The organism is Cognatishimia activa, from assembly GCF_017798205.1.
GTDB classification, from domain to species: Bacteria; Pseudomonadota; Alphaproteobacteria; order Rhodobacterales; family Rhodobacteraceae; genus Cognatishimia; species Cognatishimia activa_A.
Window position 1 is genome coordinate 1,698,173 of the sequence record NZ_CP060010.1, and the last position, 54,067, is coordinate 1,752,239.

The following is a 54,067-nucleotide window of genomic DNA, read 5'->3' on the forward strand; positions in this document are numbered from 1 at the left end:
CGCGCGCAATTGCCGGGTTGGGAAGTGGCCGGCAAGACGGGCACGACGAGTGCGGCGAAAGACGCGTGGTTTATTGGGTTCACAGCAGACTATGTGACTGGCGTGTGGATGGGCTATGACGACAACACGCCTTTGACGGGGGTTACCGGCGGCGGTCTTCCGGCGGAAATCTGGAAGCAAGTCATGACCCGCGTCAGCGACGGCGAAATCCCACGCGCCCTGCCGGGCTTTACCCCAAGCAGAAATGCCAACCGCGTGCCAGAACCGGTACGCAACAACCGGGAAAATGTGCTGGAACAACTTCTGCGCGGGATTTTGGGCGGGCGGAATTGATCGCTGCATCCTAGAAACGGCGATAATGCTTGGCTGAAAACGCGTTTGCTTTGGGCGAACAAAAGATGTTGCCCTAAAGTGGTGGTCGCCTTAAGGGCGCGAGCTTGTGAAAATCAGGCGTTCGCTAGCCGAACTTGCGCAGGTCTGCGATCAGGGCGTCCAGATCTCCGCCGCGCTTGTCCAGCATCGCGCCGATCTCGGATTTTTCTGACAGACGCAGGCTGATGCCTTCGACGATCAGATCAAAGAACAGGTTCTTGCCCGTGCGGTTGGACACCAGAAAATCCACCGCAAAAGGTGCTTGCCCGGGCAGATCGGCCACGGTTTCCACGCGGAAATAGTTCTTTTCCTTCTTGGCGTTTTGCACAACGATCTTGCCACCTTTGAATTCATTAAAGCGGCGGCCGTATTTGCCAGAGATATATTTGGTGAAGGCACTGACATATTGGTTGCGTTGCGACGCGCTCATACGGCGCGCGTCCGGTCCCAAAGCCGAGCCTGCGATCCAGGCCACATCTGCGTGGCGTTTGAAGATGCCTTCAAAATCGCGCACCATGCCATTGATCGATTTCCCGGACGCGATCACTTGGTTGATATCGGTGACGACCTTGTCGACCAGAACACGGGCTTCTCCGGTGGTCAGCGCGAAGGCAGAAGCCGGCATCAGGGCCAGAGCTGCGCCGGATGCGAGGAAAATACGACGTTTCATAACATCACCTACTGAGCAAATGGATCCGCGAAGGGATCCGAAAATGGATCTACGTCACTGGCTTCGACCGTGACGCCAAGTTCAAATCGGCGGTTTTGCAGGTACAAAATCCGAGCCTGCGCATAGCTGTCCGCACTCTCATAAAGAACCGAGTCGACGGCATCGGCAAAATCATACCGCGTGCCAAGTTGGTCGGCAAACGTCGCGGCCGTACCGACATAGCTTTCCGGACGGGGCAGAACGATGGCCACCGGGTCCAAGGCAAAATCCAAGATAGTGCCGACAGTGTCACGCGACGTCGATGGGCCAAACACCGGCAATTCGACATAGGCGCCTTCGCCCGCGCCCCACACATGCAGGGTCTCGCCAAAGTCGGTTTTCCTAAGTGGGATACCCATGCCGGTCGCCATGTCTCCGGTGCCAAAGACGCCAAAGACCGTGTTCACCACAAAGCGTGCCGTGTTGTTCCCTGCATTGCGCAGATCGCCTTGCAGGACATTGTTCAGAATATCGGCAGGCAGGCCCAGATGCTCGGCCACATTCGAGACAACCTGACGACCGCCTTCTGGGATCGCGGTGCCATAGCCTCGTGACAGAGGCCGCACGATGTTGCGATCCAACGCCAGGTTGAACGCATGGACATTGCGGTTGGCATCTTCATGCGGATCGTGGATATCCGAGGTGACCGCTGGGCGCGACGCTGCGCAGGCTGTCAAAGACAGCGCAGCGAGAAGTGCGAAAATTTTGCGGCCGGTCGACATCAAATTCGAGTCCATATGTGTTCAAATTTATCCAAAGATCTTTGCGTCCTCATAAAGCATTTAGAATGTTGACTTAAAGACCAGATATGCACGCAGAAAATCCTATCCTACCTGTGGCGAATGGGCCACAACGGTTTCTTGGGTCAAACATTGTCTTCCAACGGTCGAATTTGGGGCTGGGTAAAAGGCATGAGTAAGTCGCATCAGACCCTAGATTTGGTACCGAAAGGCGCGGTGTCAATGATCATTGGGATCGGAATATTTAGCTTTTTCGGTAACTTACTTTTGCTATCGGGCCCTCTCTATATGCTGCAGATCTATGATCGCGTTTTGGCGACCCGATCCGTGGAAACGCTGCTTGGGCTGTCGGTGATCACAGCTTTTCTTCTACTGACATGGGGGGTACTCGATTTTTCGCGTGGGCGTGTTCTCGCTCGTCTTGGGTCAGAGTTTCGCTCAAGATTTGATCAGTGTTTGGGGTTAGTCCCTCAATCTCAAAGAGATCGTTTCCGTGACGTTTCCCGAACGCAGATGATTGCTTGGGCGGACTCGGCCGAACGATTGGTGTCTCCACCTATCGGAGCGGCGTTGGCGGATGCTATTTGGGCGCCAATCTTTTTGGTGGGGCTCGCATTTTTCCATCCCCTGATGTGTCTGCTTGCCTGCGTCGCGATCGCGGGAACAGTTTGCATTCAAACTATCGGGCATTGGATTGGGCGGGCGCGTGTTGAAGACGCGCGGGGCCACGGGTTTAAATCAGACCAAATCGCGTCGCAGATCGACGCCGCAGGTGCAACGTCACTGCGTACAGACCATCACCGAAATCTCTGCCGACATTGGTTTGACATTCGCGTCCACGCGGTTCGCGCAGAGGCGAAAGGTACGGATATACAGGGTGCGGTCATGGCCGTTTTGCGTACGTGGAAGCTTTGCGCGCAATCCGCGATGCTCGGGCTTGGCGCCTATTTGGTTTTGCAGGCAGCGCTTTCGCCCGGGGCGATGGTCGCAGCCACCATTCTGTTGGCGCGGGCGAGTGCCCCGTTGGACGTTCTGTCCGCGCAATGGCCGGTGGTGGTGGGTGCAGGGCGAAGCCTGCGGTCGCTTGTCACGATTTTTGCGCAACATCCGCTTAAGCCAGATACCATCCCGGTCGAGGATCAATCTGCGCGGGTTTTGGTTAGCTCGCTTAGGCTATCGGTGGCAAGTGTCTCAAACTCGTCTCCACTCAACTTTGAAATCCAGCCCGGAGAGACCCTGGGCGTGATTGGTGCGTTCGGGTCTGGCAAGACAGAGCTACTGCGTGCGCTACAAGGGCTGACGGGGGCAGCACGCGCGTGCCAAACCACCATGTTTGTAAGTGCGGAACCGCAGATTTTCACGGGGTCCATCGCACAAAATATTTCGGGATTTCGAACAGAGGTCAAGGCCGCCCAAATCTTGAATGCTGCTAAGGCGGCAGGTCTCGCTGACGACGTCGCAAAACTGGACGAAGGCTTAAACTCGGATGTGGACGTAGCCTTGTCCGCCTGGCCAAAGGCTATGCGCTATCGATTGGCATTGGCCCATGCGATCTATGACTCCCCACCCGTTTTACTCTTGGACGATCCATTTAACGGCCAACCTCCAGAGGGTGTTCATGCGATAGCGGCCTTATGCGAAGCCCGCTCCACAGCGGGCAAAACCACGATCTTTACAGCGCGCCATCCGACCGCTTTGGGCTCGGTTCACAAGCTCTTGTGGTTGGACAAGGGCCAGAATCTCGGGTTCGGACCGAGGGATTCCGTGCTGGCGCGTTTCCTTGCCCCACGCGCCTCACAAGAGCCTGCAACGCAATTGGATCTGGCGTCATGAGGGACCCGATCTCTTGGTATGTAGCGCTGCGCATGGGGTCAATGACTCTTGTCACATTGCTGGCAGGATTTGTCGGCTTATCATCCGCCATTCCAATTCAGAGCGCTATCGTGTCATCCGGACATTTGACCCTCAGCCAATCGACTCATTGGGTGCAGCATCCGACGGGTGGAAAAGTTCTTAAGCTTGCAGTGGGTGCAGGTCAGATTGTTAACAAAGACACGCTCTTGCTGGTGCTGGAGGACCCCAACGTTTCGCACCAAACCGCTGTGCTGACGAAATCTCTCTTGGATCTTCAGGCACGACATGCGCGACTCATCGTTCAGCTCGCAGGGGGACGCGAAGTCGACTTTGCGTCCGTGAATACGCCATCTGGCACAGTCGACATTCCCGAGGATGTACAAAAGCTTCAGAGGGATATTCTCGCAGCAGAGCAGCTCGCCTGGGCCAATCACGCGGAACAAATGCAAAGACGTCAGACAACGTTGCGGCGTCAATTGGTTGCGGCTGACGCGCGGATTGCCTCGTTGAGCACGCGTTTGGATCTGTTTCAAGAGGATTTGCAAACCCAAGAGGCACTTGTCGCGAAAGCCATTGTGCCTGCCTCAAGCGTAATGCCTTTAAGGCACAAAATCGCAGAGCTGGAAGGCGAGCTGGCCGCGCTTAAAGCTGAAAAAACGGCCTTTGAGGGTCAGGTGCTCGAACTTGGCCTTGATCTTGCGCGACAAACCTCCGCCCGCCGCGCCAAAATTCTCTCAGAAATTGAGCGGGCTGAACAGGAGATCACAGAGGTGCAGAATAGCTTATCTGACTTTGCCAGGCAGGCCGAAGCACTGAGCCTACGCGCGCCATTTTCGGGGCAGGTTCATGATCTCAGAGTTACAACCGAGCAGACCGTCTTGCGCGCTGCCGAACCGGCAATGGCCATCGTTCCCTTGGGTGCCGGAACCCATGCTAAACTAAAGGTTTCACCAAAGAACATTGATCACATTTACCCAGGCCAGCCTACGCGTGTCCATCTGGATGGGCACGCGCCAGACATTTGGCAGACCGGGCATGTAGCGCGCGTGTCGGCGGATGTTCTGGAAGGGCGCGGTGCCGCGCAGCATTACTTCGAAGTCGATGTCGAGCTGTCTGCAATTGGTGGTTCACTTGGCGAGAATGCGCGTCTTGGCATGCCTGTCACCGCCTATTTCGCGACCCAATCCAGCAGCATATTAAATTATCTTCTGGCACCTTTCGCAGACTATGCGCGCAAAGCTTTCCGTGAGACTTGAATGTCCCCACAAATTCCGCTTCTCATGTCGCGAGTGCGCGCCTAATGTGCCGCCAGATTTACAAGAGGAAAGCCGATGAGTGGTTTTGAAAGCAAGCTTGCAGACATGGGTGTCACTTTGCCTGACGCGCCAGCCCCTGCAGCCAATTATGTCCCCTATGTTCAGGTTGGTGACACGCTCTATGTCTCGGGCCAGATTTCTGCAGGCGCGGATGGCTTTATCACTGGCAAGCTCGGCGATGACATGAGTGTCGAGGACGGAGCCGCTGCGGCCCGCACCTGCGCGATTTCTCTGCTCGCCCAAGTGAAAGCCGCCTGTGGTGGCGATCTGGACCGCCTAGTGCGCGTTGTGAAGCTGACCGGGTTTGTCAATTCCACCGCGGATTTCGGCGACCAGCCCAAAGTTGTGAACGGAGCCTCTGATTTCCTGGCCGCGGCGCTGGGCGACGCAGGCCGCCATTCCCGGTCTGCGGTTTCTGCGGCGTCGTTGCCCTTTGGCGTCGCCGTAGAAATCGAAGGTATCTTCCAGATCAAATGACCCCAAGACTTGCGCCCGCGTTCCTGACAACGCCTCTGGCGCACCGCGCCTTGCATGACGTCACCGATGGCCGCCCGGAAAACAGCCGTGCGGCCGTTCAAGCGGCAATCAAGGTGGGATATGGAATTGAAATCGACCTGCAATTGTCGCGCGATGATCAGGCGATGGTGTTTCATGACTATGGGCTTGATCGCCTCGCGGACGCCAGCGGCCCGATCCGTCAAAAGTCGGCACAAGAACTTGCATCAATTGGTTTGAAAGGTGGCAATGAGGCCATCCCAACTTTGCCAGATGTTCTTGAGCTGGTCGGCGGGCGTGTGCCTCTGCTGATCGAACTCAAGGATCAGGATGGTCAGATGGGTACGAATATCGGGACGCTCGAGGCTGCGACGGTTGCTGCCCTGAACGCCTATGCAGGACCCGTCGCTGTGATGTCGTTTAACCCAAACAGTGTGGCCAAACTGGCGGATCTTTGCCCTGAAATCCCGCGCGGGATAACGACCAGTAGTTACATCTATGAAGATTGGGGTCCGCTCCCCAAACGCATCTGCGACCACCTTCGTGACATCCCTGATTTTGACCGTGTCGGCGCCAGTTTCATCAGCCACGAGGTCGACGATCTGACGCGCCTCCGCGTTGCGGAGTTGAAATCGCAGGGCGCAGATATCCTCTGTTGGACGGTTACATCGCCTCAGATCGAGGCAGAGGCGCGCAAAGTGGCGGCTAATATCACCTTTGAACAATATCTGGCCGAGTTCCCCGCTTGAACATCCCAAGTGCTGCGCCAAATATGGGGTGAGGGGCAGACATGAGCGAACCTATTGAAATTCAACTACATCGGTCGCTGGCCGAGATCGCCCCGGAAGATTGGGACGCTTGCGCGCGTGCCGATTTTAAGCGCCCCGTTGACCCTTTCACCACCTATCGGTTTCTTAAGGCACTCGAGGACAGCGGATCCGTCGGCCCGGGCACCGGCTGGCAGCCGCAATATCTGACCGCCCATGCGGGATCAGAGCTGATCGCCGTCGCCCCCCTTTATGCCAAGGGGCACAGTCAGGGCGAATACGTCTTTGACCACAACTGGGCGCATGCATATCAAAACGCGGGTGGGCGGTATTATCCCAAACTCCAGATCGCAGTGCCCTTCACGCCAGCGACCGGCCGCCGATTCCTGACCAAACCGGGATATGAAGAGATTGGGCAGGCCGCGCTTGTCCAAGGCGCGCTGCAAATCGGTGAGCAGAACCAGCTCAGCTCTCTGCATGTGACCTTCTGTACAGACCAAGAGGTCGAGATCGGCCGCGAGATGGGGCTCTTGCATCGCACCGGCCAGCAGTTTCATTGGGTGAACGAAGAGTATGCTGACTTCGACGACTTCCTCGCGACGCTGTCCAGCCGCAAACGCAAAAACATCCGAAAGGAGCGCAAACAGGCGCAGGCCTTTGGCGGCGAAATACGGAGCTATACGGGCGATCAGATCCAGCCCGAACATTGGGACGCCATCTGGGCGTTTTATCAGGACACGGGAAGTCGCAAATGGGGCACGCCTTATCTGACCCGAGACTTCTTCGAGATCGCGCATCAGACCCTGCGGGACGACGTGCTGCTGATCATGGCCGAAATCGATGGTTCGCCCATTGCGGGCGCGATGAATATGATTGGAGCCGAGACGCTCTTTGGGCGCTATTGGGGCTGTATTCAGGACCACGCCTGCCTGCATTTTGAAATCTGCTACTATCAGGCCATCGAATGGGCGATTGCCAATGGCCTCAGGCGGGTCGAAGCGGGCGCGCAAGGCGAACATAAACTGGCGCGCGGCTATTTGCCGGTTCAGACCCATTCGCTGCATTGGATGGCGGATCAGGGGTTCTCGGATGCCGTTGCGCAATATCTGGTGGCCGAACGGGATGCCGTGGCGCAGGAGATCGAAATCCTGACGTCTTATGGCCCCTTTCGGAACACGACGCAGGAGGATCACGAATGACCGAAAAACTCTCGCAGGACGCACGCGAGACCGAGTTACCCGCTTTGATCGAGGCTGGCTGGGTTTTGGACGAAGATCGGGATGCGATCTCCAAAACCTATAAGTTCAAAAACTTCATCGAGGCCTTCGGCTTTATGACCCGCGCGGCGATCTGGGCTGAAAAATGGGTGCACCACCCGGAATGGTCCAATGTTTACAATCGCGTAGAGGTTACGTTGACGACCCATGACGTGGGTGGGCTCAGCCCATTGGACATGAAACTCGCGCGCAAAATGGATGCGCTGGCGGGTTAGGCGCCAAAATCGGACAGGTCTGCCGCGTCTTCGCAGAAAATCAGACGATTCCCGAAGGGATCATTGATGGTCATATCGCGCATGCCCCAAGGCTGATCCTGATACCCGGGCCTGGCATGCCGATATTTCTTTGCATTCAAAGCCGCGCAATATCCCGCCACATCTTGGATCGAAATACGCACCGAAGACCCCGGCGTGGCGTCTCCGAAATGTTCAGAGACGTGCAACTCGCAATCGCCAAACCTCAGCCCCAGATACAGCGGTGTGTTCGGCTCAAATCGATGCTCGAACGTCACCTCAAACCCAAGAAAATCAATATAGAACTCGCGCGCCTTGGCTTCGTCAAAGCTGCGAAAGATGGGGATGATGGTTTGGCCTGACATAGCAAAAAGGGCGACCCCGGCAGGGCCGCCCGTATCCTTAGATCGCGTCGCGCATCGCTTCGCCGCCCGAGACGTCACAGACGCCTGGGTTTTCTTCGGCTTGCAGCACTTTGACCACGCCGTCCTCGGCATAAAGCGCGTAACGTTTGGAACGCGCGATCAGACCCGCAGGCGGTGCGGTGAAGTCCATGCCAACCGCTTTGGTGAATTCAGATTGCGCGTCGCCCAGGAATGTAAGGCCCGCTTCTGTCGCGCCGGTGGCCTCGCCCCAGGCTTTCATCACAAACGGGTCGTTCACAGAGATACAGATCACTTCGTCCACGCCTTTTGCGTCAAAGTCACCTTTGGTGCGGATAAAGCTTGGCACATGCGCGGTCGAGCAGACGCCGGTGTAAGCACCGGGCAGGGCGAAAATCACCACTTTGCGGCCTGCGAGTTTTTCGCTCAGTGACACGCCTTCAGGGCCGTTCTCGCCAAGGGTCAGCAGGGTTGCGTCTGGCAGTTTGTCTCCAACAGATATCGTCATCGAAAGGGTCTCCGTAATTTGGGTTTGCTTGATGATGAGTTATAGGGCTAGAGCTAAGATCAGCAACCAGATTTGAGAGACTCACATGACGCATGTTGTCGTTGTTGGGGCTGGCCAGGCGGGATCTTCGCTTGTGGCCAAGCTGCGGAATTCAGGCTTTGAGGGCGAGGTGACCTTGATCGGGGCAGAAACTGCGCCGCCTTATCAGCGGCCCCCTTTGTCCAAGGCGTATTTGCTTGGGGATATGGCGCTGGATCGGCTCTATCTGCGGCCAGAGAGCTTTTATGCTGACAACAACATTACGCTGCGTCTGGGCACCGAAGTGACAGGGATTGATCCCGTGTCCAAAGCCATCGCGATTGGCGATGAAATCCTGCCCTATGACGAGCTGGTCTTGACCACGGGCTCCGCGCCTCGCCGTCTGCCTGCCGCGATTGGCGGAGACCTTGAGGGCGTCTACACCGTACGCGATTTGCCAGATGTCGACGCCATGGCACCAGAGTTTGTCGAAGGTAAGTCGGTGCTGATTGTCGGTGGCGGATACATCGGGCTTGAGGCAGCGGCTGTTGCGGCCAAAAAGGGTTTGAACGTGACGCTGGTCGAGATGGCGGATCGGATATTGCAACGCGTGGCCTCTCCGCAGACGTCGGATTATTTCCGCGCGCTGCATGCGGGTCATGGGGTGAACATTCTTGAAGGTGTGGGTCTGTCGCGTTTGACGGGCGAAGGTCGTGTCAGCGGCGCTGAGCTTGCGGATGGCACCACTCTGGACGTTGATTTCGTCATTGTTGGCGTTGGGATCGTGCCGGGCACGGGTTTAGCGGAAACCGCGGGCGTTGCCCTGGACAACGGGATCAAGACAGACGCAGAGGGCCGCACATCGGTCGACGGTATCTGGGCCGCAGGCGATTGTGCGTCTTTCCCATATAAAGACACGCGCATCCGCCTAGAGAGCGTGCCAAACGCCATCGATCAGGCTGAAGTGGTCGCGCAGAACATTATGGGCGCAGGCAAGACCTATGTGGCGACGCCGTGGTTCTGGTCGGATCAATATGACGTCAAACTGCAGATCGCCGGGTTGAACGCGGGATATGACAACGTCGTGACGCGCGATATGGGCGATGCGGGGATATCCTTCTGGTATTATCAGGGCGAGACTTTGCTGGCCGTCGATGCCGCCAATGCGCCTCGAGATTACATGGTGGCCAAGCGGTTGATCGAGGCTGGGAAGTCTCCGTCGGCAGATGTGGTCTCGGATCCATCTACGGTGCTCAAGGACTTGTTGAAAGCGTGAGGATTATCGCAGGCTCTTGTCGTGGCATCGCCCTTGCCTCGGTCGGCAAAGGCGATGCGGGCGCGCATCTCAGGCCGACGACGGATCGGGTGCGCGAGAGCCTGTTTAATGTGTTGATGGGCGGAAAATTTGGGGATCCGGTCACGGGGGCGCGGGTTTTGGATCTGTTTGCAGGCACCGGGGCCTTGGGTCTGGAAGCTCTCTCGCGCGGGGCTGAGTTTTGCACCTTTGTGGATGATGGACGCAAGTCGCAGAGCCTCATTCGGCAGAACATCAAGATCACGAAACAGGGGCAAGCGTCCCAAGTTGTGACACGGGATGCGACGCGATTGGGCGAGAACACTGGCGCGCCCTGCGATCTGGTTTTTCTTGATCCACCTTATGGCAAATCATTGGGAACAAAGGCGTTATTGGCGGCACAAGCCGGTGGCTGGATCGCGCCTGAGGCGTTGATCGTCTTTGAGGAAAACGCACCTCAGGACTCGCCGGAAGGGTTCCAGCTGTTGGATCAACGTCGCTATGGCGACACGCATGTGACCTTTTTGGAAAGTGTGGCTTAGGGGCTTTGCCCCTCGGTTGCAGGATCTGTCGATCCTTCCACCTCACCCCAGGATATTTGGGGCAAGAGAAAGATTAGCCGTAGGTCGGGTGGAATTTTCCAGCTGGAGACAGTGTGAAGATCTCAAACCCGTCTGAGGTCACGCCGATAGAGTGCTCAAACTGTGCAGACAGGGATTTGTCGCGAGTCACGGCGGTCCAGTCATCGGCGAGAACTTTGGTTTCTGGGCGGCCCAGATTGATCATGGGCTCGATCGTAAAGAACATGCCTTCTTCGAGCCTCGGTCCGGTGCCCGGACGACCGTAGTGCAGAACGTTTGGCGGAGAGTGGAACACACGGCCAAGTCCGTGGCCGCAGAAGTCGCGGACGACGGACATGCGCTGCGCTTCGGCATAGGTCTGGATCGCGTGGCCAATATCGCCAAAAGTGTTGCCGGGTTTGACCGCTTCGATGCCCAGCATCAGCGCATCATGGGTCACTTGGATCAGGCGTTCTGCTTTGCGGGGCAGTTTGCCGGCGACATACATGCGGCTGGAATCGCCAAACCAGCCGTCGGCAATCACTGTGACGTCGATATTCAGGATATCGCCGTCCTTGAGTTTCTTGTCGCCCGGAATGCCGTGGCAGACCACATGGTTCACGGAAATACAGCTGGCGTGCTGATAGCCCTTGTAGCCAATCGTCGCGGATTTGGTGCCATATTCGATGACTTTGGCCTCGATGATCCGATCGATCTCACCCGTGGTCTGGCCCGGGAACACATGGTCCGCGATCTCGTCGAGAATGCGCGCGGTGATCTGGCCTGCGTTATGCATGCCCGCGAAATCCGCCTCTTTGTGGATCGTAATACCGTCGCGTGTTTTGCCAGCCTTGAGGATCATAAAGGCGCTCCGAAAGTCTTTGTTGCCCCTTACTTAGGGTTTTCTGACGGAAAGGACCAGAGGGGCTATTTCCGAAACGGCAAGGGGCGGCCGAGCGTGATCGCTTGAGGTGAGATTTGGCAGTCATAGGCGAGGACTTCGACGCCGGCATCGACGGCCATATCAAACGCTTTGGCGTAAGTCGGATCGATGTCTTTTGCCAGTGTAACGACCTCGGCGTCGGTGCGTTGTACCAGATAAAGCATCAGGGCGCGGTGGCCTGATTTGGTCATCTCAACAAGCTCATGCAGGTGTTTTGTGCCCCGCGCGGTGACGCTGTCGGGGAATTCGGCGATGCCGGCCTTGCGCGATAGGGTCACGGATTTCACTTCGACATAGAGGTCCGGGCCATTGCCAGACAGCAGAAAATCCACGCGACTATTGGTGCCATATTTCACTTCGCTGCGCACGTTTGGATGGTCTGCGAGCTCTGGCACCTCATGGGCCATGAGTGCTGCTTTGAGGGCACGGTTCGGCACCGAGGTATCGACGCCCGTAAAGTGGCCGTTCTCGTGATCCACCAAACGCCAGCCGTATTTCAGCTTTTTCTTAGGATCGTCATTTGGCTCGAGCCAGATTTTGGTGTCGGGATCCTTCAGCCCCATCATCGAGCCCGGGTTGGCGCAATGGGCCGTGATTTCGCTGCCGTCCTCGAGCCGCGCATCCGCCAGAAAGCGTTTGTAGCGTTTGATCAGGCGGGCAGGGATGAGGGGCGTTGTGAAGTCCATAGGCTCTGCCTAGCGCATTGGCCCGCCCATGAACATCGCTTTCGGCTTGTGTGACGCGCGGGGCGGGCTATCTTGCCGCCCAAAGGAGACGCCCATGCCAAATCCCACCGCCGCGATGCTTGTGATCGGAGATGAAATCCTGTCTGGCCGGACGCGAGACGCCAATATGCATTACCTCGCAGGGCAGCTGACAGAGCGTGGGATTGATCTGAAGGAAGTCCGCATTGTCGGTGATGAGGCCGCCGAGATCACAGGGGCCGCGAAGGTCCTGTCTGAGCGCTATGATCATGTATTTACCTCGGGCGGTATTGGGCCAACCCATGATGACATCACAGCCGATTGCATTGCAGCGGCCTTTGATGCGCCGATTGATGTGCGGGACGACGCGCGCGCGCTGCTTGCGGATTTTTATGAAAAATCCGGACGCGAGCTGAACGCCGCGCGGTTGCGGATGGCGCGGATCCCGGATGGGGCGGTGTTGATCGACAACCCTGTATCAGTGGCCCCGGGGTTTTCCTTGGGGAACGTGCATGTGATGGCAGGGGTGCCGAGCGTTTTCAAAGCTATGGTGGCCTCTGTTCTGCCGACCTTAACGGGAGGCGCGCCTTTGTTGTCCGACACGCTGCGCGTCGTGAAGGGGGAAGGCGACATCGCAGGGCCCCTTGGCGTATTGGCGGAACAGTTTGATGATCTGTCGTTTGGTTCTTACCCGTTTCAGCAAGACGGCATCTATGGGGCCAACTTGGTGGTGCGCGGCACGGATGAAACACGCTTGAACGCCGCAATGAACGCTTTGCGGGAGACTTTCGCATGACGCTCCCCAATGTCCAGACGCTTTATGAGGTGACAGAGGCCACTTGGCCGCAGGCCTCGGATTGGCAAGAGGCTGGGTTCACCATTCGCGATGGTCAGGGCGGCGGCAAAAGGGTGTCTGCGGCGACATTGGCGCGCGCTTTGGGCGATGCCGATATCGGAGCCGCCGAGACAGCAATGCGCGCTTTGGGCCAAGCGCCTTTGTTTATGTTGCGCGATGGGGAAGAGAGGTTTGATTCCATGCTGGAAGCCCGTGGCTATGATGTCATCGATCCAGTCAATCTCTATGCCATTGATGCCAAAGACCTCGCCCGCGATGATATCCCGCGCACGATTGCCATTCCCGCCTGGGAACCTTTGCGCATCATGGAGGAAATCTGGTCCGAGGGTGGTATTGGACCCGCACGGATAGAGGTGATGCGCCGGGCATGCTCTCCGAAAACAGGGATCGTCAGTCGGTTCAACGACAAACCCGCAGGAACGGCCTTTATGGCGATGCATCGGGGGATCACAATGCTACATGCGCTCGAGATTTTGGGCACGCAAAGGCGCAATGGGCTCGGGCGCTGGGCCATGCATCGCGCGGGCAATTGGACGCGGAAAAACGGAGGCCACACCGTCTCGGTCCTCTGCACAAAAGCAAATGACGCAGCGAATGGCTTGTATCAAAGCTTGGGAATGTCCCTGATTGGCGCGTATCATTATCGCATCAAACCGGAGTAACCCATGTCTGACAAAACCACAGCGCTTGATTTGCCGATGGTCGATCCATTGCCTGAAGCAACCGCGAAGTACTTTGGGATTTGCGAAGAAAAACTCGGCATGGTGCCCAATGTCCTGAAGGCGCATGCCTTTGACATCGACAAGCTGAACGCCTTTACGGCGCTTTACAACGATCTGATGCTTGGCGAGAGCGGCCTCAGCAAGCTCGAACGGGAAATGATTGCTGTGGTGGTCAGCTCGATCAATAGTTGTTTTTACTGCCTTGTCGCCCATGGCGCCGCTGTGCGCGAATTGTCTGGTGATCCTGCGCTGGGCGAGATCCTGCATATGAACTACCGCGCCGCTGACCTGTCTGATCGACACCGCGCCATGCTGGATTTCGCGGCACAAATCACCGAGGCCAGCAAAACCGTGCAGGAAAGCGACCGCCAACGGCTTCGTGATGTCGGTTTTACGGACCGCGACATCTGGGACATTGCCAACGTGGCCGGTTTCTACAATATGTCTAACCGCGTGGCCTCGGCCACGGGCATGGTGCCGAACCCGGAATATCATTCACAGGCCAGATGACCTTTAAAGCTGCTCTTGTCCCTCTGATCCTTTTGCCTTTGCCCTTGGCAGCCTTAGAGATCGCTATGCCCGAGGGCAGTGCAGTTCAGTTTGAGAGCATTGAGGAAACGGCCAGCTATGGGTTGCCTGATGCGCCCTATCAGGACGGCTACCTGTCCACCCGCCGCGTCAATGGCGAGGTGACCAAACAGGTCTGGGGCCTGGCGGGCTCGGCCAGCACAGAGCAGCTGATCGAACCTCTGCGCCGTCAGATCGAAGCGGGCGGCTATGCGATTATGCTCGATTGTGATTCCGACAGTTGCGGCGGGTTTGATTTCCGCTTCAACACAGACGTCGTCCCCGCGCCGGATATGTTTGTGGACCTTCAGGATTTCCGCTTTGTTTCAGCCCTGAAAGAGTCTTTCACCGGCAGCGAGGCGATCTCGGTTCTGGTCAGTCGCACAGCCGATCTGGGTCTGATGCAGATCATCTCGGTGGTGCCGTCTGAGGCCGAAGCAGCGCTGCCGCTTTCGTCTGGCATTTCGCTAGGGACCATCAGCGCCACCCCTGTGATCGCACGCGGCTCCACCATCCTGGCGCTGCGCACCGGCGGCCGCGCCGTTCTGAGCGACCTGAGTTTTCAAACCGGCTCGTCCCAGCTGGCGGATCTACCGTTCCAATCCCTGCGCGATCTGGCGAGTTTCCTTGCCGAAGATTCCACACGCCGGATCGCCCTTGTTGGCCACAGCGACAACGTGGGCAGCTTGGACAACAATATGAAACTGTCCGAAAAACGCGCGATGTCGGTGGCCGCGTATCTGATTGATCGGCTTGGAGTCTCTGCCGATCAGATCGACTCTTATGGCGTTGGCTTCCTGTCGCCACTTGCGACCAATGCGAGTGAAGCAGGCAAGACCTCTAATCGCCGCGTTGAGGCGGTGCTCCTCACTCCCTAAGCGGGCGTTCTGCGTAAAAAAGCCCCGCATGATGCGGGGCCAGTCGGGCTTGGATGAGCCTGGGAAAAAATGGATTTGTCTCGGGTGGGTCTTACCAGTCGGTCGGACCCTTATCGGCATAGGCGTTCACCAGGAAATCGATGAAGGCACGCACCTTGGGCTGGGTGAACCGACCCGGAGGATAGACCGCGTAGATACCTTGGGTTTCCATCGGCAGATCAGGAATCGCATCCTCGACCAGACCTTGTTCCATGGCATCCGCGTAAAGGAAGCTTGGCAAGTAAGCGATGCCCAGACCCGCGATGGCTGCGTTCAGCAGGGATTGCCCGTCATTAACAGACAGCCAGCCGGCCGTGCGGACCTGACGTTTCTCGCCAGAGGGGGCTGCCAGTTTCCAGACCGCGCCATTGGACTGGCTGGAATAATGCAACAGCTTGTGTTCATTCAGATCGTCGATTTTCTGCGGACGCCCGTATTGTTCGAAATACTTCGGGCTCGCGATCATGCGACGTGTGGTTTCTGTGAGTTTGCGGGCCCGCAGAGAGCTGTCTTCCAGCTCGCCAATGCGGATTGCCATATCAAACCCTTCGGAGATCAGCTCAACGTAGCGGTTGTTCAGCACCATATTTACCGTGATGTCCGGGAATTCCGCGAGGAAGTCGCCCAGAACTGGCGAGAGGTGGTTCACACCAAAATCCGTTGCCACCGAGATGCGCAACAGGCCCGAAGGCGCAGATTGCATCGATGTCACCAGCGCGTCAGCCTCACCTGCGTCATTGAGAACACGGCGGGCACGGTCGTAATAAGCCAGACCGATCTCGGTTGGGCTCACACGACGTGTGGTGCGGTTTAGCAAACGGGCGCCCAGACGTGCTTCGAGGCTCGAAACATGCTTGGAAACCGCGGATTTAGAGATGCCCATCTTTTTCGCGGCATCGGTGAAGCCGCCTTGGTCAACGACCGTGGCGAAGGCTTCCATTTCCGTTAAGCGATCCATTTTTCGTAATCCTTGTGGCTACTGCTCGACACAAGTTTTGACGGTGAAATGGGGCACGAAATGGGCACATCACTGACAATATCGGGAAATTACCAAGGATCGTTAATGGCACGGAAACAGACGGTCACAATTCGGCAATGCTGCGTTCAGGCATTGGAAACAAAGACAAAAACGCTTTTTCCCCCTCTGGGGTAAAGGTCACGACCCTGCTGTTTTCCTCACGTTTCGCCCAATTTAAAGCGATAAAGCGCGATAAAATGGCGCGACCGAGCTGTCCCGCCAAATGCGAGGACCGCGCGCTCCAGTCCAGGCATTCGCGGCATAGGGGCGCTTTGCTTGTGGGCAGCGCGTCCAAGTCTATGCCCAATTCGGAAACAAAGGCATGGCCCGCTTTGGTCAGGATCAACGACTCATCGCTGGGCTCAAGCAATCCCTTGGCGACCATCGAGCGATACATCTGCACGCCCATATCGCCCGCGAGGTGGTTGTAACAAACGCGCGCCTTTCGCATGGCGCTGTCCTTTGGGCCGGTGCGTTTGCGCAGATGCCCGGCACCGGCGGCCAGACCCATAAGGGCCTCAAGCACGCCGGCAACCTCATCACTGACGAGGGTGAAATACTTGTGCCGCCCCGATTTGCGCGCCGCAACCAGCCCCCCGTCTGTCAATTTCGCAAGATGGGCCGAAGCCGTCTGCGCCGTCACGCCCGCCTCAAACGCAAGCTCTGTCGCGGTCAACGCCTTCCCGCTCATCAAAGCGGTCAGGATGTTGGCGCGGGCAGGGTCTCCGATCAAAGCGGCGATTTGGGCGATGTCTGGTCCTTCCTTCATACTTCGATCATGGGCGAAGCATGTAGGGCCGTCAAGCTGCTAGACACAAACCCAAGCAAAAGGAGCCCATCATGCTGACGTGTATTATCAGGTATCAGATCGACCCCACCAAGAAAGCGCAATTCGCCCAATATGCGCGCAACTGGGGGCAGGCCATCCCGCGCAATGGGGCTGATTTGATCGGCTACTATGCGCCTCACGAAGGCTCCACGACCCTAGCCTATGGGATCTACAACATCGAAAGCCTCGCGGCCTATGAGGCCTATCGCCAACGCCTTGCCGCAGACCCCTTGGGCCGCGCGAACTATGAATTCGCCCAACGCGAGAAATTCCTCTTGCGCGAAGACCGCACCTTTCTGACATTGGCCTCAGCCCCACACGGAGACGCCACATGATCGCTGTCATCTTTGAAGTTGAAATCGCCGAAGGACGTCAGGGCGACTATCTTGAAATCGCGGCTGATTTGAAACCGATCCTCGAGCAGGTCGATGGCTTTATCTCGATGGAACGATTCCAAAGCCTCAGCACTCCCGGGAAACTGCTTTCCTTGTCTTATTGGCGGGACGAAGAGGCCGTCAAGGCATGGCGCGCGCTGTCCAAACATCGCGATGCGCAGGCCAAGGGGCGGGCAGGGGTCTTTGAGGGCTACCGCCTAAAGGTGGCGTCGGTTCTGCGTGATTATGGGATGCATGATCGAACAGAGGCCCCGTCCGACAGCCAAACGGTGCATGGCTAGGCCCAACCATCACACAAAAGTTTATGCCAGTTCCCACAGCTTCAATGAATGGAATATGTGAATCTTCGGTTGCCCGTGCTAAAAAATAAGTCAGGCAATACATAAGAAGAGCAGATGCCAGATCCATTCATCTCTGAGGTCAAATACCTCGGAGGCGCAAATGAAGACTTTATCGAGGTCGCGGTCGATGCGGGCTTTGATGTCACCGGGCTTCAGGTCACGGTCTATCAAAGCAATGGCAACCCGCGTTCTATAAGCGATCTCTCTGACCTCACGCCGACCACTGTGAACGGCAAAGACGTCTATGTTCTGGAAAACGGAGACGCCACGAATTTCAACGGTGTCGCCTTTCACCAAGGGGTCTCGCTGACCCAGGATGGCACCACATATTCCTTTGTGTCATTTGACGACACATCCTCGACGATCACCGCACAATCCGGTCCCGCCGCCGGAGATACTTCTGTGGACGTCGGGCAGGCCCCAAGAGGCTCGTCACTTGAGACCACAGATGGCGGACAGACTTATTTCACCCAAGACACACCAGATGCGGGCAATGTGACCTGTCTGGTCAAAGGCACTTGGATCCGGTCCGTCGACGGGCCGGTGAAGGTCGAAGATTTGAAGATTGGCACGCACGTTCTCACCTTTGATGGCGAGGCCAAGCCCTTGCGTCAGGTTTTCACCCAAAGCTTCGATGCGGAAACGCTGGCATCCGAACCAAAGATGTCCCCGATCAGAATAACCGCCGGAGCCCTAGGCGCTGGGCTCCCGTCTGAGGATCTCTTGGTCTCGCGTCAGCATCGCATGGTGGTGTCCTCGCAGATCTCGGGTCGCATGATGGCGCAAGAGGACGTTTTGGTCCCCGCGTTACGCCTGACCGCGCTGCCCGGCATTTTCGCGGATGAGACCCTGTCTACCGTGACCTACTATCACCTCTTGTTTGACGCCCATGAGGTGATCTTTGCCAATGACGCGCCAACCGAAAGCTTTTTCCTTGGGGCAGAGGCCCTGAGCGCCTTGCCACCTGACGCCCTCACCGAGCTGCGCGAGATCTTTCCCGATCTGACATTGCCGATGCAGATCAAGGACTCAAAACTGCCCATCCCAGATGCGCGTGTCCAAACTGCCTTGGTCAATCGTCATGCCAAAAGCAGAAAAGGCCTGCTGAGTAAGCAGGCCCTTTAATCTAGTTCAGCTTGTAGCGTTGGCCTAAAACCCAGCCGCCAGACGCACACCTTGATTGATCGCGCGTTTTGCGTCGAGTTCCGCGGCCACATCCGCGCCGCCGATTACGTGACATGTCACGCCTTCAGCCTCCAGCGCGTCCGCAAGTGAGCGATCAGAGAGCTGTCCTGCGCAGATCACCACATTGTCGACCGCAATCACCTCAGGGTTCTCGCGAGCCTCGCCGTAGCTTACGTGCAGACCCTCATCATCAATCCGCTCATAGTTCACACCCCCCACCATGCGCACATCTTTCATGCGCAACGCCGCGCGGTGGATCCAGCCAGTGGTTTTGCCGAGACCCTTTCCAAGTGCCTTGGCTTTCCGCTGCAACAAAGTGACCTCACGCGCTGCGGCGTGGGGCTGAGGTCCCTCGGGGGCAAGCCCCCCACGCTCTTCGCCGGGATCGGTGACACCCCATTCCTTCATCCAGGCAGGCAGGTCTTCGGTCAGGCTCTCACCTTCGTGGACAAGGAACTCAGAAACGTCAAAGCCGATGCCGCCCGCGCCAATCACCGCGACGCGTTTGCCGACAGGTTTCTTGTGCTTGAGCACATCCAGATAGCCCAGAACCATCTCGTGATCTTGCCCCGGAATGCCGGGATCGCGCGGGGTGACGCCGGTGGCGATGACCACCTCATCAAAGCCCGCCAGATCGTTTGCGCCAACTTCGCGGCCAAGCTGTATATCGACGCCCAGATCCTTGAGCATCACGTCGTACCAGTCGACAAGCCCCCAGAACTCTTCTTTGCCGGGGATCTGTTTGGCCACATTCAGCTGGCCTCCGACATTGTCGTCTCGATCAAAGAGCGTCACCGAATGGCCGCGCTCTGCCGCCGTCATTGCGGTCGACATGCCAGCGGGTCCTGCGCCCACGATGGCGACTTTCTTGGGTGCGGCGGTGGGCGTGATCACCAGATCGGTTTCAAAGCAGGCGCGCGGATTGACCAAGCAAGACGTCATCTTGCCGCTGAATGTGTGGTCCAGACAGGCTTGGTTACAGGCAATGCAAGGCGCGATGGTATCGGCGCGGCCTGCCATGGCTTTGGCGACAAACTGGCTGTCCGCCAAAAACGGACGCGCCATCGAGACCATATCCGCACAGCCTTCAGCCAAGACACCCTCGGCCACTTCGGGCGTGTTGATCCGGTTAGACGTGATCACCGGAATACTCACCTTGCCCATGAGCTTCTTTGTCACCCAGGCAAAGGCGCGACGCGGCACTGAGGTCGCAATCGTCGGAATACGCGCCTCATGCCAGCCGATTCCGGTATTCAGAATCGTCGCGCCGGCGGCTTCTATCGCCTGTGCGAGCTCAACGACTTCTTCATGTGTAGACCCATTGGGCACCAGATCGATCATCGAGATTCGGTAGATTATGATGAAATCTTCACCCACGGCCTCACGGCAGCGGCGGACCACTTCGACGGGCAGGCGCATGCGGTTCTCATAAGACCCGCCCCAGCGATCTTCGCGTTTGTTCACATGGGTCACGAGGAACTGGTTCAGGAAGTAGCCCTCAGACCCCATGATCTCGACCCCGTCATAGCCCGCCTCTCGGGCGCGGAGCGTCGCGGTCACAAAGTCCTGAATCTGTTTCTCGATCCCCACTTCATCCAGTTCTTTCGGGGGGAAGGGCGAAATCGGAGATTTGACTGGAGAGGCGGACACACAATTCGGCCCATAGGCATAGCGGCCTGCATGCAGGATCTGCATTGCGATCTTGCCGCCAGCCTCATGGACACGGTCCGTCACCACCTTATGGTTCGCGATATCGTCGTCATTAAACAGACCAGCCGCCCCTGGAAACACGCCGCCCTCTATGCTGGGGGCCATACCACCCGTCACCATAAGGCCAACTCCGCCACGGGCGCGCTCGGCATAGAACTCGGCCACGCGGTTCCAGTCTTTGGTTTCCTCAAGCCCCGTATGCATCGATCCCATCAGCACGCGGTTTTTTAGCGTGGTGAAGCTCAGATCAAGCGGGGCGAGCAAATTAGGGTAGCTGGTCATCATGGCCTCCTCAGACAGACTCTAACCCTGCCCAGAAAACCTGACATTGTCAGGGGGCAACCTCACGTCAGTTCTGGAAAAGAAACGCTAGGTCGTTTCCACGCAATGGCGGCGGAAGGCGCGTTTGAGCATGTCCAGCTCGGCCCGCAACAGATCCATCTCGGCGCGAATATCTTCGGCCACGGCCTCGCCTGCGATGATCGAAAAGCTTTCCAGCGTCTCGCCAGAGGATTTCTCGCGGATCAGGAAAGTATGCACGCCGTCGGCAATCGCGGTCGATGGGATCGGAATACGCAGGATCCAGCGATTGTCGCCATTCGGGATCAGCGTCACATGGTCCAGCAGCTTTTCCAACAAGGTCACTTCGATTGCAGGTGCAATCCCGTCGGTCTTTTTCGAGGTGATCACCCCGTCCCAGACGCCTTCGAACAAGCGGGTCTTGGTCAGCGTAAAGGTACTCATGCTCTGATCCTCATATCTCGGCGCGCAGACGGCGGCTGAAATTCAGATCCCGCAGGATCACTTGGTTCATTTCGGGACCTTCGAAAATCAGATCGATCCAGGCTTTCTCAAGCTGTTTCTCATTTAACTGCGTATAGGCGAGGTCAAACTCGACGCTGATTTCTTCTTGGTTCAGCGGCAGCTCGCGGACGATCTGTTCGGTGTTTGGGCCATGTTTCACATTCAGCCGCGCAAAGATTTCGAGCGGCTTTTCCATTTCCACAATCGTGGACATGCGGATCACATGGTTGCGGCACAGGCCCTCAAGCGAGTCCTCGGGCATATCCAGCACCAGCGACAGGAAAGAGCCGTCAAAGCCAAAGACGTCCATGCGCAGCCCGTAAGGCGCGAGATCCTTTTCACGCGTGTTGCGCAGTTGGCGAAGGGTCAGTTCGGAATACTTGCAGTCGTGAAACAGCACGACCTCATCTCCGAGGGATTGTTTTGACTGAACAGAGACCATCCCTTTGGACGGCAGGCTTTCCCGCCAGATCGCAGGACGCCAGGACCAATCGGTACCATGCGGTTTGAAGAAAGAATTCGACCCGATGACTGGCAAAGCCAATTGCCCATCCGCGACCGAGATCACCTCGTCCAGATGCGCCCGCAAACGCCTTGCTTGGGTTCTGCGGGTCTTGAGAGGCTCAAGCTCCATGTCCCGCGCGTGCTGCGCGGTCGAGGACCAATAGCTCGTCAGACCCCGCTGGATCATCCTGTGAAAAACACCGCCCGGATATGCTGCCATGTGCTCGCGACCAAAGATTTTTACAACGACCCTGACTGCTCTTATTTGGCGAACAATCTATTTTTGATGCCGTTATTGTTTCGTCTTTAGTTTTTTTGACGCAATCCGGTGAAAAAATCAAATACCGATCCGCTCTGTTTTACAGAAGATTCGGACAGAACCGGGGCTTGCGCAACCACAAGGCTGTTTGGATCAATCTCTGGGCTTTCCGCGTGGATGTTGGCTGCCAACTCAGACAAGAGGCTCGGTCCGCGGGTCAGGGCCATCTCGCTGTAGGGGGGGCCAAAGGCCGCGAGGCTCACGACACGTCCATTCACGACGGTCATCGCGCGCCAATAATGACTGTCAGCACCAGGCACCAAACGATCTCCGCCTTCTTCTATCAAAACGGACACAAGCTTGCCGCGCCGCTTGGGTTCGCCAAAGGCTTCGAGCCCGTCCAACAGGTCTGACGTCGATGGAGGATTGGGACTTACGGCACCAACAGATACCGTTAAAAGCCCACGTTCATAGGGTTCTAGCCGCGTTTGCGCTTTGCGCAGGACGTTGCAGTCGCCCAAGAGAACAAAGTCGCTGGCAGACCGGCTGCTTTTATCAACGCAATACCCTTCGGGTGCGCGCACGATGACCGCGCCCTTCACCAATTTGACCCGTTCGCGCTGCCGCGCGCGGTTGAGCAGATCAATGGAGCGCGTAGAAATCGACACATCCCGGTCCTGGAAAGACGCGCTTTGGCCGGGCAGGGACAGGCATCCCCCAAGCACCATCACAGCGCAAAGGATCATTCCCCGTGAGAGTGTCGTCACCTTGGACGGCATTTCTGTCTCCATCAGCTCGCTCACTGGAATATGCAGCCCCACGCTGTTCTAGCAAGCCTCCCCCTCGACCATAGAAGCAAAAAACGCTACGCCTGGCTACATGTCAGCCTACGACCCACATCACATTCTGGCCAAAGAGGCCTTTCCGCATTCGGGACTATTGCGCCTGTTTTCCGGTATTGTCCTGCTGTTTATCGGTACGATCGCGCTGCAGGTCGCTCTGGTGCGCGCGATGGAGCGTGCTGGCATGGGGTCTCTCTTGCGCGACAGTATCAGCGGCGCCACAGCGCAAGGCACGCTGATCGCGCTGTTCACCTTCGTGATTCCTTTCATGGTGCTTTGGGTCGTTTTGCGGGGACTGCACAATCGCGCGATTTCGGGTGTCATAGGGCCGATCTCTTTTGCTGTGCGGGATTTCTTTCGCGTGATGATCGCTTTGGTGATTTTTGCGGCCATCGTGCTTGTCCTGCCTGCACCAGAGGCCATGCGCCCGGTCAGCCAGCTTGGGTTTTCAACTTGGCTGATGTGGCTGCCGCTCGCTTTGGTTGGGATCCTGCTGCAAGTGTCCTGCGAGGAATTTATCTTTCGCGGCTATATGCAAAGCCAATTGGCGGCGCGTTTCACGAATCCTGCGATTTGGATTTTTGTGCCCAGCTTTATTTTCGGCCTCGTGCACTATGCGCCCAGCATTTATGGCGAGAACGCAATTTTCGTTGCCGCATGGGCGTTTCTGTTTGGCCTTGCAGCGGCGGATATCACGGCGCGCAGTGGTTCCCTCGGGCCCGCAATCGCTATGCATTTCGTCAATAATATCATCGGCATCCTGATCGTCGGCACGCCCGGTCATTTGTCAGGCCTTGCCCTCACGGTTCTACCCTTTGGGCCCGACAACACAGAGCTTGTGCGCCAGTCCATGCTGGTCGAGCTTCCGGCCCTCTTGTGCATGTGGCTTGCAGCGCGTCTCGCTATTAAGCGCTGATTGCAATTCCCGCTGCGTCAGCTTATGTCAGCGTGAGCCAAGAAATTCTGGGACCTTTTGAATGAACTGGATCACCAACTACGTCCGCCCTCGGATCAACTCGATCTTCTCGCGCCGCGAAGTGCCCGAGAACCTTTGGTCCAAATGCGACAACTGTGGCACGATGCTGTTCCACCGCGAACTCAAAGACAATCTGAACGTCTGCACCAACTGCGATCACCACATGGCGATCACGCCACGGGATCGCTTTCATGCGCTGTTTGATGGTGGGATCTTTACCGAGGTTGAGGTACCAGAACCGGTGGCCGATCCTCTAACCTTTAAGGATCAAAAGAAATACCCCGACCGCATGAAGGCCGCGCAAAAGAAAACCGGCGAGCGTGATGCGATGCTGGTGGCCGAAGGCGAAATCGGCCGCACCCCGATTGTGGCGGCGGGTCAGGATTTCTCCTTCATGGGCGGCTCTATGGGCATCTATGTCGGCAATGCGATCATTGCCGGCGTCGAACGCGCAGTTGCAACCAAACGCCCGTTCATTCTGTTCTCCGCCGCAGGTGGCGCGCGTATGCAGGAAGGCATCCTGAGCCTCATGCAAATGCCGCGCACGACTGTGGCGTTGCAGATGCTGAAAGAAGCGGGCCTGCCCTACATCGTCGTCCTGACTCACCCAACGACCGGCGGCGTCACAGCCTCATACGCGATGCTGGGCGACGTCCAGATCGCAGAACCCAACGCGCTGATCGGCTTTGCTGGCGCGCGGGTCATCGAACAGACGATCCGCGAGAAACTGCCCGAGGGATTCCAACGCGCGGAATATCTGCTGGATCACGGCATGCTCGACCGCGTCACCAAACGCACCGAGATGCGTGACGAACTGATCACCATCGTGCGTATGCTGATGGGCCTTAGCCCTGCGATCAAAGGTGACCTGCCTGCGCCTGAACAGGTCGCTGACGCTCCAGCCGAAGAAAAAACCGAGGCAGCGTCTGAGTAAGCTGACGGATAAATTCAAAATCAGGACGCGTCTGGCATTTTGCTGGGCGCGTTTTTCATTTAGGGCAGGGGGCAAGAGCCCAAGGACCGCACCATGACCCAGACTTCTGACGCAATCCTCGAGCGCATGATGGCGCTGCATCCCAAGATCATCGACCTGACCTTGGACCGCGTCTGGCGTCTGCTTGCAGCTTTGGACAATCCACAAGAGGCTCTGCCCCCCGTGATCCACATCGCAGGTACCAATGGCAAAGGCTCCACCCAGTCGATGATCCGCGCGGGCCTTGAGGCGATGGACAAACGCGTCCACGCCTATACTTCGCCGCACCTGGCGCGTTTTCACGAACGTATCCGCCTCGCAGGCGAGTTGATCAGCGAAAAATATCTGACCGAGGTCCTGGACGAGTGCTATGCCAAGAACGGTGGCATCGACATCACATATTTCGAAATCACCACCTGCGCAGCGCTTCTGGCTTTCGCGCGCACCCCAGCCGATTACACCTTGCTCGAGGTCGGCCTTGGCGGGCGCTTGGACGCGACCAACGTGATCACGCCCGAGCTGTCGGTCATCACGCCGGTCTCCATCGACCACGAACAATTCCTGGGCAATACGCTGGCGAAAATCGCGGGTGAAAAGGCGGGCATCATCAAACGCGGCGTACCTGTGGTGGTTGGCCCTCAACAAGACGAAGCGCTGGATGTGATCGAAGCCAAAGCCAATGGCCTAGGCGCGCCGATCCTTGCCTATGGGCAACACTGGCACGTCTTCAAAGAACGCGACCGTCTGGTGTTCCAGGACGAAACCGGTCTCCTAGATCTGCCTTTGCCTGCGCTTCTCGGCGACCATCAGATCCAAAACGCGGGGGCAGCATTGGCCGCTCTGCGCTACCTCGGAGCCGATGAAGCCGCTTGCGAGGCCGCCATGACCCAGGCCACCTGGCCTGCACGTATGCAGCGTTTGAAAACGGGTCCATTGGTCGAGAGCGCCCCATCGGCAGAACTCTGGCTCGATGGCGGCCACAACGCCGCTGCAGGTGAGGCGCTCGCCGCGCTGCTGGGCGCGCTTCCTAAACGCGAGACGCATCTGATCTGCGGTATGCTGAATACCAAAGATGTCTCAGGCTATTTGCGCCCCTTGGCGACACAAGCCGCAAGCCTGACCGCTGTATCTATCCCCGGAGAGGCCAATACGCTGAGTGCCGCAGACACCGCAGCCGCCGCCGAAAGCGTCGACCTTACGGCGCTTGAGGCCGCGTCGGTTCAAGCCGCGCTAGACGCAATCCTAGCCAAAGCTCCCGATGCGCGTGTGTTGATTTGCGGCTCACTCTACCTCGCCGGAAACATCCTGCGCGAAAACGGCTAAACGCAAATTTTTTTTGCCGATCTAAACCGTTGAAACGACTCGGAAAAACGAATCATCCGTTGGTTGATTCGAAAAAAACCGAATCGGGGCCTATTGACCGATTCGCAAGGGCCTGCGTATATTGGCTGTAAGTTGAGTTTTCTCAGTATTGGCAGAGGGATAGCGCAAGTCGAGCGGCGTGAAATCCCGACATACAGGCAAGGCTGAAAACAGCAGAAAAGGGATGCTTCGGCATCCCTTTTTTAATGCCGAAATGCCTTATTTAGCGTCCTCATCACGGCCCCAATCCGCGTCCTGCATCTCGCGCAAGCGGCTGGCTGTGCGTTCAAATTCAAACGATCCGGTGCCCTCGACATAGAGCATTTCCGGCTCTGCCGCCGCCGAACAAATCAGCCGTACTTTGGCCTCATAAAGCGCGTCAATCAGCGTCACGAACCGCTTGGCCTCATTGAAGTTATGACGGCTCAGGCGCGGGATGTCCTCCAGCACTAAAACCTTCACGGCCTCAGCAATCGCTAGATAATCCCCAGGCCCCAGCATCGCGCCACAAAGATCAAAAAACGTGGCCCGCCCAACCCCGTTGCGAAAGGCAGGGATCTCGACCGTCCGCCCTTTGACGGTGATCGGCAAAGGCTGCGCCCCACCGCCGCTGAGATCGTTAAAAATCGCCCGCATCTTGTCACGCGCCTCGCCCTTAGCTTCGACAAAATAGACCTGCTGACCTGACAGCCGGTTTTGACGATAGTCCGTCGGGCTGACCATCTCATGCACGACCATTTGCGCCTTGAGAATGTCGATGAACGGCAGGAACAACTGCCGGTTCAACCCGTCCTTATAAAGATCATCCGGAATGCGGTTTGATGTGGTGACGACGGTCACGCCGCCCTCAATCAGCATCTCAAACAGGCGGCCAACGATCATCGCATCGGTGATATCGGTGATCTGCATCTCATCAAAGGCCAGAACCCGCAGCGACGCCGTCACCTCTGCCGCAACGGGGGCCAGAGCATCCTCGACCCCGTCCTGACGCGCCTTATGCATGCCCGCGTGGATTTCCTGCATGAAGGCGTGAAAGTGTACCCGACGCACGGCGATCTTACGCGCCTCAAGCACTTCGACGAACAAATCCATCACCATAGATTTGCCGCGCCCAACACCGCCCCACAGATAAAGCCCTTGCGCCGCCTGAGGCTTCGCCCGCCGAAACCACCCGGACTTCACTGGCTGTGCCAGTTCTTCTAGGATCCGGTCGAACTCGACAATCGCCGCCTGTTGGGCCGGGTCTGCGGTTAGAACGCCCTCCGCAACCCGCGCACTATAGATGTCGTTCACAGTTTCCATGTCTCGTCCTTAACGCGACACATCGCCGGTGAAAAGCGGCCCCTTTCATCTTGCTCAAAATACTCCCGCCGGAGGCATCCTACCGTGCCAAATGAGCAAAGGTCAGAAGTGCAGACCCATGATCACGGAACGTGATGTCATCACCACAATTCCTGAATTGACCAAAGCAGCCCACCGCGCGCAAACTCCGCATAGATAGGAGCGCCCCATGCAGACTCGCACCCCTCTTTTCACACCGGTCCTCATCGCCGGTTGCCTGATCATTCTTGTGTCCTTCGCGATCCGCGCCAGCTTTGGTGTGTTCCAGATCCCGATTGCCGCTGAATTCAACTGGCCCCGCGCCGAATTTTCCCTCGCCATCGCGATCCAGAACCTTGCTTGGGGCATAGGTCAGCCAATTTTCGGAGCGATTGCGGAAAAGATCGGTGATCGCAAAGCCATCATCATGGGCGCGATCCTCTATGCGATCGGGCTGGTTCTGTCATCGATGGCAGTCTCGCCAACCGCACACCAGCTCTACGAGGTTCTGATCGGTTTCGGCATCGCAGGAACCGGCTTTGGCGTGATCCTCGCAGTCGTCGGACGCGCAAGTTCGGATGAAAACCGCTCCATGAGCCTCGCCATCGCCACCGCAGCGGGCAGCGCAGGGCAAGTCTTTGGCGCGCCAGTAGCCGAGTGGATGCTGGGCTTTATGTCTTGGCAGAACACCTTCCTCGTGTTCGCAGCCGCAGTCCTCGCCGTGCTCGCCCTTCTACCAATGATGCGCGCGCCGTCCGTGAGCAAAGCGCAGATAGAAGAAAGCATGGGCGAGATCCTGATGAAGGCGCTCAAGGATCCTTCCTACACGCTGATCTTTCTCGGCTTCTTTTCCTGTGGCTACCAACTTGCCTTTATCACCGCGCATTTCCCAGCCTTTGTCACTGAGGTTTGTGGTGCGATTGATCCGACGGGGATGCTCTCGTCATTGGGCATCAACTCGACCTCGCGACTGGGCGCGGTGGCGATTTCCCTGATCGGAGCCGCCAATATCGCAGGGACGCTCTATGCGGGCTATTTGGGCAATCGGTACTCCAAGAAGTACCTGTTGGCCGCGATCTACACGGGCCGGACATTGGTCGCGGCGGCCTTTATCATGACGCCGATGACCCCTGCCACGGTGATTGCCTTCTCGATTGCGATGGGCTCGCTCTGGCTCGCGACGGTGCCGCTGACCTCAGGTCTGATCGCGCATATTTATGGGCTGCGCTATATGGGCACGCTCTATGGGATTGTGTTCTTCAGCCACCAGCTTGGCAGTTTCATGGGTGTCTGGCTGGGTGGGCGGCTTTACGACATCTACGGCAGCTATACCGCCGTCTGGTGGATTGGCGTTGGCGTCGGAGCTTTCTCGGCCCTGGTCCATCTACCCATTAACGAGCGGCGCAAAGCGCAGGCGGCCTAAGGCTTTTTCTTTAAAAGAAAAAGACGTCGGATCCTTTTAAAGGATCCGCCCCTAACCCGCGTGGAATTGTTGCAGAATGTAGTGGCTGGTCATCAGATCCATATGCGCACCGCCGCCGTTCTTAAACAGGGTGATATCGTCGTCTGACTGGCGCACCATGAGGTCGGGCTGATAGTGATCCGCCAAAATATCGTCCCGCGAGATCGCCCCACTTTGCAGAGGTTTTTCGATCTCTCCGATGTGCCCAACCGTGGTATCAAAACTATCCACAAAGACCCTCGCACGCTGCAACGCCGTGTCATCCGCCTCTCGCATATCAGGCCGATAGGCGCCGATCAGGTCCAGATGCTGTCCCGGCTGCAGCCAGTCCCCTTTGATAAAGCTTTCGGTGCTCATGGTGGCAGAGGTGACGATGTCGGCAGACCTAAACGCCGTTTCCAGATCCTCCGCCACAGTCACATTCGCCAGCGCGGCCGCCATGGCCTCGGCATTCGCGCGGGTGCGGTTCCAGACGGAGAACTGCGCCTCGGGAAAGGCCGCAGAATAAGCCGCATGCAGACTGCGCGCGACAACGCCCGCACCAAGGATCAGGATCTTCTTGCTATCCGGCCGCGCCAGACGCCGCGCGCCCAGAAGGCTGTCACCTGCGGTTTTCCATTTTGTCACCAGATGGAAATCCACGATCGCCGCGAGGTCGCCATGAGCGTCGTCAAACAGGCTGACCGACCCATGGATCATCGGAATATCCGCCGTGGGATTATCGGGAAACACCGTCGCCGCCTTCACCGCGACACCCAGCCCATCGATCCAGGCCTGCCGCACCAAAAGCGTGTCTTTGCCGCGATAAAGAAAGCTGTCCGAGATCTCGGCCTTGGGCAAAGCATGCCCCGCCGCCAAGGCGTCGCTGAGCCCGATCCAGTCGAGGTTTTTCTCGCCCTCGACAAAACTGATCAATGTGGTCATTGCGCCTCCTTTGCGGTCAACAGCCCCTCGGCCACCAAACGATCTGCCCAACCCTGTGGGCCTTCAAACAGATGCGTCTTCCAGCCCCGCGCCTGAGCCATTTCGATATTGTCCATGCGGTCGTCCGCAAACAAGAGCCGGTCCGGCTCGATCGCGCTGTCTTCTTCGACGATCTCATAGATGCGATTAAAGGGTTTCACATGCCCTAGTTTGCCCGAAACATAGTAGCGATCGAATTCTTTCAGGATCTCAAAGACCTCTGAGGCGCGGTCCCAGATGTCATCGCCAAAGTTTGACAAGACGAACACCGGAACCCCCTTGGCGCGCAAAGCCCGCAGAAGCCGCCAAGAATGATCAATTGCGGGCCCTGCGAGGTCAAACCAATTGTCATGCCACATGCGGATAGCGTCGCCCCACTTCGGATGCTCTTCGGCAAACGCATAGGCGCGTTCCTTGAGCGGAGCCCCCAGATCGACGTCATTGTTCATATCGTGCAGATCAAGCTCGGCAAACATGTCGCGACGCTTGTCTTCGCCAATCAGGCGGTCATAGGCGCGCTCCGGCTGCCACTCAATCAGGACGTTTCCAACATCAAAAACAACGGCGTCTATCGGCACGGGAGGCTTCCTTTTGACTGAATTTGGCCCGACAGAACCAAGCCAAGCAACAACATGCAAGCCGAAACGAAATCAGGCCCAACATAGGGGGCCTGAAATCAAGCAAGATGCCAGGGATTAGTGGGTGTTGTACCACTCCACCATCTGCTCGGGGTGCTCGGAGAAATACTGGTAGCCGCGGAAGCGCTGGGTGGTGCCCTCGATCCAGTAGAGTTTTTTGTCCTCAACCGGAATATTGTCATAAACCGCCTGAACATCCTCTTCGGCATAGGTCGCGGAGTCCTTGCGCACTTGGATCACGAAGGTCGGCACTTTCACATGTGCCGCATCCAACTGCGGAGAGCTGTCCTCGATGCGGAAGCCCCAGATCTCACGATAGTTGCGCTCAAAGGCGTCATAACCGCGTTTGCCCATGCGCAGGCTCTTGGACAGTTTACGCACCAGAACTTCACCTGAAATTGGCTGGACCAGGATCATCGACTTGATGCCCTCAAAGGCCTCTGGGTGTTTCTCCATGGCCACCAGGGTCGCGTTGCCGCCCAGGCAGATGGACTGCAGGTGGATGTCCATATCTTTGGTCTTTGGGTTGCTGCGCACATAGTTCAGCGAGCCCAAAACGTCTTTGTATTCAAAGAGTTTCGGGTTGTAGCCTTTGTTCTGACCCGGCGCGGAATAGCCGTGGTTGCGCAGGTCATAGGCCAGCACGTTATAGCCCGCTTCGACCAGAGCTTTGTATTTCGGGATGAAGTTCACCTCAAACCCGCCAGCCTGGCGCCACCCTTTCAGGTGACCGGCATAGCCATAGCGGTTTCCGGGCGAAAAGTGGTTGCAGATCACGATTTTATTGGAAGGTTTTTTGGCGGGCATATACCAGCCTTCCAAGGTGATCCCATCAGCGGATTGGAAGGATACGTCCTCATACTCGAGGCCGAATTCATCGGGGCGACGCAGGATTGGCGAGCGGCGGGTATCGGCGATCATGCCAGCAATGCGGCGCATCATGAAGTTAACGATCATAGGTCTTAGTCCTTTCAGTGCTTCCTGAGGTCGGGGCAATGCGAGACCAGTCAGTTCAAGTGTTGCGCGATTTACAGTGTTGCGCGTTTTGTAAGGTGTATTTGTACAAAAATACGCAAACTGTCAAGTGGTAAGGTTTGGTGGAAAATCAAACCAGCCATGCGCAATGCGCATAAGCCGGAAACTTTCAAAGTTTCCGACGTCGATTTCTTTCAAAGAAATCGGGTCTAGTCAGGTTTACTGTGGACGCGGTGGATGCCGGTCCGGAGACTGAGCCGCAAGGCTTTCACGCCAAACCACAAAGAGGCCAGCGCCCACAATCAGGATCATGCCCACCCAAGAATTCACGCTTGGCCAATCGCCAAAAATGACAACGCCAAACATGACTCCCATCGGTAAAGCGACATATTCAAGTGGTGCCACAAGGCTTGCTTCGCCCAAACGGTAGGCCTGACTGACGAAGTAGTTAGACCCCGCCGTCGCAACGCCGATGATCAGGAAAAGCGGCAAATCGGACATCACCGGCCAAATCCAGGGCCGCAGCAAGAACGCGAAAAGTTCGCCCCCCATTCCGTCATATTGCCCGGCTCCAAAAGCGATCCCCATAGCGCCCATGATCACAAAAAAGGTCAGCTGCAGGTACAGCGACATCGTCGTGGCCGTCACTGCATCCCCAATCGCACGGGTCATCACTTGCAGGATCGCATAGCAGGCCGCCGCGATCAGAGGCAGGAGGAACGCGATCTGAAAGCCCTCGCCACCCGGCCGCAGCATGATCAGAACACCGATTAGCCCGATCCCCACGGCAGACCACCTGCGAGGGCCAGCGGTTTCTCCGAGAAACACGACCGACATCGCCAAAATCATCAAAGGACAGATGAAAAAGATCCCGACCGTATCGGCAATCGGTAAGATGGCGATCCCAAGGAAGAAGAACAGATTGGCCAAGACCATCAACAGCCCGCGCACGATCAAAACACCTTGGCGGCTGCCGCGCAGCGACAATTTCTGACGTTCAAAAGGCGCGAGTACAAAGAGGATCACTGCAATGGCAATGATCGAGCGCAGGAACATCATCTGCGGCAGCGAGAAATCACCGCTCATGAACTTCACCGTGGCGTCATTCACCGAGAAACATAGCGAAGAGGTCACCGCGGCAATCGCCCCGAGCGTGTTTCTCGACATATGCGCAAAAGCAACCATGCGTGCCTCCCTCAATCAAAGCAAAGCACGCGATTGGCGCTTAGGTCTGAACCATAAACGACATAGAGGACAGTTTGCGGCAGCAGCTAGGCTTTGGCCGCGCGCAAGACCCGCTCAAGACTATCGAGGAACCGGCTGCGGTCGGCCTTGGTAAATCCCTTGCCGCCGCCTTGCGTAAACGGATCCGCAGACCGTAGATCCGCCATCAGATCCCGCATGGCGAGGGCTTCTTTGACGTTCTGCGTGGTCAGGGCCTCGCCATTATGCTTCAGCACCTTCGCGCCTGCATCCACCACTTTGGCGGCCAGTGGGATGTCGCCGGTCACGACCACATCCCCCACGCCCGCGCGATCAGCGATCCACATATCGGCCACGTCAGGCCCCTCCGGGACGATCACATTTTCCACCAAAGGATTTTGCGACGGCCGCAGCCCGCCATTGGACACCACATAGACCTTCACCTTGTGGCGTGTCGCGACCCGCTCGACCTCGGCTTTCACCGGGCAGGCGTCCGCGTCCATATAGATGGCGGTCACGATTTGGCTTTCTTGTTGGTCTTCTTTGCGACCTTGAATTCCTCAGGGATAGGCATGCGGTTAAAGGCGTCCAGACCTGCGATCCGGTAGGCCTCGGCCAAGGTCGGATAGTTGAAGGTGTTTTCGACGAAATAATCGACCGTGCCTTTCAGGTTCAGCACCGCCTGCGCGATGTGGATCAGCTCGGTTGCGCCTTCACCCACGATCTGCACACCCAGCACGCGACGCGTCTTGAGGCTGATCAGCATTTTCAGCATGCCTTGCTCAAGCCCCATGATATGCCCGCGCGAAGTCTCGCGGAAACGTGCGACGCCGACCTCATAGGGGATTTTGCGCTCCTGTAGTTCCTCTTCGGACATGCCACAGGTCGAGATTTCCGGCACCGAATAGATGCCATAAGGAAACCACGGGCTTTCCGGCAGAGTAGGGGTCTCAAGCGCGTGACAGGCCGCAACACGGCCCTGTTGCATCGAGGTGGAGGCAAGGCTCGGGTGGCCGATGACATCGCCGGCTGCGTATATATGCCCAACCTCGGTCTGATAGGTCTTGCGATCCACAGAGATCCGCCCGCGATGGTCGGTTTCCAGACCAACCGCATCCAGGTTCAGCTTGCTTGTCGCGCCCATACGCCCCGCTGCAAACAAGAGCATCTCAGCACGGACATGGCGGCCGTTCTCGAGGCTGACTTCGACGTGCTCGCCCATGTCCTCGACCTTTTCAATCGCAGACCCCAAACGCAAGTCGACGCCGTTCTCGCGGATCTCATGGGTAAACTCGGCAATTAGTCCGTCGTCGATGAAATCAAGGAAACTGTCGCGCGGCTCAATCAGGGTCACGTTCACGTCCAGAGCCGAGAACATGGTGGCATATTCCACGCCAATAACCCCCGCGCCGACAACGACCAATGAACGCGGGATCCGCGCCATCTCGAGGAATTCGTCGCTGTCCACAATGGTTTCGCCATTGAATGGAATAGTGTCAGGCCGGAACGTCTTGGTGCCGGTCGAGATCAGGAACTTCTCGCCCGTGATCCGCGTGGTCTCACCGCCTTCAATGGCGACCTCGATCTCGTTCGGGCCGACAAAGCTCGCGATCCCATTCAGCGTATCCACATGGTTGCGGTTGAACTGATGCTCAAGCACGTCGACTTCATAATCGAGCGTCATGTGGAGGCGCGCTTTCAGGTCTTCGGCGCGGATCTGGTCTTTGACGCGGTAAGACCGCCCATAAAAGCTGCGTTCCCGCCATCCTGACAGATTCAAAACCGTCTCGCGCAGGGTCTTGGAGGGGATGGTGCCCGTATGCACCGACACACCGCCCAGTTTATCCTGACGATCCACCACCAGAACACGACGCTTGAGTTTCCCCGCCTGAATTGCCGCCGCACGGCCTGAGGGGCCAGAGCCGATGACGATCAGATCAAAATCAAAACTGCTCATGAGTTACTCTCCGTACAGGGCGTCGGCGTGGAAACTGATGTGGTCTTCCATGAAGGTCGCGACAAAGAAATAGCTGTGGTCATAGCCTTTCTGTAGTCGCAAGGTCGCCTCCTGGCGTCGCTCAGACACGGCAGCGGCTAAAGCCTCAGGGCGCAGAAGGTCAAGGAACTGATCTTCGGTCCCTGTGTCCACCAAGACAGGCCCGTCAAAGCCCGCGTTGTGCATCAACAGAGAGGCATCATGCGCGGCCCACAGACCCTCGTCCTCACCCAAATAGGCTGTCAGCTGTTTGCGGCCCCAATCAGACGCGGTTGGATTGCAGATTGGCGCAAAGGCAGAGACAGATTTGAACCGCCCCGGCAGAGACATCGCCAGCGTCAACGCGCCGTGGCCACCCATCGAATGACCCGTGATTGCCTGACGCTCCATATCTAAAGGGAAGTTATTGCCCAGAAACTCGGGCAATTCTTCGGCGATATAGTCCCACATCTGAAAATGCGCGGCCCATGGCGCCTGTGTGGCGTTCACATAGAACCCCGCGCCCTGACCCAGATCATAGGCCTCATCATCCGCAACGCCTTCGCCACGTGGAGAGGTATCTGGAAAGACCAACGCAATACCCTGTTCCGCAGCCCAAGCCTGTGCACCCGCTTTCACCATCGCGTTCTCATGCGTGCAGGTCAGGCCCGAGAGATACCAAAGAACAGGCACCGGCCCGTCTTTCGCCTCGGCAGGCAGGAACAGCCCAAAGGTCATATCGCAATGACAGCTTTCGGACGCGTGCTTATAGACGCCCTGCGTGCCACCAAAACATGCGTTTTCCGAAATGATCTCCATCGGCGTTGCTCCCTCATCCCCTATGGTTGCGTTGTGGCTACCTCATGGCTTCCCCTTAGGGCAAGCGCCAACAAGACCTCGGGCTGTTCAAATCCGACCGCTGCCGCCTTTCACAGCATTTGCACCCAGCCGATGACCAGCGAGAGCGTCACAATCGAGATCGCCGTCGAAATCAGGATCGCGGTTGAGGCGCGTTGCGCGGCCACACCATAGTGCTGCGCCAACATAAAGACATTGCCCGCCACGGGCAGCGCCGCCGCCGCAATTATGACGCCAGCAGAGAATGCGTCGATCTTGAAAATCATCAGCGCACAGATCGCGACGGCAGCAGGATGCAGAACCAACTTGCAAAAGGTGATCCAGCCCGCAACGCTGAGCCGTTCAGCCGATTTCCCCGCCAAGGATGCGCCAATCGCAAACAAAGCCCCCGGCGTCGCAGCAGAACCTAAGAGATCCAGAAATGTATTCGCGACCTCTGGGATCGGCCATTCCATAGCAGACCATCCAAGGCCCAGAACAATCGATACAATCATCGGATTGCGCAGCAGGCCCAAACCGATTGTGCGCAGAATCCCAAAGCTCATCCGCCCATCCCGTGCACCGGTGATCAAGATCACAATCAGCGAGGAAAAGACGATCAGATCGACCATCAGAACCAGCATATTCGGCCCAATCGAAGCCTCTCCGAACAAGAGCAGCAGCATCGGTATTCCCAGAAAGCCAACATTGCCAATGACCGCGCATTGGCTTTCGACGGCGGTGGTGGGTATGTCCTCGCCACGCAAAAGACAGACAACAGTTGCCACGATATAAACGGCCATCGTGCCCGCCAGATAGGCCCAGATGACCTGCCAATCCAGCACCTCGCCCAACGATAGGTTGGCCGAGAATTTGAACAGCATCGCCGACAGGGCGAAATAGAAAACGAACTTCGTCAGATAGGCCGTGGCCTCTTCGTTAAAGAACCCACGGCGGCCCGCCATATAGCCAAGCCCAATGATTGCGAAAAATGGAAGGGTCTTTAGGAAAATCGCCAGCATGCGGAATTGGTAACAGAATGCGACCAATCCGCAATGCCAATTCTCGGCGCTATGCCGTGCGCGGGGACCGCATGACCGAAATCATGATTGCGACGCCTATGGCCCCGATCACCAGCCCTGCAATGACGCCCGCGCCCCCTGCGCCGAACCCAAAGATCATCACCGCGTCATGCAGGTTGAAGGCCACGATCGCAAACGCACCGATCAACATCGGCTCCCGGGTGCCTTTGACCACGCCATAAACCGCAATCAGCGCCAGCGTCAGCTGGCGCCCCAGAAAAGCGCCAGTAACAGATCCCAAACTCGCTGGATCTCCGCTGAGATTGGCAAGGCCCGGGTTGCTCAGAGGGTTTGCGTAGGCCGGTAGGGTGAACACCAGAATGATCGCGGCAAGAAGGGCCAACCCAATGCGGGGCAGGCGGAATGTTTTGGGTGGCATAACTATCTCCAGAATCATATTTATCTTTCTGGAAAGATAAATACTGGATTTGCGTCTTGCAATAGCAAAGCCTCGACTTCATGACGGTTGAGAAAGGAGAGACGCATGCCAGGGTCTGATCGACGCAGTTGGCCCCCAGAGGGCACGCCCGCCGCGCGGGTTGTCGGCGGCCTTTTCCGCAGTCGAAATTATGTGTGGGACAACGACCACCGGATCGTTGCAACCTATGGCGTGACCTGGACGCAGTTCCTGACCCTCATGGCGCTCAGGTCTGCGGGGCCTGATTTTGTGCTGTCTCCGACCGAACTCTACGATGCAACACAGGCCAGCTCGGGTGGCATGACCAAGATGCTGCATGGGCTGGCCGACAAAGATTACATTCGGCGCGTCCCAAACCCAGAGGACAAGCGCAGCAAACTGGTGCAGCTCACCGACACAGGCGCAGATCTGGCCGAAGAGATTGTGGACCGTCTGATCGCAACGAATACTGAGCTCTTCGGGTCTATTTTGTCAGATGAGGAATGCGCGACGCTGGCGGGGCTACTTCAAAAACTCAGCAAAGGCCTGCAAGACAAGAAATAGATCACCGTTCGTTTACCTAGATCAGTCAATGTTTTGCCTTGAACTCCGCGCGCCCTAGCTTACATGCAAGCTCCGTCCACAGGTTGATCTCGGAATTTTGAGATGCGCTGACCCTGGGGCAAGAAATGATACGCTTGAAAAAACTGAACTGGTCAGTTTAAATCTGTAGTCAAATAGTGACAGGATCTTATGAACACCCAAACCCCGATTATTCGTAAAGGTCGCAAGGTCGACCAAGTCCTCGCCGGTGCGCGCGAGGTATTCCTGCGCGACGGGTTTGAAGGGGCCAGTGTGGACGAGATCGCAAAGGTCTCGGGCGTGTCCAAGGCGACGCTCTATAGCTATTTCACCGACAAACGGCGCCTGTTCCAAGAGGTCATTCAGGCCGAATGCGACCGCATGTCCCGCGAGATCGAGGCGCAGATCGATCCGGATGCTCCGACGCGTGAGGCGCTCTTGACCGCGGCCTATGGAATGACGCGCTTTCTTGTGTCGCGCTTTGCGCAACGGGTGTTTCGGATTTGCTTGGCGGAACGGGATCGTTTCCCCGAACTCAGCCAGACCTATTTCGAAAGTGGTCCCAAGAATGGCCATGAGCAACTGGCCATGCATCTGAAAGCCGCGGCAGACTGCGGCGAGCTCAAGATCGAGAATGTTGATATGGCAGCATATCAGTTTGCGGAACTCTGCAAATCTGATCTGTTTGCCCGCGCGGCCTTTGGCATCGACTCAGAGTTTTCTGACGCCGAAATCGCACTGGTCGCCGAAGAAGCCGTTGAAACCTTTATGGCGCGCTACGGGGTGTAAATCGGAAGGCGTAAGGCGGGCTTAAGCCCGCCCTACACTTGTTGTCTGTTAGGCGAATTCAACCACGGCGCGGATCGACTTGCCCTCGTGCATCAAATCAAAGCCTTCGTTGATCTGATCCAACGTCAGCTTATGGGTAATCATCGGATCGATCTCGATCTTACCGTCCATGTACCAATCCACGAACTGAGGTACATCGGTGCGCCCCTTCGCGCCACCAAAGGCGGTGCCTTTCCAGACGCGTCCCGTCACCAGTTGGAACGGACGGGTCGAGATCTCGGCCCCTGCAGGGGCTACGCCGATGATGACCGACACGCCCCAACCGCGGTGTGAGCATTCCAGCGCGTCGCGCATCACTTGCACATTGCCGGTGGCATCAAAGGAATAATCCACGCCGCCGAATGCGTCCTTTTCGGTCTTGGTCAGTTCAACAATGCGATCCACGACCGACTGATCGCCCAATTCCGATGGGTTCACAAAGTCGGTCATGCCAAATTTGCGCGCCATCTCGGCTTTGTCGGAATTCAGATCCACACCGATGATCTTATCAGCCCCCGCCATGCGCAGGCCTTGGATCACGTTCAAACCAATGCCACCCAGACCAAAGACCGCAGCCGTCGAACCAATCTCGACCCCTGCCGTATTGATCACCGCGCCAATGCCCGTAGTGACGCCGCAGCCGATGTAGCAGATCTTGTCAAAGGGCGCGTCTTCGCGGACTTTCGCCAGCGCAATCTCTGGCAGAACCGTATGGTTCGCGAAGGTCGAGCAGCCCATGTAGTGGTAGATCGGCGTGCCATCCAGCATCGAGAACCGCGTCGTGCCATCTGGCATCAGACCTTGGCCTTGCGTGCCACGGATCGCGGTGCAGAGGTTGGTTTTGCCGGACAGGCAGGAATGACACTCACGGCATTCCGGCGTGTAAAGCGGGATCACGTGATCGCCGGGCTTCAGTGTGGTGACGCCTTCTCCGACTTCAACCACAACGCCCGCGCCCTCATGGCCAAGGATCGAGGGAAACAGCCCCTCAGGGTCAGCGCCGGAACGGGTGAATTCATCCGTGTGACAAATGCCGGTCGCTTTGACCTCGATCAGAACCTCGCCCTTTTTCGGGCCGTCCAGGTTCACCTCCATCACTTCTAGGGGTTTGCCTGCCTCTAGGGCGACTGCGGCACGGGTGCGCATCATGGGTGGGGTCTCCTCCTGTTGTCTTTGAGTGTGACCTTGCGGCAAATCCTGAGTCGGCGCAATCGGGCATCCGACTCAGAAAGGCTCGGGAACGACAAAGGCCTAGGCGCGGTCGATTCTGGCTGCGAAACATCCGCGTGCGGCGAAGTGGGCGTGGATATAGGCGATGCGCTCGTCCTGAAACATCCGCTCGATGGTGGCTTGAACCGCGTCCCCCTGCACCAGATCGGCGTCCTCTATGCAGCCAACCTCGTCGATCCCGCGCAAGGCCATGGGGTTGGCCGTCAGAAGGGGCGGCACAGTGTTTTCCGCCTCATAAGGCGTGTCCGCGCCCTCTTGCACATAGATCGCATGACGCGAGCGATAGGGGCTGTCCACAGGCAGGTGCTCATAGTTCAGCAAAAGCGCTGTGCCGCCGATTTCGATGGGCGTCAGGCTGACGCGGTCGGGGTAGGCGGGATAGTCTTCGACCGCATGGCGCGTGATATGGAGATCCGCCAGCTCTGCGTCGGATTTGCCGTAGAGATGTTGAAATGGCTCGGGGTCCAAGCCTTTAATTCGAAACGGCATTTTTGCCTCCTTGTTGCGATGTGATGCGTCACAGTCGCAAAAGAAGGCCCAGTCAATCAGCCCGTTTCTTGCGCTTTCATGAGGTCATTTGCGATAGGCCTTATGACAGCTGCGACAGGATCCGCCGACCGCGCCCATACCGGCGGCAATCGTTTCGGCACTCGTGACGTCCATCGCTTCAGCCGCATCCCTCAACGCGTCGGCCTTGGCTGTGAAATCGGCAAAGTCAGACCAGATCGCAGGCAAGGCCTCGCTTTTCGGATCATCCTCTTGGGCTTCAAACAAGGCAGGGATCTCCGCCGCATGCTGTACCAAAGCCGCCTTGGCCGAGGTCGCGGCTCCCGCGTCAAACGCAACCCGTCCGCGCGCCATATTCCCCAGCACTTTTGACGCCGCGCCGATCTGCTCCATCCCCTGCATCCGCGCCATGACGGCGGGGTTTTTCACCCCATTGTGCGCCAGCGCCATGCTGGCGATCATCAGACTGCTGGTGAGGATGAGGACGGTCTTGCGCATGGTGGCTCTCCTATTGGCTGTCCCTAGACCACCTCGACTCGGGCGCAGAATCAAGCTAGAAAATTAGAACAAAAGTGGAACATTGCTACCCAATGCCCAAACGACGTGTGCTTTCTTTGTGGTTCCCACGACTGGGGGCCGAACGGTTGATCCGCCAGGACCCGATGCTGGCGGAGCGGCCGTTTATTGTGCTGCGCGACACCGGCCAGATGCAGGTGATCGCCTCGATGAATGCCCATGCGCAGGCCGCGGGGCTGACCCACGACCAGCCGCTGCGCGATGCCCAAGCCATGTGCCCCGAGGTGCTGACGCGTCTGCAAAACCCGCGTTCTGAGGCGCTGTTCCTGACATCGCTCAGGCGCTGGGCGGGCAAGTTCTCGCCTTGGGTCTCGGAACAAGCCCCCAATAGCCTGCTGATCGACATCACCGGCTGCGCGCATCTTTATGGCGGAGAAGAACCGATGCTGGCCCAAGTCCAAGACGATTGCGCCCAGCTGGGTCTTTCTGTGCAAGCAGGCGTCGCCGATACGGTCGGCGCGGCCTGGGCCTTGGCGCGTTACGCAGGCCAGCCCGGCGCACAGCTGCGCAGCGGAGACGCCATCGACCAAGAGGCCCGCGCCACAAGATCCCGCGCCGTCAAGCGCCGCCACTGGGAACGTGGTGGCGCGGCCCCGCGTGTCGGCGAGCTGCCGGCCCAAAGCTACCGGATCGCCCAGCCGGGCCAGACCTATGCCGCGCTCTCGGATCTGCCCGTCGCCGCCCTGCGCCTATCTGAGGACAACAAGACCCAGCTCCTCCGCCTTGGCATCCGCAAGATCGGAGACCTCTTGGGCCAACCCCGCGCAGGGCTTGCCCGTCGCTTTGGCCGCGATCTGGTGATGCGGCTGGATCAGGCCATGGGCCATCAGCCCGAACCGGTCAGCCCCGCGGCCCCTCCACCGCGTTTTGCGGTGCGCCTCAGTTTTCCCGAACCTATCGGGCTGGAAGAAGACGTGCTAGCGGCGCTCGACCGCCTCTTGCCGCGGCTCTGTCAGCGCCTAAAGGATAAATCCCAAGGCGCACGGGTGGTGCGCCTGCAGGCCTTTCGCACCGATCGCTCTATGCAAGAACTCGAGGTCGGGCTGGCCCGCGCCTCAGATGACCCCCACCGCATCCGCCCGCTTTTGGCGATGAAACTGGGGGATCTGGTGTCGGACTATGGCTTTGACCTCTTGCGGGTTGAGGCCCCTCTGACCGAGCATCTCTCAAGCCGTCAGATGACCGGCCACGCCGAGGCAGGCCGTCAGGTCGCGGACCGTTTGGCGCGTTCCACCGCGATGGATGACCTCTTGGGCCGCATTGGTGCGCGTATCGGTCTTGAGCGCATCACCCGCGTCCATCCCGCCGAGAGCCATATCCCCGAGAAATCCCACAGCATTCTGGCCGCAGCCTGGTCCGAACCTTTTTCCGATCCCTGGCCCGACTACCAACTCGACCGCCCCGCGCTTTTGTGGCGTCCCGAGCCGGTGACTGCGCCCGACACGCCAGCCGTGCCACGCGGGTTCCGATGGCGCGGCCGCAGCCTGACATTGCATCACGCCCGAGGCCCCGAACGCCTCGCGCCGGAATGGTGGCTGGATGATCCCGACTGGCGCAGCGGGACGCGGGATTATTGGGATATCATCTGCGCCGAGGGGGACCGGCTGTGGCTGTTCTACGCCCATGGCGGCGCGATTTCCTCGGGGTGGTTCTGTCACGGGAGCTTTGCTTGAAAGAAAAGGCCCGGAGCGCGTGCGGCACGCACGCAGGGCCATCGCCGGCCCGACCCACCGGGCTGGCGATATGTTGGCGGCGAGTGATGCAGCAGAGTTTCAGACACTTTGCCAACATAAAGCGTAAGACAGTCACGTTCCACGCCACCCCGTCGGGCCAGCAATGGCCCTGCTCTGGGACAACGTCTCAAAACTATTCTGGAAAAGAAGGCCCCCGGCGGCGCGTCGGGTGGGGGCAAGAAAACTGCGCCACCGGGGTTGTGAGCGGGAAGATCTCGCTACAATGCCTTTATGCTCTTGGGATTGGGCGGATTCGGGGAACATAAGGGGCAATTTGGGTATCTCTTTGGGGCAAAACCGAGGCAGGGTTGATTTCTGGCGCAAACGGAGCGACGCTAAACCTCATGAACATGACCACACCGACTCCGTTTCAAAACGGACAAGCCGTGCCCCAGCAGGTGGCCTTCCACCGCACAGAGCTCAACGTGATCCTATCCCTTTACGGCCGCATGGTCGCCGCCGGAGAATGGCGCGACTATGGGATTTCCAACCTCAAGGACGTCGCGGTGTTTTCCGTGTTCAGACGCACCGCCGAACACCCGCTTTATACCATCGAGAAGCGCCCGAAACTGCGCAACAAGCAGGGGCTTTATTCCGTTGTTGGCATGGATGGGCAGATCTTGAAACGCGGGCATGATCTGAAAACCGTGCTCCGCGTGCTGGAACGCAAACTGATCCGCGCTGTTGAATAGACCCGATAGCGGCCTAGGTCTTAAGAGCTAAGGTTTTCCACAACAAAGAAGAAGTTCCGCCAAGCGAGCTGTTGCTCTTGTGACAGTTCACTATCGCCGCCGATCTCAAAGGTCTCTGGCGAGAGATGCTCGAGGTTCAGTTTCGTCGCCGCCGTGCAAAGTCGTTCTTCCTGTTCGCTGTTCAGCGGAGCCCCCATGATTTGGGCCAGCTTCACTTCACCTGTCTGCGCCTTTTTCAGATCGGTAACGATGCGCTCCATCTGCGCGGCCTCAGCGTCTTCGGGGAATGCCGTCACAACCGCATCGATGCGCGATAGGTCCTCTTCGGCCTCGCCGCCACAGGCCCATTTGATGGCGATGGGCACAAGGACGAAATCAAAGCCATAGAACACATTGCCAGATGGATCGTCCTGCGCGGACACAGGGGCCGCCAAAAGCGTCAGCGCAACCACGCTGCTTCGTAGTAGATGAGACATAGAAAACCCCTCCCAAGGTTTAACACTAGTTACTTTGCGCCTGCAGCCATCACGCAGAGCAATTCAAACATCACCGAGACCCCCAAGAACGCAGTCCCTCCGGCCTGATCAAAAGGCGGCGAGACCTCGACCATATCCGCGCCGACAATGTTCAGCCCCTCAAGCTCGCGCACGACCTGCAGCGCTTCAAAACTGTTCGGCCCGCCCACTTCAGGCGTGCCTGTGCCCGGCGCAAAGGTCGGGTCTATGAAGTCGATGTCATAGCTGACATAGGTCTCACCCGCGCCCACGATCTCGCGGGCCTCGGCCATGACATCGGCGATGCCACGCTTAAAGAACTCTTCAATGCGGATGATGCGGATGCCTTCGGCGCGCGCGAAATCGATGTCTTCGTCGTCATAGGCCGTGCCACGGATGCCGATCTGGACCACGCGTTTGGGATCCAGCAACCCTTCCTCAACCGCGCGGCGAAAGGGCGTGCCATGGGTGTACATCGTGCCGCCGAAATAGCTGTGAAACAGATCGGTATGGCTGTCAAAATGCACCATGCCAACGGGCCCTTTGCGCGCTACGGACCGAAGAACAGGCAGCGAAGTCAGATGATCCCCGCCCGCCGTCAGAGGCGTGATCCCCTGATCCAGTGCCTGATTGTAAAAGGCCGTGATCCGATCCATGGAATCGTGAATATCAGCGGGGTTCGGCCCCACATCTCCCAGATCGGCGCAGTTCACAGCTTCAAATGGGCGCACGCCTGTTGCGCCATTCTGGGCGCGGATCATGGTGGAGGCATCGCGCAGCTGGCGCGGCCCATGACGCGGGCCGGGACGGTTGGTCGTGCCACTGTCCCAAGGTACGCCGATGATGCCGACGTCCACATCCGAAATCCGCGCGTCGTCAAGGGCAACGTAGGGCAGGCGCATAAAAGTCGGAACGCCTGCGAACCGAGGCAGCTCCATGCCCGAAACTGGTTGAAAGAAACCGTCACTCATTGCTGTCCTCCAAAATCCGCTTGCGAGACGTCACCGGCCCGCCGCCTTGTTGTTCAATCCTAGCAATACCCGCCGCGATATCCTCATAGCAGGTCGCCATGGCATGAGCATTAGCGTGGATCATGCGGGTCTCGTCTATGACCATGGCGACATGGCCTTTCCAAAAGATCAAGTCGCCTCGTCGGTGGGGGTCGTTAGGGCCAAGCGTCGTGCCTAGGTCTTGCTCTTGCAAATCGCTATCGCCGGGGCAGGCAATGCCACAAGCCAGCAAGGACGCCTGCATAAGGCCGGAACAGTCGATCCCGAACCGGCTGTTTCCACCCCAAAGATAGGGCGTATCCAAATACAGTTCGGCTTCGACCACGGGATCGGCCTGTTTCTCGTCCAGTGGCCCCAAATGTTGCAGAGGAATATACCCGTCTGCCGTTTGCGCAAAGCCATTGGACGTATCGATCACATGCAACAGACAGCCATGGCTCAGGCGCATGACGTCCATCGATTTGATGTCGGCCAAGCGATAGATGTGGCTTGAAGCGGCCGTGACCCGATGGGTCGGTGCGGGGCATTGGGCCAAAGACGAATTGGGCACATAGCCCACGTATCCGTCTTTTACAGAGCGCACGAAAGCCCAACCTTTGTGGACCTCGTAGACGTCCACAGCGTCGCCGAACAAAAGCTGCCGCTCGCGGTGGCCCTCGGGGACATTCATCAGGTCTACCAAGGGCCAATGCACCGAAAACGGCTCAGGATCGACATAGTCCACACCCGGCCAAGTCTCGCGCAGACTGGGGTCCGCGACACGCGCATTGGCTGGGGTAAGGCGTCGATCCGGGGTCATATATCTAGGATCTTGGGCAGAGCTGCGAGGATGGCCCGAGCCCCCATACCCACGCCGCCTTTCGGGCGGGCAGGGGCTGCGGAGGGGTTCCAGCCATAGATGTCAAAATGGGTATAGTTCTGACCTTCCGCAAACCGTCTTAGGAACAATGCGGCGGTGATGGATCCGGCAAAGCCTCCTTTCGGGGCGTTGTCCAGATCTGCAATGCCGGGCTCGATCATCTTTTCATAAGGTTCCCAGAAGGGCATGCGCCAGACTGGGTCTGCAACGGCCTGTGCTGCCTCATCCAAGGCCGCCGCCGTGGCGGTGTCATCCGTGTAAAAAGGCGACAGATCGGGCCCGACGGCCACGCGGGCAGCCCCTGTGAGCGTTGCCATGGAAATAAGCTGGTCTGGGTTTTCCTCGGCGGCCAGCGCCAAAGCGTCGGCCAAGACCAAGCGCCCTTCGGCATCGGTGTTGTTGATCTCAACGGTCAGCCCTTTGCGCGACGTGAGGATGTCGCCCGGACGGAAGGCATCCGCGCTGACAGAATTCTCAACCGCTGGGATCAGCACGCGCAATTGCAAAGGCAAATCGAGCGCCATGATCATATGCGCAAGGCCCAATACGGTGGCCGCGCCGCCCATGTCCTTTTTCATCAACCCCATCGAGGCGCCCGGTTTCAGGTTAAGACCACCGGTGTCAAAACACACGCCCTTGCCAACCAGCGTGAGGGTCGGACCTGTGCCGCCCCACCGCATGTCCAACAAGCGTGGTGCTTGCGATGCGGCACGTCCGACCGCGTGGATCATCGGGAAGTTTTGCTCGATCAAGTCCGCGCCCGTCGTGACATTCATCGTCGCACCAAACTGGTCGGCAACGCTGTGCGTCGCGGCCTCGAGTTGATCCGGCCCCATGTCATTTGCAGGCGTGTTGATCAGGTCTCGGGTGAGAGCCTCTCCGGTGGCAATGGCTTCGATGCGGGCGGGCTCTAGACCCTCTGGGCAAACAAGCCGCGCGCTGGCACCAGAGGCCTTGGTGTAGCGATCGAAAGCGTAGCCCGCCAAAAGCCACCCAAGGGCCTCGGTTTCCAGGTCCAGATCCGCAGGAACATGGGCCAAAGCATAGGTGCCCTCAGGCAGGGCTTTCGCCGAAGCAGCCAGCACAAATCTGGAACGCGCCCGCGTTTTGGCTGATCCCAATCCAACGACTGCACCTGAAACGCCTCCTTCTGTGTCAGGTAAAAGGACAACCGCACCAAGCGAGGCTTTGAAGCCGGCACTGCCGATCCATGCTTTGATTGAGTCAGGCTGCGTTGCGAGCCAATCCTCAAGCCCTTCGGGTGTGAATGCATAGATCGGCGTTGCGTCAGAAGTAAGCGGGGCGAAGGTCAGTGGCATTTAGATGTCTTTATTGGAACTAGGTGCTCGATGCCTCCAGCCTAGCCGCTTCGCCTCAACCATCAAGCGGTTTTATCCGGATGTATCGCAAAGCAGCCGATAGTCGGTCAAAGATTTGTCACCGATCCGCATCAACCTGAAGAACGTCGCCGCAGTGGCCGCAGTGTCCTGAACGTCCAAAGTTTCGCTGACCGCACGGCTGGCTGTCGACAAAGAACGCATCCCGATTTGTTCACCAATCGCGTCCAAGCCGGCGACGCATATGGCAAATTCATCCCAATTCCCTGCCTGAAAGAAGGACTCGGCCCGCGTGAGCCGCGCCGAAAGTTCGCGCATTGCTGTGGCCAGCACATCTTGGGCGTCCTTGGTGCCCAAAAGCTTAAACAAATGACGGATCTGTTTTTGGTCAAATTGAACCGCCTCATCCACATAAAGTATTGAAATCTGTGTCATCGCCCACCTGTTGTTCTGACCCACCACGATCGTGCCTTTGGTGCCATCGCGAGGTTGGAAAATCGTTAGGACGCTGGAGCGATTTCTTCTCAAATCGAGGTGAATTGGTGTCAATTTTTCCGAAATTTCGCGATGAGAAATGCAACTTTTCCCGAGGTCTGGCCACGGGGTTTCCCTTTCCGACCCAGTCATTTACTTAGGTGGAAGAGGTGAGTTTTGGATACATTCGACTTAGTCTTACTCAGCAGTTTTTCTCTTCTTGTTGCAGGTACAATCAAGGGTGTCGCAGGTCTTGGGCTGCCAACGGCCTCGGCTGCCATCATGACGTTGTGGATCGCGCCCAGAACTGCCATCGCCCTGATCTTGATTCCGATGCTTGTGTCAAACTTCTGGCAGGTCTGGCGCATGGGGGATGTGATCGGCGTGATGCGTCGCTATGCGCCTCTTTGCCTTGCCCTGGCGGTGGTGCTTTTTGTGACCGTTAGCCTTTCGGCGACAGCACCGGATCGCGTGATCTTTCTGGTGCTAGGAATTTCAATCCTGAGCTTTAGTGTCGTGAACCTTTTGGTGGATTTGCCCAAGCTCCCTGAACATCTTGATCGACCTGCGCAGGTTGTTGCAGGCAGCATTGCGGGAGTCCTTGGCGGCTTGAGCGGCATCTGGGCCGCGCCTATGGTGTTCTACCTTACGGCCCGACAAATTGACAAAGACGAGTTTATTCGGGCCACGGGGCTTTTGATCTTTGCAGGTTCGGTGCCATTGGCCGTCGGCTATGTGCAACAGGGCTTCTTGACCTCTGAATTTGCCGTTGTAGGGACGGTGATGATTGTGCCGACTTTGATCGGGTTCTCCGTTGGGGAACGCATTCGCAAAGGCTGGCCGAGCGATAAATTCAGGCGCATCTTCCTTTATTTGTTCCTGGTGATGGGTCTGAACCTGTTGCGGCGCGGTGTGTTCTAGGTCTCGGAAACTTTGAAAGTTTCCGACGTCGATTTCTTTTAAAGAAATCGCAACAAAAAAAGCCCCGCCAGAGGGCAGGGCTTTCGATAGATTTCAAGGCTCAATTCAGCCCTTCTTCAGAACCTCACGGCCCAGCGTTTCTGCAATCTGAACCGCGTTCAGCGCAGCACCTTTGCGCAGGTTGTCAGAGACGCACCACAGGTTGATCCCGTTCTCAATTGTGCTGTCCTGACGGATCCGCGAAATGAATGTCGCGAAATCGCCCACGCATTCTTTCGGGGTCACATAGCCACCGTCTTCGCGTTTATCGATCACCATAATGCCCGGCGCTTCACGCAGGATCTCGCGCGCTTCGTCCTCATCCAGGAACTCTTCGAATTCGATGTTCACAGACTCAGAGTGGCCCACAAAGACAGGCACACGCACACAGGTCGCGGTGACTTTGATCGCAGGATCCACGATCTTTTTGGTTTCAGCCACCATCTTCCACTCTTCTTTGGTGGAGCCGTCTTCCATGAACACATCGATATGCGGGATGACGTTAAAGGCGATCTCTTTGGTGTAAACTTTGGCAGGTACATCAGAGGTCGGGTTGTAAACCGCTTTGGTCTGATCCCAGAGCTCATCCATCGCGTCTTTGCCGGATCCCGACACAGATTGATAGGTGCTCACAACAACGCGTTTGATCTTGGCGCGGTCATGCAGCGGCTTCAGCGCTACAACCATCTGCGCGGTCGAGCAGTTCGGGTTCGCGATGATGTTTTTCTTGGAATAGCCATGAATTGCATCTGCATTACATTCCGGCACGATCAAAGGCACGTCCGGATCATAGCGATAGAGCGAAGAGTTATCGATCACGACACAACCCGCCGCCGCAGCTTTGGGCGCGTATTCCTTGGTTGCGGTCGAGCCCACAGCAAACAGCGCCATGTCCCAGCCGGTGAAATCAAAGGTGTCCAGATCCTGGGTGGTCAGGGTCTTGTCGCCAAAGCTGACTTCTGTGCCCAGCGACCGACGGCTGGCAAGAACTGCAAGTTCATCCACGGGGAACTGACGCTCCGCGAGGATATTCAGCATTTCGCGGCCCACGTTTCCGGTGGCTCCCACGACAACGACACGATATCCCATTTTCTTCTCCATAAGACTTATGTGTCCGAGCAATTCGGACGCGCTCTCATACCGAGCTTTACTTGTGGAAAAAAGGGGCAGGGGGCCGCATTCTTGTGATGTGGGACATCAAAGAACGCGATTTTGGGGATTATTCGGCCTGTAGCAGCCTCTGATAGACCTCAACCAGCGCGCGTGCTTCGTTTTCGATGGCGAAATGCCGTTCGACATGCTGCCGCGCAGCAATTCCTGCCTCCGCTAGAGTGTTACGATTCTCCAACATGTCGGTCAGGCCGAGCTATCTCAGCAAATGGTTTTAGAAACCGACTAAAAATTGATCTCGACGTCGGGCAGGTTCAGCTCTTTGATCAGCTCGCGCAATTCCTGACGCGCCGCGACGTTCGAGATATTGAGCTGCTTCACCCCAATGTCTTTCAGGTCCAGCAGGGTTAAACCGCGCGGAAAGAGTTCGCGGAAAATTACGCGCTCGTTAAAACCCGGTGCCGTGCGGAACCCGATCCGCTTGGCGAGGCGTTCCAGCGCATTGCCCATCTTTTCCTTATTGACCATCTGCTGCGCGCCCAGACGGTTACGCACCACGATCCAGTCAATCGGCTTAAGCCCCGCTTGAGCCCGCAATTGCCGCGCGTTCCAGACCATCTCGGAATAGACCGACGGGCCAAGGATCTTTTCCCCATCCACATCGATCTTCGCCAACAGATCGAAATCTACGAAACTGTCATTCAGCGGCGTGATCAGCGTGTCGGCCAGAGAATGCGCCACTTGAGACAGGCGCGTATGCGATCCGGGACAGTCAATCAGAATGAAATCATTGTCAGGCTCAAGCGTCGCAATCGCAGCTGACAACCGCATGTCGTAGATGTTTTCGCCTTCCTGCAAACTCGCGGGATCGATCTCGGGCAGGTCAAAATACTTAGGAGAGGGCAGCTCGATCTCGGCCTTTTCCATGAACCGTTCGCGGTTCTCGACATAACGGCCAAAGGTGCGTTGGCGCAGGTCCAGATCCAGCCCCGCAATGGAAAATCCCATCCGTGCAATGGCCGTTGCCACATGCATCGAAACGGTGGATTTCCCCGCTCCGCCCTTTTCGTTCCCCACAACGATGATATGCGCCATCTTTCGATCCCCAATATACTCTGTCGTGCCGGATGACCTTACGGTCTTATGCCCTTGATGCCACTATATGTTGTGTTTGCAGTTAGGGGAAGCACGGTTTGGCGCCCTTGTCATGCAATTCGGCTGAGGGTGCAAGCGGATTGCACCCGCCGCCTGTCAAACAGGCGCGCCGTCGATCCAGGAGCCTGTTTCAATACCGTCCAAAGTCCAGCTGCCGACGCGATAGCGGATCAACCGGAGCGTCGGATGCCCGACGGCGGCCGTCATGCGCCGCACCTGCCGGTTGCGCCCTTCAGAGATTGTCAGTTCGATCCACGAATCCGGCACGGATTTCCGCACCCGAATAGGCGGCGTGCGCGGCCAGAGCCCGGCGGGTTCGTCCATGCGTCGCACCTTGGCAGGTCGCGTCTTGCCGTCCTTGAGAACCACACCTTTGCGCAATTCTTCCAAAGCCTCATCAGACGGCACGCCCTCAACCTGCGCCCAATAGCATTTGCTCATCTTGTTTTTGGGATTGGCAATGCGGTTCTGCAGCTTGCCGCTGTCCGTCAACACAAGCAGCCCCTCGGAATCCCGATCCAGCCGCCCCGCCGCATAAACACCGGGCACGTCAATGAACTCGGACAACGTCCGCCGGGACGAGCCTTCGGTGCCTTTGTCGGTAAATTGCGACAGCACATCGAAGGGTTTGTTGAAAAGGATCACGCGAGCCATGTGCAGCCCTTACAGCGCATTCCGCGCTTTGGCTATTGAAACTCGGCGCAAGCCTGCGAAAGATGCGCGCAAGGAGAGCGCCATGAAAAAAGACCTCAAACCCGCGACATTCGCTGCCCATGCTGGTGGTGCCTATGACGAGGCCTCTGGCGGCGTGGTGATGCCGATCCAGCCGTCCACGACCTATCGTCGCGATGAGGCCTATGCGCCGCTCAATCCCGATAACGTTTATCTGCGGCCCCACAATGAACCGGTGCGCGCGGCCGAGGCCATCATTGCCGAACTCGAAGGAGCCGCCGAGTCGCTTTTGTTCCCAGCCGGCATGGCCGCCATCGCCGCGGCCTTCCGTTGGCTGCCAACCGGCGCGCGGGCCGTTGTGCAATCAGGCATCTATTGGGGCACAACGAAGTGGCTGCGCGGCTTTGCCGAACGGCGCGGCATCGAGATGATCGAGGTCGACGCCAGCGACAGCGCGGCGCTTGCTGAGGCCATCGGCTCCAAGGTCGATCTTGTCTTTGTTGAGACGCCGTCCAATCCATGGCTCAAAACCACCGACATCGCTAAGGCCGCAGACCTCACCCACGCGGCAGGTGGCGTCCTCGTTGTGGACAGCACCGCAGCCTCTCCGATCCTGACCCGACCGATAGAATTTGGCGCGGACATCGTTATGCACTCCGCCACCAAAGTCATGAACGGTCATTCCGATGTGCTCGGCGGGGTTCTCAGCACAGCCAAAGGCAGCGAGGTCTGGCAGGCCATCAAGGATGACCGCGCGGACACCGGAGCGGTTATGGGCCCGTTTGAAGCCTGGTTGCTCGTGCGCGGCTTGCGCACTTTGCCATTGCGGATCGAACGGATGTGTCAGTCCGCCCAGACCATCGCAGAGTATCTGGTCGACCATCCCCAGATTTCTGACGTCTTCTATCCGGGCCTGTCCAGCCACAAGGGGCACGAAATCGCGAAAGCTCAGATGTCTGGTGGCTATGGCTATGTCTTGTCTGCATTGGTCAAAGGCACAGAAGCCGACGCCCTGAAAGTCGCGGGCCGCCTAAACCTCTTCTTGCGCGCGACGTCCATCGGCGGTGTAGAAAGCCTTGTCGAGCATCGCCACACCATCGAGCCGCACACGGGCATTCCCGAAACCCTGCTGCGTCTGTCCATCGGCATTGAAGACGCGGGAGACCTCATCGACGATCTCGCCCAGGCTTTGGGGCAGTAATCAGGGCCGAACGAAACTCTTCCGCGCTTCTTCGCATTCATCGCGAATGGCGCAGCCGATGTCGTGGTCATTGATCAGACCCATCGCCTGCATGAAAGCAAAGATCGTGGTCGGTCCCACGAATTTCCATCCGCGTTTTTTGAGTTCCTTGGAAATCGCCACGGACTCAGGCGACGTGCTCAACGTGTGCGGAGTGCCCAGCGTCTCGGGATCCGGCTCATAGCTCCAGAAGAACTTGGCCAGAGACCCTTCCGCCACAACCATCTCTTTGGCGCGTTTGGCGTTGTTGATCACAGCTTCAATCTTGCCGCGATGGCGGATGATACCCGCGTCTGCCAATAGCCTCTCGACATCATCCTCGCCATAACCCGCCATCTTCTCAAAATCGAACCCGTCAAAGCCCGCCCGAAAATTCTCGCGCTTGTTCAGGATCGTGCGCCAGCTGAGGCCTGATTGAAAGCTCTCCAGACAGACCTTCTCAAACAGCCGTTGGTCGTCTTTGACAGGAAAACCCCATTCGCGGTCGTGATAGTCCAGAAACTCCGGTGCAGCCCCGGCCCAGGCGCAACGTGGCCGCCCATCCGGCGCGATAAATAGCTCTCCCATTGGGTCCCCTTATCGAGTTGGGTCCACCTTGCGAATATAGTTGGCGGCGCGTTTGCCAATAGCGGCGCTGCCTTTGATCGACGGGTGGATACGGTCCAGCCCATGATAGGAAAGATCTCCGTTGGGGACCAGATCCGCCATCGACAGATAATGGAAGCCCTTACGCTTTGCTGCCAGTTTTTGGAGTCGCTCTTCCAGGATATTGCCCTCTTCGGCACAGCTTTCAATCGGAGAGCCCTTGCCCGGCGTGCGCAGATAGCCCAGCCAGAGGACCTGCCCACCGCTGGTCTGTAGACGCGTCACGAGGTCTGGAATTTCGCCGGATTTTCCATCTGCCGAGACCAAACGATCCAGTTTGCGCTTACAGCCGGTGCAACCGCAGGCCAGCCAAAGATCGTTGCCGCCACCATTGGCGATGATCCAGTCATACTGCCCACCACGATATTGCTTGCCGATGTTAAACCCGACAGCGCCTGTCAGCGGCAACGCATAAATAATCCGAGCCCCGACCACAGAGCGGTCCACAACAGGCTCGCCCAATTCCTTTGCAATCACATCTGAAATGGCACGATTGGACACCCCATGCGCCGCCATCATTGAATCGCCCATGGCCAACATGCGCGGCACTTGGGGTGAAGTTGTTTCCACACAGCCCGCCAAAATAAGCGGTACAATCAAAAGCAACAGTCGTTTCATGGCCTGCTCTGCCTTTCTTAATTCTTTCCCGAAAAATGCCTGCTTCGGGTCTTTCTTGTC

62 protein-coding genes (1 of these 62 only partly in view) are annotated in these 54,067 nt (G+C 57.6%); 26 read left to right on the top strand and 36 right to left on the bottom strand.

The genetic code is table 11. The features are described from left to right. A protein-coding gene (locus HZ995_RS08190) for a transglycosylase domain-containing protein (protein WP_209355192.1) crosses the window boundary here: on the top strand, positions 1-333 show its 3' portion. The gene continues 1,833 nt to the left of window position 1, outside the view; the window shows 333 of its 2,166 coding nt (coding positions 1,834-2,166); its start codon lies off the left edge, out of view; the stop codon is at positions 331-333. A gap of 124 nt (positions 334-457) precedes the next feature. Here HZ995_RS08190 and HZ995_RS08195 read toward each other — a convergent pair whose 3' ends face one another. Both HZ995_RS08195 and HZ995_RS08200 read right to left on the bottom strand, forming a co-directional pair. Further along, positions 458-1,042 carry an MlaC/ttg2D family ABC transporter substrate-binding protein gene (locus HZ995_RS08195; protein WP_209355193.1) on the bottom strand — a complete coding sequence of 195 codons (585 nt, stop codon included), beginning with the start codon at positions 1,040-1,042 and terminating at the stop codon, positions 458-460. An 8-nt stretch (positions 1,043-1,050) separates the two neighbouring features. After that, positions 1,051-1,803 carry an MlaA family lipoprotein gene (locus HZ995_RS08200; protein ID WP_245168625.1) on the bottom strand — a complete coding sequence of 251 codons (753 nt, stop codon included), beginning with the start codon at positions 1,801-1,803 and terminating at the stop codon, positions 1,051-1,053. 903 nt (positions 1,804-2,706) lie between these two features. On the opposite strand from HZ995_RS08200, the gene HZ995_RS08205 reads away from it, so the two are divergent. From HZ995_RS08205 to HZ995_RS08230, 6 genes are all read left to right on the top strand, one after another. After that, the gene (locus HZ995_RS08205; RefSeq protein ID WP_209355195.1) at positions 2,707-3,654 is read left to right on the top strand and encodes an ATP-binding cassette domain-containing protein; all 948 of its coding nucleotides are present in this window, start codon (positions 2,707-2,709) and stop codon (positions 3,652-3,654) included. Continuing rightward, a complete protein-coding gene (locus HZ995_RS08210; RefSeq protein ID WP_209355196.1) occupies positions 3,651-4,931 on the top strand; it encodes an HlyD family type I secretion periplasmic adaptor subunit in 1,281 nt (426 codons plus the stop codon). The genes HZ995_RS08205 and HZ995_RS08210 overlap by 4 nt, the downstream gene beginning before the upstream one ends. A 75-nt stretch (positions 4,932-5,006) precedes the next feature. After that, positions 5,007-5,468 carry a RidA family protein gene (locus tag HZ995_RS08215; RefSeq protein ID WP_209355197.1) on the top strand — a complete coding sequence of 154 codons (462 nt, stop codon included), beginning with the start codon at positions 5,007-5,009 and terminating at the stop codon, positions 5,466-5,468. Further along, positions 5,465-6,235, top strand: coding sequence for a glycerophosphodiester phosphodiesterase family protein (locus HZ995_RS08220; protein ID WP_209355198.1), 771 nt, complete (start codon positions 5,465-5,467; stop codon positions 6,233-6,235). The genes HZ995_RS08215 and HZ995_RS08220 overlap by 4 nt, the downstream gene beginning before the upstream one ends. Before the next feature lie 41 nt (positions 6,236-6,276). After that, on the top strand, positions 6,277-7,452 hold the full coding sequence (locus HZ995_RS08225; protein WP_209355199.1) for a GNAT family N-acetyltransferase: 1,176 nt from the start codon (positions 6,277-6,279) through the stop codon (positions 7,450-7,452). Continuing rightward, positions 7,449-7,745 (top strand): 4a-hydroxytetrahydrobiopterin dehydratase, encoded by a 297-nt coding sequence (locus HZ995_RS08230; protein WP_209355200.1) that lies wholly within the window; start codon positions 7,449-7,451, stop codon positions 7,743-7,745. The genes HZ995_RS08225 and HZ995_RS08230 overlap by 4 nt, the downstream gene beginning before the upstream one ends. Here the strand turns inward: HZ995_RS08230 and HZ995_RS08235 are convergent. Both HZ995_RS08235 and HZ995_RS08240 read right to left on the bottom strand, forming a co-directional pair. Continuing rightward, complete coding sequence (locus tag HZ995_RS08235; protein ID WP_209355201.1) at positions 7,742-8,128, bottom strand: glyoxalase superfamily protein; 387 nt, start codon at positions 8,126-8,128, stop codon at positions 7,742-7,744. The genes HZ995_RS08230 and HZ995_RS08235 overlap by 4 nt on opposite strands. A 37-nt stretch (positions 8,129-8,165) precedes the next feature. Next, entirely contained in the window at positions 8,166-8,654 is a 489-nt protein-coding gene (locus HZ995_RS08240; RefSeq protein WP_209355202.1) for a peroxiredoxin, read from the bottom strand. A gap of 85 nt (positions 8,655-8,739) precedes the next feature. Here HZ995_RS08240 and HZ995_RS08245 point away from each other — a divergent pair, with 85 nt between their 5' ends. Beyond that, positions 8,740-9,948, top strand: coding sequence for an NAD(P)/FAD-dependent oxidoreductase (locus HZ995_RS08245; RefSeq protein WP_209355203.1), 1,209 nt, complete (start codon positions 8,740-8,742; stop codon positions 9,946-9,948). Next, positions 9,945-10,508 (top strand): 16S rRNA (guanine(966)-N(2))-methyltransferase RsmD, encoded by a 564-nt coding sequence (gene rsmD / locus HZ995_RS08250; RefSeq protein ID WP_209355204.1) that lies wholly within the window; start codon positions 9,945-9,947, stop codon positions 10,506-10,508. Before HZ995_RS08245 ends, rsmD begins: the two co-directional genes overlap by 4 nt. Positions 10,509-10,581: 73 nt before the next feature. Here the strand turns inward: rsmD and map are convergent, their stop codons facing one another. After that, positions 10,582-11,388, bottom strand: coding sequence for a type I methionyl aminopeptidase (gene map / locus HZ995_RS08255; protein ID WP_209355205.1), 807 nt, complete (start codon positions 11,386-11,388; stop codon positions 10,582-10,584). A 65-nt stretch (positions 11,389-11,453) separates the two neighbouring features. Beyond that, positions 11,454-12,155 (bottom strand): DNA/RNA nuclease SfsA, encoded by a 702-nt coding sequence (gene sfsA, locus HZ995_RS08260; protein WP_209355206.1) that lies wholly within the window; start codon positions 12,153-12,155, stop codon positions 11,454-11,456. Between the two features lie 94 nt (positions 12,156-12,249). Between sfsA and HZ995_RS08265 the strand changes: the two genes are divergently transcribed. The 4 genes from HZ995_RS08265 to HZ995_RS08280 are packed head-to-tail and all read left to right on the top strand — an operon-like array spanning position 12,250 to position 15,196. Next, positions 12,250-12,969 (top strand): competence/damage-inducible protein A, encoded by a 720-nt coding sequence (locus HZ995_RS08265; protein WP_209355207.1) that lies wholly within the window; start codon positions 12,250-12,252, stop codon positions 12,967-12,969. Continuing rightward, the gene (locus HZ995_RS08270; protein ID WP_209355208.1) at positions 12,966-13,691 is read left to right on the top strand and encodes a GNAT family N-acetyltransferase; all 726 of its coding nucleotides are present in this window, start codon (positions 12,966-12,968) and stop codon (positions 13,689-13,691) included. Before HZ995_RS08265 ends, HZ995_RS08270 begins: the two co-directional genes overlap by 4 nt. 3 nt (positions 13,692-13,694) lie before the next feature. Continuing rightward, positions 13,695-14,261: a peroxidase-related enzyme gene (locus HZ995_RS08275; protein ID WP_209355209.1), complete on the top strand. Its 567-nt coding sequence runs from the start codon at positions 13,695-13,697 to the stop codon at positions 14,259-14,261. Beyond that, positions 14,258-15,196: an OmpA family protein gene (locus HZ995_RS08280; RefSeq protein WP_209355210.1), complete on the top strand. Its 939-nt coding sequence runs from the start codon at positions 14,258-14,260 to the stop codon at positions 15,194-15,196. The genes HZ995_RS08275 and HZ995_RS08280 overlap by 4 nt, the downstream gene beginning before the upstream one ends. Positions 15,197-15,287: 91 nt before the next feature. Here the strand turns inward: HZ995_RS08280 and HZ995_RS08285 are convergent, their stop codons facing one another. Both HZ995_RS08285 and HZ995_RS08290 read right to left on the bottom strand, forming a co-directional pair. Further along, complete coding sequence (locus HZ995_RS08285; RefSeq protein ID WP_209355211.1) at positions 15,288-16,193, bottom strand: LysR family transcriptional regulator; 906 nt, start codon at positions 16,191-16,193, stop codon at positions 15,288-15,290. A gap of 124 nt (positions 16,194-16,317) precedes the next feature. Next, the gene (locus HZ995_RS08290) at positions 16,318-17,022 is read right to left on the bottom strand and encodes an ArsR/SmtB family transcription factor (RefSeq protein WP_209355212.1); all 705 of its coding nucleotides are present in this window, start codon (positions 17,020-17,022) and stop codon (positions 16,318-16,320) included. A 71-nt stretch (positions 17,023-17,093) separates the two neighbouring features. Between HZ995_RS08290 and HZ995_RS08295 the strand changes: the two genes are divergently transcribed. From HZ995_RS08295 to HZ995_RS08305, 3 genes are all read left to right on the top strand, one after another. Continuing rightward, a complete protein-coding gene (locus tag HZ995_RS08295; RefSeq protein WP_209355213.1) occupies positions 17,094-17,417 on the top strand; it encodes an NIPSNAP family protein in 324 nt (107 codons plus the stop codon). After that, entirely contained in the window at positions 17,414-17,758 is a 345-nt protein-coding gene (locus HZ995_RS08300) for an antibiotic biosynthesis monooxygenase family protein (RefSeq protein WP_209355214.1), read from the top strand. The genes HZ995_RS08295 and HZ995_RS08300 overlap by 4 nt, the downstream gene beginning before the upstream one ends. Before the next feature lie 114 nt (positions 17,759-17,872). Then, on the top strand, positions 17,873-18,943 hold the full coding sequence (locus tag HZ995_RS08305; RefSeq protein WP_209355215.1) for a Hint domain-containing protein: 1,071 nt from the start codon (positions 17,873-17,875) through the stop codon (positions 18,941-18,943). A 24-nt stretch (positions 18,944-18,967) separates the two neighbouring features. On the opposite strand, the gene HZ995_RS08310 is transcribed toward HZ995_RS08305, so the two are convergent. From HZ995_RS08310 to HZ995_RS08325, 4 genes are all read right to left on the bottom strand, one after another. Beyond that, entirely contained in the window at positions 18,968-20,995 is a 2,028-nt protein-coding gene (locus HZ995_RS08310) for an NADPH-dependent 2,4-dienoyl-CoA reductase (protein ID WP_209358211.1), read from the bottom strand. An 87-nt stretch (positions 20,996-21,082) separates the two neighbouring features. Then, complete coding sequence (locus HZ995_RS08315; protein WP_209355216.1) at positions 21,083-21,457, bottom strand: hypothetical protein; 375 nt, start codon at positions 21,455-21,457, stop codon at positions 21,083-21,085. Positions 21,458-21,467: 10 nt separating this feature from the next. Further along, positions 21,468-22,241 (bottom strand): DUF6478 family protein, encoded by a 774-nt coding sequence (locus tag HZ995_RS08320; RefSeq protein ID WP_432417965.1) that lies wholly within the window; start codon positions 22,239-22,241, stop codon positions 21,468-21,470. Between the two features lie 86 nt (positions 22,242-22,327). Beyond that, positions 22,328-23,071, bottom strand: coding sequence for a hypothetical protein (locus HZ995_RS08325; RefSeq protein ID WP_209355217.1), 744 nt, complete (start codon positions 23,069-23,071; stop codon positions 22,328-22,330). 88 nt (positions 23,072-23,159) lie between these two features. Here HZ995_RS08325 and HZ995_RS08330 point away from each other — a divergent pair, with 88 nt between their 5' ends. From HZ995_RS08330 to HZ995_RS08340, 3 genes are all read left to right on the top strand, one after another. Then, positions 23,160-24,038, top strand: coding sequence for a CPBP family intramembrane glutamic endopeptidase (locus tag HZ995_RS08330; protein ID WP_209355218.1), 879 nt, complete (start codon positions 23,160-23,162; stop codon positions 24,036-24,038). A gap of 61 nt (positions 24,039-24,099) precedes the next feature. Continuing rightward, complete coding sequence (gene accD, locus HZ995_RS08335; RefSeq protein ID WP_209355219.1) at positions 24,100-25,032, top strand: acetyl-CoA carboxylase, carboxyltransferase subunit beta; 933 nt, start codon at positions 24,100-24,102, stop codon at positions 25,030-25,032. A gap of 93 nt (positions 25,033-25,125) precedes the next feature. Further along, complete coding sequence (locus HZ995_RS08340) at positions 25,126-26,394, top strand: bifunctional folylpolyglutamate synthase/dihydrofolate synthase (protein ID WP_209355220.1); 1,269 nt, start codon at positions 25,126-25,128, stop codon at positions 26,392-26,394. Positions 26,395-26,652: 258 nt separating this feature from the next. Here the strand turns inward: HZ995_RS08340 and zapE are convergent, their stop codons facing one another. Beyond that, positions 26,653-27,735 (bottom strand): cell division protein ZapE, encoded by a 1,083-nt coding sequence (zapE, locus tag HZ995_RS08345; RefSeq protein WP_209355221.1) that lies wholly within the window; start codon positions 27,733-27,735, stop codon positions 26,653-26,655. Positions 27,736-27,943: 208 nt separating this feature from the next. Between zapE and HZ995_RS08350 the strand changes: the two genes are divergently transcribed. Beyond that, entirely contained in the window at positions 27,944-29,176 is a 1,233-nt protein-coding gene (locus tag HZ995_RS08350; protein ID WP_209355222.1) for an MFS transporter, read from the top strand. Between the two features lie 51 nt (positions 29,177-29,227). Here the strand turns inward: HZ995_RS08350 and HZ995_RS08355 are convergent, their stop codons facing one another. The 9 genes from HZ995_RS08355 to HZ995_RS08395 form a co-directional block, all read right to left on the bottom strand. Continuing rightward, a complete protein-coding gene (locus tag HZ995_RS08355; protein WP_209355223.1) occupies positions 29,228-30,139 on the bottom strand; it encodes an ornithine cyclodeaminase family protein in 912 nt (303 codons plus the stop codon). Beyond that, positions 30,136-30,756: an HAD family hydrolase gene (locus tag HZ995_RS08360; RefSeq protein WP_209355224.1), complete on the bottom strand. Its 621-nt coding sequence runs from the start codon at positions 30,754-30,756 to the stop codon at positions 30,136-30,138. Before HZ995_RS08360 ends, HZ995_RS08355 begins: the two co-directional genes overlap by 4 nt. A 117-nt stretch (positions 30,757-30,873) precedes the next feature. After that, the gene (locus tag HZ995_RS08365) at positions 30,874-31,773 is read right to left on the bottom strand and encodes an alpha/beta hydrolase family protein (RefSeq protein ID WP_209355225.1); all 900 of its coding nucleotides are present in this window, start codon (positions 31,771-31,773) and stop codon (positions 30,874-30,876) included. Positions 31,774-32,010: 237 nt separating this feature from the next. Further along, complete coding sequence (locus HZ995_RS08370) at positions 32,011-32,976, bottom strand: DMT family transporter (protein ID WP_209355226.1); 966 nt, start codon at positions 32,974-32,976, stop codon at positions 32,011-32,013. Between the two features lie 86 nt (positions 32,977-33,062). After that, positions 33,063-33,512, bottom strand: a complete 450-nt coding sequence (locus HZ995_RS08375; RefSeq protein WP_209355227.1) for a YaiI/YqxD family protein — start codon at positions 33,510-33,512, stop codon at positions 33,063-33,065. Further along, positions 33,509-34,951 carry a Si-specific NAD(P)(+) transhydrogenase gene (sthA, locus tag HZ995_RS08380; RefSeq protein WP_209355228.1) on the bottom strand — a complete coding sequence of 481 codons (1,443 nt, stop codon included), beginning with the start codon at positions 34,949-34,951 and terminating at the stop codon, positions 33,509-33,511. Before sthA ends, HZ995_RS08375 begins: the two co-directional genes overlap by 4 nt. 3 nt (positions 34,952-34,954) lie before the next feature. Next, positions 34,955-35,788 (bottom strand): S-formylglutathione hydrolase, encoded by an 834-nt coding sequence (gene fghA, locus HZ995_RS08385; RefSeq protein WP_209355229.1) that lies wholly within the window; start codon positions 35,786-35,788, stop codon positions 34,955-34,957. Between the two features lie 110 nt (positions 35,789-35,898). Beyond that, on the bottom strand, positions 35,899-36,828 hold the full coding sequence (locus HZ995_RS08390) for an AEC family transporter (protein WP_209355230.1): 930 nt from the start codon (positions 36,826-36,828) through the stop codon (positions 35,899-35,901). A gap of 49 nt (positions 36,829-36,877) precedes the next feature. Further along, positions 36,878-37,267, bottom strand: coding sequence for a hypothetical protein (locus HZ995_RS08395; protein WP_209355231.1), 390 nt, complete (start codon positions 37,265-37,267; stop codon positions 36,878-36,880). A gap of 105 nt (positions 37,268-37,372) precedes the next feature. On the opposite strand from HZ995_RS08395, the gene HZ995_RS08400 reads away from it, so the two are divergent. Further along, positions 37,373-37,849: a MarR family winged helix-turn-helix transcriptional regulator gene (locus HZ995_RS08400; RefSeq protein ID WP_209355232.1), complete on the top strand. Its 477-nt coding sequence runs from the start codon at positions 37,373-37,375 to the stop codon at positions 37,847-37,849. Positions 37,850-38,038: 189 nt separating this feature from the next. Then, a complete protein-coding gene (locus tag HZ995_RS08405) occupies positions 38,039-38,656 on the top strand; it encodes a TetR/AcrR family transcriptional regulator (RefSeq protein WP_209355233.1) in 618 nt (205 codons plus the stop codon). A gap of 48 nt (positions 38,657-38,704) precedes the next feature. Here the strand turns inward: HZ995_RS08405 and HZ995_RS08410 are convergent, their stop codons facing one another. The 3 genes from HZ995_RS08410 to HZ995_RS08420 all read right to left on the bottom strand — a co-directional run bounded on the left by HZ995_RS08410 (position 38,705) and on the right by HZ995_RS08420 (position 40,930). Beyond that, positions 38,705-39,841, bottom strand: a complete 1,137-nt coding sequence (locus HZ995_RS08410) for an S-(hydroxymethyl)glutathione dehydrogenase/class III alcohol dehydrogenase (protein WP_209358213.1) — start codon at positions 39,839-39,841, stop codon at positions 38,705-38,707. A gap of 105 nt (positions 39,842-39,946) precedes the next feature. Next, on the bottom strand, positions 39,947-40,414 hold the full coding sequence (locus HZ995_RS08415) for a DUF1203 domain-containing protein (protein WP_209355234.1): 468 nt from the start codon (positions 40,412-40,414) through the stop codon (positions 39,947-39,949). An 84-nt stretch (positions 40,415-40,498) separates the two neighbouring features. Beyond that, a complete protein-coding gene (locus HZ995_RS08420; protein WP_209355235.1) occupies positions 40,499-40,930 on the bottom strand; it encodes a c-type cytochrome in 432 nt (143 codons plus the stop codon). Positions 40,931-41,022: 92 nt separating this feature from the next. On the opposite strand from HZ995_RS08420, the gene HZ995_RS08425 reads away from it, so the two are divergent. Then, positions 41,023-42,681 carry a Y-family DNA polymerase gene (locus tag HZ995_RS08425; protein WP_209355236.1) on the top strand — a complete coding sequence of 553 codons (1,659 nt, stop codon included), beginning with the start codon at positions 41,023-41,025 and terminating at the stop codon, positions 42,679-42,681. Positions 42,682-43,085: 404 nt separating this feature from the next. Further along, a complete protein-coding gene (locus HZ995_RS08430) occupies positions 43,086-43,433 on the top strand; it encodes a DUF2794 domain-containing protein (protein ID WP_209355237.1) in 348 nt (115 codons plus the stop codon). Positions 43,434-43,453: 20 nt separating this feature from the next. Here HZ995_RS08430 and HZ995_RS08435 read toward each other — a convergent pair whose 3' ends face one another. The 5 genes from HZ995_RS08435 to HZ995_RS08455 form a co-directional block, all read right to left on the bottom strand. Then, on the bottom strand, positions 43,454-43,909 hold the full coding sequence (locus HZ995_RS08435; protein WP_209355238.1) for a hypothetical protein: 456 nt from the start codon (positions 43,907-43,909) through the stop codon (positions 43,454-43,456). A gap of 29 nt (positions 43,910-43,938) precedes the next feature. Continuing rightward, the gene (speB, locus tag HZ995_RS08440) at positions 43,939-44,898 is read right to left on the bottom strand and encodes an agmatinase (RefSeq protein WP_209355239.1); all 960 of its coding nucleotides are present in this window, start codon (positions 44,896-44,898) and stop codon (positions 43,939-43,941) included. Next, on the bottom strand, positions 44,891-45,736 hold the full coding sequence (locus tag HZ995_RS08445; RefSeq protein WP_209355240.1) for an NlpC/P60 family protein: 846 nt from the start codon (positions 45,734-45,736) through the stop codon (positions 44,891-44,893). The genes speB and HZ995_RS08445 overlap by 8 nt, the downstream gene beginning before the upstream one ends. Further along, a complete protein-coding gene (locus HZ995_RS08450) occupies positions 45,733-47,115 on the bottom strand; it encodes a leucyl aminopeptidase family protein (protein WP_209355241.1) in 1,383 nt (460 codons plus the stop codon). The genes HZ995_RS08445 and HZ995_RS08450 overlap by 4 nt, the downstream gene beginning before the upstream one ends. Positions 47,116-47,187: 72 nt before the next feature. Next, entirely contained in the window at positions 47,188-47,568 is a 381-nt protein-coding gene (locus tag HZ995_RS08455) for a hypothetical protein (RefSeq protein WP_209355242.1), read from the bottom strand. 216 nt (positions 47,569-47,784) lie between these two features. On the opposite strand from HZ995_RS08455, the gene HZ995_RS08460 reads away from it, so the two are divergent. Then, positions 47,785-48,528, top strand: a complete 744-nt coding sequence (locus HZ995_RS08460) for a sulfite exporter TauE/SafE family protein (protein ID WP_209355243.1) — start codon at positions 47,785-47,787, stop codon at positions 48,526-48,528. A gap of 105 nt (positions 48,529-48,633) precedes the next feature. Here HZ995_RS08460 and HZ995_RS08465 read toward each other — a convergent pair whose 3' ends face one another. The 4 genes from HZ995_RS08465 to HZ995_RS08475 all read right to left on the bottom strand — a co-directional run bounded on the left by HZ995_RS08465 (position 48,634) and on the right by HZ995_RS08475 (position 51,486). Beyond that, positions 48,634-49,656 (bottom strand): aspartate-semialdehyde dehydrogenase, encoded by a 1,023-nt coding sequence (locus tag HZ995_RS08465; protein ID WP_209355244.1) that lies wholly within the window; start codon positions 49,654-49,656, stop codon positions 48,634-48,636. 130 nt (positions 49,657-49,786) lie between these two features. Next, the gene (locus HZ995_RS16150; RefSeq protein ID WP_280719036.1) at positions 49,787-49,918 is read right to left on the bottom strand and encodes a hypothetical protein; all 132 of its coding nucleotides are present in this window, start codon (positions 49,916-49,918) and stop codon (positions 49,787-49,789) included. A 44-nt stretch (positions 49,919-49,962) separates the two neighbouring features. Beyond that, entirely contained in the window at positions 49,963-50,772 is an 810-nt protein-coding gene (locus tag HZ995_RS08470) for a division plane positioning ATPase MipZ (RefSeq protein WP_209355245.1), read from the bottom strand. Between the two features lie 156 nt (positions 50,773-50,928). After that, positions 50,929-51,486, bottom strand: coding sequence for an rRNA large subunit pseudouridine synthase E (locus HZ995_RS08475; protein WP_209355246.1), 558 nt, complete (start codon positions 51,484-51,486; stop codon positions 50,929-50,931). 82 nt (positions 51,487-51,568) lie between these two features. Between HZ995_RS08475 and HZ995_RS08480 the strand changes: the two genes are divergently transcribed. Continuing rightward, complete coding sequence (locus HZ995_RS08480) at positions 51,569-52,705, top strand: trans-sulfuration enzyme family protein (RefSeq protein ID WP_209355247.1); 1,137 nt, start codon at positions 51,569-51,571, stop codon at positions 52,703-52,705. On the opposite strand, the gene HZ995_RS08485 is transcribed toward HZ995_RS08480, so the two are convergent. After that, positions 52,706-53,311: a DNA-3-methyladenine glycosylase I gene (locus HZ995_RS08485; protein ID WP_209355248.1), complete on the bottom strand. Its 606-nt coding sequence runs from the start codon at positions 53,309-53,311 to the stop codon at positions 52,706-52,708. A gap of 9 nt (positions 53,312-53,320) precedes the next feature. Further along, the gene (locus HZ995_RS08490) at positions 53,321-54,007 is read right to left on the bottom strand and encodes an SGNH/GDSL hydrolase family protein (RefSeq protein WP_209355249.1); all 687 of its coding nucleotides are present in this window, start codon (positions 54,005-54,007) and stop codon (positions 53,321-53,323) included. Positions 54,008-54,067: the final 60 nt, after the last annotated feature.

Bases quoted from the DNA above. Each gene is read 5' to 3' on its own strand.
- HZ995_RS08425 (WP_209355236.1), top strand. From the start codon at position 41,023: ATGCCCAAACGACGTGTGCTTTCTTTGTGGTTCCCACGACTGGGGGCC.
- HZ995_RS08400 (WP_209355232.1), top strand. From the start codon at position 37,373: ATGCCAGGGTCTGATCGACGCAGTTGGCCCCCAGAGGGCACGCCCGCC.
- HZ995_RS08295 (WP_209355213.1), top strand. From the start codon at position 17,094: ATGCTGACGTGTATTATCAGGTATCAGATCGACCCCACCAAGAAAGCG.
- HZ995_RS08485 (WP_209355248.1), bottom strand. From the start codon at position 53,311: ATGGGAGAGCTATTTATCGCGCCGGATGGGCGGCCACGTTGCGCCTGG.
- HZ995_RS16150 (WP_280719036.1), bottom strand. From the start codon at position 49,918: ATGTTGGAGAATCGTAACACTCTAGCGGAGGCAGGAATTGCTGCGCGG.
- fghA (WP_209355229.1), bottom strand. From the start codon at position 35,788: ATGGAGATCATTTCGGAAAACGCATGTTTTGGTGGCACGCAGGGCGTC.
- HZ995_RS08205 (WP_209355195.1), top strand. From the start codon at position 2,707: ATGGCCGTTTTGCGTACGTGGAAGCTTTGCGCGCAATCCGCGATGCTC.
- HZ995_RS08215 (WP_209355197.1), top strand. From the start codon at position 5,007: ATGAGTGGTTTTGAAAGCAAGCTTGCAGACATGGGTGTCACTTTGCCT.
- HZ995_RS08435 (WP_209355238.1), bottom strand. From the start codon at position 43,909: ATGTCTCATCTACTACGAAGCAGCGTGGTTGCGCTGACGCTTTTGGCG.
- HZ995_RS08310 (WP_209358211.1), bottom strand. From the start codon at position 20,995: ATGACCAGCTACCCTAATTTGCTCGCCCCGCTTGATCTGAGCTTCACC.
- HZ995_RS08420 (WP_209355235.1), bottom strand. From the start codon at position 40,930: ATGCGCAAGACCGTCCTCATCCTCACCAGCAGTCTGATGATCGCCAGC.
- HZ995_RS08300 (WP_209355214.1), top strand. From the start codon at position 17,414: ATGATCGCTGTCATCTTTGAAGTTGAAATCGCCGAAGGACGTCAGGGC.
- HZ995_RS08290 (WP_209355212.1), bottom strand. From the start codon at position 17,022: ATGAAGGAAGGACCAGACATCGCCCAAATCGCCGCTTTGATCGGAGAC.
- HZ995_RS08405 (WP_209355233.1), top strand. From the start codon at position 38,039: ATGAACACCCAAACCCCGATTATTCGTAAAGGTCGCAAGGTCGACCAA.
- HZ995_RS08275 (WP_209355209.1), top strand. From the start codon at position 13,695: ATGTCTGACAAAACCACAGCGCTTGATTTGCCGATGGTCGATCCATTG.
- HZ995_RS08245 (WP_209355203.1), top strand. From the start codon at position 8,740: ATGACGCATGTTGTCGTTGTTGGGGCTGGCCAGGCGGGATCTTCGCTT.
- HZ995_RS08445 (WP_209355240.1), bottom strand. From the start codon at position 45,736: ATGACCCCGGATCGACGCCTTACCCCAGCCAATGCGCGTGTCGCGGAC.
- HZ995_RS08325 (WP_209355217.1), bottom strand. From the start codon at position 23,071: ATGGAGACAGAAATGCCGTCCAAGGTGACGACACTCTCACGGGGAATG.
- HZ995_RS08320 (WP_432417965.1), bottom strand. From the start codon at position 22,241: ATGGCAGCATATCCGGGCGGTGTTTTTCACAGGATGATCCAGCGGGGT.
- HZ995_RS08195 (WP_209355193.1), bottom strand. From the start codon at position 1,042: ATGAAACGTCGTATTTTCCTCGCATCCGGCGCAGCTCTGGCCCTGATG.
- HZ995_RS08480 (WP_209355247.1), top strand. From the start codon at position 51,569: ATGAAAAAAGACCTCAAACCCGCGACATTCGCTGCCCATGCTGGTGGT.
- HZ995_RS08470 (WP_209355245.1), bottom strand. From the start codon at position 50,772: ATGGCGCATATCATCGTTGTGGGGAACGAAAAGGGCGGAGCGGGGAAA.
- HZ995_RS08280 (WP_209355210.1), top strand. From the start codon at position 14,258: ATGACCTTTAAAGCTGCTCTTGTCCCTCTGATCCTTTTGCCTTTGCCC.
- sthA (WP_209355228.1), bottom strand. From the start codon at position 34,951: ATGAGCAGTTTTGATTTTGATCTGATCGTCATCGGCTCTGGCCCCTCA.
- HZ995_RS08315 (WP_209355216.1), bottom strand. From the start codon at position 21,457: ATGAGTACCTTTACGCTGACCAAGACCCGCTTGTTCGAAGGCGTCTGG.
- HZ995_RS08490 (WP_209355249.1), bottom strand. From the start codon at position 54,007: ATGAAACGACTGTTGCTTTTGATTGTACCGCTTATTTTGGCGGGCTGT.
- HZ995_RS08365 (WP_209355225.1), bottom strand. From the start codon at position 31,773: ATGATCGTTAACTTCATGATGCGCCGCATTGCTGGCATGATCGCCGAT.
- HZ995_RS08270 (WP_209355208.1), top strand. From the start codon at position 12,966: ATGACGCTCCCCAATGTCCAGACGCTTTATGAGGTGACAGAGGCCACT.
- HZ995_RS08340 (WP_209355220.1), top strand. From the start codon at position 25,126: ATGACCCAGACTTCTGACGCAATCCTCGAGCGCATGATGGCGCTGCAT.
- HZ995_RS08390 (WP_209355230.1), bottom strand. From the start codon at position 36,828: ATGCTGGCGATTTTCCTAAAGACCCTTCCATTTTTCGCAATCATTGGG.
- HZ995_RS08465 (WP_209355244.1), bottom strand. From the start codon at position 49,656: ATGGGATATCGTGTCGTTGTCGTGGGAGCCACCGGAAACGTGGGCCGC.
- HZ995_RS08370 (WP_209355226.1), bottom strand. From the start codon at position 32,976: ATGGTTGCTTTTGCGCATATGTCGAGAAACACGCTCGGGGCGATTGCC.
- HZ995_RS08475 (WP_209355246.1), bottom strand. From the start codon at position 51,486: ATGGCTCGCGTGATCCTTTTCAACAAACCCTTCGATGTGCTGTCGCAA.
- HZ995_RS08305 (WP_209355215.1), top strand. From the start codon at position 17,873: ATGCCAGATCCATTCATCTCTGAGGTCAAATACCTCGGAGGCGCAAAT.
- HZ995_RS08210 (WP_209355196.1), top strand. From the start codon at position 3,651: ATGAGGGACCCGATCTCTTGGTATGTAGCGCTGCGCATGGGGTCAATG.
- HZ995_RS08265 (WP_209355207.1), top strand. From the start codon at position 12,250: ATGCCAAATCCCACCGCCGCGATGCTTGTGATCGGAGATGAAATCCTG.
- accD (WP_209355219.1), top strand. From the start codon at position 24,100: ATGAACTGGATCACCAACTACGTCCGCCCTCGGATCAACTCGATCTTC.
- HZ995_RS08235 (WP_209355201.1), bottom strand. From the start codon at position 8,128: ATGTCAGGCCAAACCATCATCCCCATCTTTCGCAGCTTTGACGAAGCC.
- map (WP_209355205.1), bottom strand. From the start codon at position 11,388: ATGATCCTCAAGGCTGGCAAAACACGCGACGGTATTACGATCCACAAA.
- HZ995_RS08410 (WP_209358213.1), bottom strand. From the start codon at position 39,841: ATGCGCACCCGTGCCGCAGTCGCCCTAGAGGCAGGCAAACCCCTAGAA.
- HZ995_RS08415 (WP_209355234.1), bottom strand. From the start codon at position 40,414: ATGCCGTTTCGAATTAAAGGCTTGGACCCCGAGCCATTTCAACATCTC.
- HZ995_RS08200 (WP_245168625.1), bottom strand. From the start codon at position 1,803: ATGTCGACCGGCCGCAAAATTTTCGCACTTCTCGCTGCGCTGTCTTTG.
- HZ995_RS08330 (WP_209355218.1), top strand. From the start codon at position 23,160: ATGTCAGCCTACGACCCACATCACATTCTGGCCAAAGAGGCCTTTCCG.
- speB (WP_209355239.1), bottom strand. From the start codon at position 44,898: ATGAGTGACGGTTTCTTTCAACCAGTTTCGGGCATGGAGCTGCCTCGG.
- HZ995_RS08240 (WP_209355202.1), bottom strand. From the start codon at position 8,654: ATGACGATATCTGTTGGAGACAAACTGCCAGACGCAACCCTGCTGACC.
- HZ995_RS08285 (WP_209355211.1), bottom strand. From the start codon at position 16,193: ATGGATCGCTTAACGGAAATGGAAGCCTTCGCCACGGTCGTTGACCAA.
- HZ995_RS08455 (WP_209355242.1), bottom strand. From the start codon at position 47,568: ATGACACAGATTTCAATACTTTATGTGGATGAGGCGGTTCAATTTGAC.
- sfsA (WP_209355206.1), bottom strand. From the start codon at position 12,155: ATGGACTTCACAACGCCCCTCATCCCTGCCCGCCTGATCAAACGCTAC.
- HZ995_RS08220 (WP_209355198.1), top strand. From the start codon at position 5,465: ATGACCCCAAGACTTGCGCCCGCGTTCCTGACAACGCCTCTGGCGCAC.
- HZ995_RS08350 (WP_209355222.1), top strand. From the start codon at position 27,944: ATGCAGACTCGCACCCCTCTTTTCACACCGGTCCTCATCGCCGGTTGC.
- HZ995_RS08355 (WP_209355223.1), bottom strand. From the start codon at position 30,139: ATGACCACATTGATCAGTTTTGTCGAGGGCGAGAAAAACCTCGACTGG.
- HZ995_RS08430 (WP_209355237.1), top strand. From the start codon at position 43,086: ATGAACATGACCACACCGACTCCGTTTCAAAACGGACAAGCCGTGCCC.
- HZ995_RS08230 (WP_209355200.1), top strand. From the start codon at position 7,449: ATGACCGAAAAACTCTCGCAGGACGCACGCGAGACCGAGTTACCCGCT.
- zapE (WP_209355221.1), bottom strand. From the start codon at position 27,735: ATGGAAACTGTGAACGACATCTATAGTGCGCGGGTTGCGGAGGGCGTT.
- HZ995_RS08225 (WP_209355199.1), top strand. From the start codon at position 6,277: ATGAGCGAACCTATTGAAATTCAACTACATCGGTCGCTGGCCGAGATC.
- HZ995_RS08395 (WP_209355231.1), bottom strand. From the start codon at position 37,267: ATGCCACCCAAAACATTCCGCCTGCCCCGCATTGGGTTGGCCCTTCTT.
- HZ995_RS08450 (WP_209355241.1), bottom strand. From the start codon at position 47,115: ATGCCACTGACCTTCGCCCCGCTTACTTCTGACGCAACGCCGATCTAT.